36 protein-coding genes are annotated in these 42419 nt (G+C 45.9%); 12 read left to right on the forward strand and 24 right to left on the reverse strand.

Going from position 1 to position 42419, the window contains the following annotated elements:
* The first annotated feature begins 184 nt into the window (after positions 1-184).
* Positions 185-445 (forward strand): spore coat protein, encoded by a 261-nt coding sequence (locus ACLROL_RS09230; RefSeq protein ID WP_087199891.1) that lies wholly within the window; start codon positions 185-187, stop codon positions 443-445.
* A 544-nt stretch (positions 446-989) separates the two neighbouring features.
* Here ACLROL_RS09230 and ACLROL_RS09235 read toward each other — a convergent pair.
* Positions 990-1727 (reverse strand): carbon-nitrogen hydrolase family protein, encoded by a 738-nt coding sequence (locus tag ACLROL_RS09235; protein ID WP_221919352.1) that lies wholly within the window; start codon positions 1725-1727, stop codon positions 990-992.
* 852 nt (positions 1728-2579) lie between these two features.
* Between ACLROL_RS09235 and ACLROL_RS09240 the strand changes: the two genes are divergently transcribed.
* Entirely contained in the window at positions 2580-2792 is a 213-nt protein-coding gene (locus ACLROL_RS09240) for a tyrosine-type recombinase/integrase (RefSeq protein WP_413067726.1), read from the forward strand.
* 69 nt (positions 2793-2861) lie between these two features.
* On the opposite strand, the gene rlmD is transcribed toward ACLROL_RS09240, so the two are convergent.
* From rlmD to ACLROL_RS09255, 3 genes are all read right to left on the reverse strand, one after another.
* Positions 2862-4271 carry a 23S rRNA (uracil(1939)-C(5))-methyltransferase RlmD gene (gene rlmD / locus ACLROL_RS09245; RefSeq protein WP_413067727.1) on the reverse strand — a complete coding sequence of 470 codons (1410 nt, stop codon included), beginning with the start codon at positions 4269-4271 and terminating at the stop codon, positions 2862-2864.
* 92 nt (positions 4272-4363) lie between these two features.
* Complete coding sequence (locus ACLROL_RS09250) at positions 4364-5308, reverse strand: 3'-5' exoribonuclease YhaM family protein (RefSeq protein WP_087212478.1); 945 nt, start codon at positions 5306-5308, stop codon at positions 4364-4366.
* A 22-nt stretch (positions 5309-5330) separates the two neighbouring features.
* Positions 5331-6596 (reverse strand): S1C family serine protease, encoded by a 1266-nt coding sequence (locus tag ACLROL_RS09255; protein ID WP_413067728.1) that lies wholly within the window; start codon positions 6594-6596, stop codon positions 5331-5333.
* A 170-nt stretch (positions 6597-6766) separates the two neighbouring features.
* Between ACLROL_RS09255 and ACLROL_RS09260 the strand changes: the two genes are divergently transcribed.
* The 3 genes from ACLROL_RS09260 to ACLROL_RS09270 are packed head-to-tail and all read left to right on the forward strand — an operon-like array spanning position 6767 to position 11264.
* On the forward strand, positions 6767-9142 hold the full coding sequence (locus ACLROL_RS09260) for an endonuclease MutS2 (RefSeq protein WP_413067729.1): 2376 nt from the start codon (positions 6767-6769) through the stop codon (positions 9140-9142).
* Between the two features lie 10 nt (positions 9143-9152).
* Positions 9153-9854 (forward strand): response regulator transcription factor, encoded by a 702-nt coding sequence (locus ACLROL_RS09265; RefSeq protein ID WP_087199908.1) that lies wholly within the window; start codon positions 9153-9155, stop codon positions 9852-9854.
* Between the two features lie 3 nt (positions 9855-9857).
* A complete protein-coding gene (locus ACLROL_RS09270) occupies positions 9858-11264 on the forward strand; it encodes a sensor histidine kinase (protein WP_288723190.1) in 1407 nt (468 codons plus the stop codon).
* Between the two features lie 83 nt (positions 11265-11347).
* Here ACLROL_RS09270 and ACLROL_RS09275 read toward each other — a convergent pair whose 3' ends face one another.
* Positions 11348-12520, reverse strand: a complete 1173-nt coding sequence (locus tag ACLROL_RS09275; protein WP_413067730.1) for a substrate-binding domain-containing protein — start codon at positions 12518-12520, stop codon at positions 11348-11350.
* Positions 12521-12661: 141 nt separating this feature from the next.
* Between ACLROL_RS09275 and ACLROL_RS09280 the strand changes: the two genes are divergently transcribed.
* Both ACLROL_RS09280 and ACLROL_RS09285 read left to right on the forward strand, forming a co-directional pair.
* The gene (locus ACLROL_RS09280; protein ID WP_144018231.1) at positions 12662-12880 is read left to right on the forward strand and encodes a DUF362 domain-containing protein; all 219 of its coding nucleotides are present in this window, start codon (positions 12662-12664) and stop codon (positions 12878-12880) included.
* A 171-nt stretch (positions 12881-13051) separates the two neighbouring features.
* A complete protein-coding gene (locus tag ACLROL_RS09285) occupies positions 13052-13570 on the forward strand; it encodes a MerR family transcriptional regulator (RefSeq protein ID WP_087209985.1) in 519 nt (172 codons plus the stop codon).
* Between the two features lie 83 nt (positions 13571-13653).
* On the opposite strand, the gene dnaB is transcribed toward ACLROL_RS09285, so the two are convergent.
* From dnaB to ACLROL_RS09305, 4 genes are all read right to left on the reverse strand, one after another.
* Entirely contained in the window at positions 13654-14994 is a 1341-nt protein-coding gene (gene dnaB, locus ACLROL_RS09290; protein WP_087199918.1) for a replicative DNA helicase, read from the reverse strand.
* 38 nt (positions 14995-15032) lie between these two features.
* Entirely contained in the window at positions 15033-15479 is a 447-nt protein-coding gene (rplI, locus tag ACLROL_RS09295) for a 50S ribosomal protein L9 (protein WP_087199920.1), read from the reverse strand.
* Positions 15476-17536 (reverse strand): DHH family phosphoesterase, encoded by a 2061-nt coding sequence (locus ACLROL_RS09300; RefSeq protein ID WP_413067731.1) that lies wholly within the window; start codon positions 17534-17536, stop codon positions 15476-15478. Before ACLROL_RS09300 ends, rplI begins: the two co-directional genes overlap by 4 nt.
* 86 nt (positions 17537-17622) lie before the next feature.
* Positions 17623-18264, reverse strand: coding sequence for a hypothetical protein (locus ACLROL_RS09305; RefSeq protein ID WP_221919356.1), 642 nt, complete (start codon positions 18262-18264; stop codon positions 17623-17625).
* A gap of 196 nt (positions 18265-18460) precedes the next feature.
* Between ACLROL_RS09305 and ACLROL_RS09310 the strand changes: the two genes are divergently transcribed.
* The 3 genes from ACLROL_RS09310 to feoB all read left to right on the forward strand — a co-directional run bounded on the left by ACLROL_RS09310 (position 18461) and on the right by feoB (position 21513).
* Positions 18461-19117, forward strand: a complete 657-nt coding sequence (locus ACLROL_RS09310) for a YesL family protein (protein ID WP_221919357.1) — start codon at positions 18461-18463, stop codon at positions 19115-19117.
* A 78-nt stretch (positions 19118-19195) separates the two neighbouring features.
* A complete protein-coding gene (locus tag ACLROL_RS09315; protein WP_204244128.1) occupies positions 19196-19438 on the forward strand; it encodes a FeoA family protein in 243 nt (80 codons plus the stop codon).
* Positions 19438-21513: a ferrous iron transport protein B gene (gene feoB, locus ACLROL_RS09320; protein ID WP_413067732.1), complete on the forward strand. Its 2076-nt coding sequence runs from the start codon at positions 19438-19440 to the stop codon at positions 21511-21513. Before ACLROL_RS09315 ends, feoB begins: the two co-directional genes overlap by 1 nt.
* Positions 21514-21579: 66 nt before the next feature.
* On the opposite strand, the gene ACLROL_RS09325 is transcribed toward feoB, so the two are convergent.
* From ACLROL_RS09325 to ACLROL_RS09340, 4 genes are all read right to left on the reverse strand, one after another.
* Positions 21580-22377 (reverse strand): helix-turn-helix domain-containing protein, encoded by a 798-nt coding sequence (locus ACLROL_RS09325; RefSeq protein ID WP_087199930.1) that lies wholly within the window; start codon positions 22375-22377, stop codon positions 21580-21582.
* A gap of 170 nt (positions 22378-22547) precedes the next feature.
* Positions 22548-23552 carry an ATP-binding cassette domain-containing protein gene (locus tag ACLROL_RS09330; RefSeq protein ID WP_221919359.1) on the reverse strand — a complete coding sequence of 335 codons (1005 nt, stop codon included), beginning with the start codon at positions 23550-23552 and terminating at the stop codon, positions 22548-22550.
* A 13-nt stretch (positions 23553-23565) separates the two neighbouring features.
* The gene (locus tag ACLROL_RS09335; protein ID WP_221919360.1) at positions 23566-24357 is read right to left on the reverse strand and encodes an ABC transporter permease; all 792 of its coding nucleotides are present in this window, start codon (positions 24355-24357) and stop codon (positions 23566-23568) included.
* Between the two features lie 4 nt (positions 24358-24361).
* Entirely contained in the window at positions 24362-25153 is a 792-nt protein-coding gene (locus ACLROL_RS09340; protein WP_413067733.1) for an ABC transporter permease, read from the reverse strand.
* Positions 25154-25341: 188 nt separating this feature from the next.
* On the opposite strand from ACLROL_RS09340, the gene ACLROL_RS09345 reads away from it, so the two are divergent.
* On the forward strand, positions 25342-26241 hold the full coding sequence (locus tag ACLROL_RS09345; protein WP_221919362.1) for an AraC family transcriptional regulator: 900 nt from the start codon (positions 25342-25344) through the stop codon (positions 26239-26241).
* A 78-nt stretch (positions 26242-26319) separates the two neighbouring features.
* Here the strand turns inward: ACLROL_RS09345 and ACLROL_RS09350 are convergent, their stop codons facing one another.
* The 6 genes from ACLROL_RS09350 to ACLROL_RS09375 form a co-directional block, all read right to left on the reverse strand.
* Complete coding sequence (locus tag ACLROL_RS09350) at positions 26320-30393, reverse strand: TIM-barrel domain-containing protein (RefSeq protein ID WP_413067734.1); 4074 nt, start codon at positions 30391-30393, stop codon at positions 26320-26322.
* A 230-nt stretch (positions 30394-30623) separates the two neighbouring features.
* Positions 30624-31451: a carbohydrate ABC transporter permease gene (locus tag ACLROL_RS09355; protein ID WP_087210014.1), complete on the reverse strand. Its 828-nt coding sequence runs from the start codon at positions 31449-31451 to the stop codon at positions 30624-30626.
* Between the two features lie 18 nt (positions 31452-31469).
* Positions 31470-32393, reverse strand: a complete 924-nt coding sequence (locus ACLROL_RS09360) for a carbohydrate ABC transporter permease (protein WP_087210017.1) — start codon at positions 32391-32393, stop codon at positions 31470-31472.
* A gap of 13 nt (positions 32394-32406) precedes the next feature.
* Positions 32407-33693, reverse strand: coding sequence for an ABC transporter substrate-binding protein (locus ACLROL_RS09365; RefSeq protein ID WP_087210019.1), 1287 nt, complete (start codon positions 33691-33693; stop codon positions 32407-32409).
* Between the two features lie 82 nt (positions 33694-33775).
* Complete coding sequence (locus tag ACLROL_RS09370) at positions 33776-35083, reverse strand: Gfo/Idh/MocA family protein (RefSeq protein WP_413067735.1); 1308 nt, start codon at positions 35081-35083, stop codon at positions 33776-33778.
* Positions 35084-35400: 317 nt separating this feature from the next.
* A complete protein-coding gene (locus tag ACLROL_RS09375) occupies positions 35401-37287 on the reverse strand; it encodes a DUF5696 domain-containing protein (protein ID WP_413067736.1) in 1887 nt (628 codons plus the stop codon).
* A 153-nt stretch (positions 37288-37440) separates the two neighbouring features.
* Between ACLROL_RS09375 and ACLROL_RS09380 the strand changes: the two genes are divergently transcribed.
* A complete protein-coding gene (locus ACLROL_RS09380; protein ID WP_413067737.1) occupies positions 37441-38373 on the forward strand; it encodes an AraC family transcriptional regulator in 933 nt (310 codons plus the stop codon).
* Positions 38374-38422: 49 nt separating this feature from the next.
* Here the strand turns inward: ACLROL_RS09380 and ACLROL_RS09385 are convergent, their stop codons facing one another.
* From ACLROL_RS09385 to ACLROL_RS09405, 5 genes are all read right to left on the reverse strand, one after another.
* Entirely contained in the window at positions 38423-38620 is a 198-nt protein-coding gene (locus ACLROL_RS09385; protein WP_087199952.1) for a hypothetical protein, read from the reverse strand.
* Positions 38613-38876: a prevent-host-death protein gene (locus ACLROL_RS09390; protein WP_087199954.1), complete on the reverse strand. Its 264-nt coding sequence runs from the start codon at positions 38874-38876 to the stop codon at positions 38613-38615. The genes ACLROL_RS09385 and ACLROL_RS09390 overlap by 8 nt, the downstream gene beginning before the upstream one ends.
* Before the next feature lie 171 nt (positions 38877-39047).
* A complete protein-coding gene (galE, locus tag ACLROL_RS09395) occupies positions 39048-40067 on the reverse strand; it encodes a UDP-glucose 4-epimerase GalE (RefSeq protein ID WP_221919368.1) in 1020 nt (339 codons plus the stop codon).
* A 63-nt stretch (positions 40068-40130) separates the two neighbouring features.
* Positions 40131-41246 carry a phosphotransferase enzyme family protein gene (locus tag ACLROL_RS09400; RefSeq protein WP_087210029.1) on the reverse strand — a complete coding sequence of 372 codons (1116 nt, stop codon included), beginning with the start codon at positions 41244-41246 and terminating at the stop codon, positions 40131-40133.
* A gap of 4 nt (positions 41247-41250) precedes the next feature.
* Positions 41251-42174, reverse strand: coding sequence for a nucleotidyltransferase family protein (locus ACLROL_RS09405; protein ID WP_087210032.1), 924 nt, complete (start codon positions 42172-42174; stop codon positions 41251-41253).
* Positions 42175-42419 lie beyond the last annotated feature (245 nt).

Here is a 42419-nt window from a genome sequence, read left to right on the forward strand (position 1 = left end):
AATATTGAATTTTCAAGGTTCAACACACCGTATTGGTGTGGGAAGTTTTAGTAACTAAGAAGTTCGCTATGCTGGCCAAACAGACAGATGATATGGAAATTCAGCAGAAATTCGGGCAGATATCCCAACAGCACCAGGGACATTTTAATGCATTGTATGAGTATTTAAAATAGGAGGCGTAACTATGCAGGGATTTACAGACAAGGAAATTTTGGGAGACGGTCTTTCCACGCAGAAAGCTACCACAGAAAAATTTAACACATTTGCCGGCGAATGTGTGCACGACAGCCTGCGGGACACAATGATGAATATTTTAGAGCAGGAACACGGTATTACCACGGAAGTGTTTAATATGATGCACCAGAGAGGAATGTACGAAACTCCTCCGGCGGAAGAGAAAAAAATCATGGAAGCAAAACAGAAATTTTCCCAGAGTGCAAAATAAGAATATTACTGCAAAAGGAGCTCGTCCAAGGGCTCCTTATTACATAAATTTGGTCTATCCAGTTATAGTTAATGCACAGCCATACTGATAGGAAATATCCAGCATTTTGACTAAAAGATTTCCCCTGAAATCCTGATGAAATTTGTTTTGTCCATCGATGACAAATCCCTTTTTCTTCCAGGTTTTCTATCCTCAAATATTGTGTAAGCAAGAACCAGAAAAACCGATGCGTAACCTATATGAAGACTTAGTAAAACCTCGTGCTAACAGGGGGGCTCCCCACCCCTTACCATCAGGCAGATTTCTGGTTTCCTTAATCCTGTCATAAAATCCTTTTCATACTCTGGCGAAAGGATAATCTCTGGCATAGCAATTTCCGGAAAATATTTTTTACATTTTTTCCAAACAATCTACATCTGTATTTTTAAAATGTAATAATGCGATTTCCTGCATATTTTTCGACCCATATGCATAATCCTTATTGATACGATATAGTTTCGGCTTCCTTCCTCCTATAATGGTGTCCTCTATACCACTTTCCATGCTATATTTCCACGATCAGAATTCCTCTTTCTCCGGCAGGCATATCCTTTATGATCTGTCCATTTTGGAAATATGCCGCACCCCCGCTTGCAGCGTCGGCAACACCAGGATCAGCACAGAAGGGATTCACATACAGAACAATATTACCACACTTTGCCGCCTGTCCTGCGTACTCATATCTGATTTTTTCATTCCAGTCTGCCGCCTTATAATCGCACCACACAGGCCAAAGAACAATATCCACATTCAGTGCTTTCATTTCCTCCGGTCTGCCCTCCGCCCAAAGGTCGCCGCACAGACCGATGGCAAATTTTTTCCCGTCAAAGGCAAAAGTTTCAAATTTCCTCCCCTCCCGGTAACGGCCATCAGTATGCCAGAATTCTTTCCAGCCGGCACTGACCCGTTGAAAATTGTGAATGATCTCTCCGGATGCGTCAATCACAATCTGACTGCTATACAATGAATCCGCCGCCTTCTCTATATAGCCAAAGGATACCGCAATCCGGTTCTTTGCCGCCGCTTCCCGAATCCGTCTGATCTCAGCTCCCTCCTTGGAGACTGCCATGACACGGTCCGCCTCATAATCCCATGTCAGGCACTCAAATCCCTGTAAAAAGGATTCTCCAAACACTACCAGATCAGCCTTTCCACTGCAGTGTTCTAAGAAACGCAGAATGGATACGATATTGTGTTCCACCTCCCCGGTCACTGCCGGGGCAGATGCCAATGCGATTTTCATGATTTAAAACTCCTTCTCATTGTCCGATTCTCCGGTTTTTCAGTTATATTCCATTTTCTGGACTTTCTAATTCATTATGGGCAGCTTTCCTTTCATCAGCAGTCAAATTCAGCTCGTCTATACTCAGACCGATCTCGATAGATGATGTTACTTTACATTAAATTTTGACAATAAACATACCGTCTCTACGTGCACCGTATATAGAACACCTTTTCTATCGTATATCACAGTTTACCATACAATCACGGAAAGTGCAGTAAATACAGGCGTTTTTCAGAATGTTGTTCTATCTGAATCACTAATTTTCGCAGAGAATCACAAGATATATTTTACTCACGGTAGGCAAAATGTAGACAATGCCTACCGTCAAGTTTTCCTTGAACATGAAAACGCAATGTGCTATATTGTAAGTAGAAAAAGGAACAACCGCCCACAAAGTGGTTGACCTCATGAAGTAAATAGCAACATAGAAATTACCACCTTTTCACTCAGCCAAAGTTTCGGGGTGGTTTTTCTATGCTTAAAACATTATCTGATAAACGTAAAAACGAATGTCAGCAATGCCAGAATGAACATTCCAAAAGCCATAAGATCTTTGAAATCAAAATGATTTTTATTGTCCATCAGCACCACCCCCATTCTATGTAGAATAGAGGTCATCCACCCTGCAACACGGTTGTTCCTTTCCATATACTACCATAAGGACAGACAGCGTACAATATTTATTTCAATATCATTCGATACCCTTTTCATTTCTTTCAAGTAGAATCAAAAGACACAGGAATTGCGCAATCTATTCTTTCCGAATGGAAGTTACAGGCCACACCGGACTCATTCAAGTATTGTGCCCGTGTGATCCACAACGAACTAAATAACCCGCTCTTCCACAGCCATTGTCTCAGACATACTCACGGCACGATTCTGGCAGAAAACGGCGCACAGCCAAAGACCGTTATGGAACGTCTGGGACATAAAGACCTTAAAACCACAATGGAGCGCTATATCTTCAATACTGATAAAATGCAGGTGGATGCTGTGGAACTTTTCATAAAAGCCACCTCATAAAAAGAAAAATCCTGCCTACCATCTTAAAAAAGGGTAGGCAGGAGGTAGGCAAAAAGCCTATTTTCAACCTTACATTTCCTCAGAAGCCTTGATTTTCCGGCATAATTTCACAACAGTTTCTACGTGCACCGTCATCGGGAACATATCTGCCGGGCGGACTTTTTTAAGCTCATATCCTTCTTCACAGAGGTATTTCAGGTCTCTTGCCAGTGTAGCAGAGTCGCAGCTCACATAGACGATGCGGTCCGGTTCCATACGTACCATCGTCTCCAGTAGTGCCTGATCGCACCCTTTTCTCGGCGGATCTACGACGATGACATCGGCGTGGGCCTGCTGCCCCGGATGTTCTTTTGCGAAGTTTTCATAGTAGGCCGGCAGCACTTCTTCCGCCTTCCCAACATAAAATTCGGCATTCTCTATACCGTTGATCTTTGCGTTTGTGCGGGCGTCTTCAATAGCCTGAGGGATGATTTCCACTCCGTATACCTGTTTTGCTTTTTTTGCCAGGAAAAGGGAGATCGTCCCGATGCCGCAGTACATATCCCAGACCGTCTCTTTTCCGCTCAGATCTGCATACTCGCATGCCAGACTATAGAGCACTTCGGTCTGCACCGGATTGACCTGGTAAAAAGAAAGCGGCGAGATCTGGTACTTGATTTCCCCGATGTAATCGGTAATGTAATCCTGTCCCCACAGCGGACGTATCTCTTTTCCCATGATCACGTTGGTATTTTCCCGGTTGATATTCATGGTAATGCTTGTCATTCCGGAAATGCCGCGCAGTTTTTCGACGAGCTTGTCCGCGTGCGGAATCTCTGTTCCGTTGACGATGAGGCAGACCATGATCTCCCCAGTCTTAAATCCGCAGCGGATCAGGACATGGCGGAAGAGTCCCGTACCCATTTTTTCGTCGTAGGCCTGCAGGCCATATTCTTTCATAAAGTCAAGCACGATATCCAGTATCTCTGTATTGACTTCTTTTCCGAGCGCGCAGGACGTGTTTGGGATGATCTGGTGTGTGCGGCCCGCATAAAATCCTGCGGTCGGACTCCCCTCCTTGTCTGTCCCGATGGGATACTGCGCTTTGTTCCGGTAGTGAAAAGGCTCTTCCATTCCACAGATCGGTTCCATCACTGCATCTAACATTTCCCTGGAAAATCTGCCGATCCGTTCCAGATTATTGCGCACTTTCTTTTCCTTAAATCTCAGCTGTTCCTGATAGTCCATCTCCTGGATCTGGCACCCGCCGCACTGTCTGGCCACCGGACACTTGGCTTCTTTTCGTTTCTCAGAAGGCGTGAGGATCTTCATCAGCCTCGCATATCCATAGTTCTTTTTCAGTTTCATGACTTTGGCCTCGATGACATCCCCGACTATTGCATCCTTCACAAAGAGAGTAAAGCCGTCTGCCTTTCCGATACCTTCTCCGTCTACCCCAATATCTTCTATTTTCAATGTCACGATATCATTCTTTTTCATGTGTATCCATCCTCTCCTTTCAAATGTTTCCCAGTTAATAAAAGGGCAAGCACGATATGTACTTACCCATTTTTCCAATTTTTTCATGAATATCAGGAAAGGCTTGTTTTTCTCAGATTGGATTCAAAAAGGCGGTTGTAGCCAAGCCATTCTGTCGTATTCTTGTCTTTAAAGATCTCTTTTAACGTCTGCATCTTGGCATCTGTCATGTCGGCCAGATTTAAGGCCAAAGCCTCCGCAAGGGCTGGCTTTTTCGGGGAGCCGTACTCCAGTTCTCCGTGATGTGCCAGGATACAGTGTTTCAATTCACTTGCCAGTTTTGGCGGGAAGCCCGGAATGGTGCGCACCGCTTCGTCAAACATCTCCACTCCGATCACGATATGGCCAAGAAGCTGTCCGTCGTCGGTATAGTCATTTTCTGGAAATGCCGACAGCTCCTTTGTCTTGCCGATATCATGGTACATAGCTGCCGCATAAAGAAGATCTGCATTCAGGATATCATATGCGCTCAGATAATATTCGCACAGCTTCAGGATGCTGAGCGTGTGTTCCAAGAGTCCTCCGCAGAATCCATGATGGACGCTTTTTGCCGCCGAATGGTTCTTGAATCTCCGAATGAATTCCTCATCCTTCACAAAGTAAAACTCTACTGCCTGTCGGAGCCAGTTGTTCTGGATCTTGTTTACAAACCCCAGCAATTCTGTATACATTGCGTCTGCATCTTTCTCGCTGGTCGGCATGTAGTCTGCCAGAATGTATTCGCCTTCCTGGGCTTTTCTGAGCTGTTTGATATTCAGCTGCAGGTTATTGTTGTATGTGATGACTTCGCCTACGATTTCCACAAAATCCATCTCGTCATAGTCAGAGATACCGTTGGAATTCGGATCCCAGATCTTTCCGTCCAAGGTTCCCGTTTTATCCTGCAAAAGCAGGTTGTCATATGGTTTTCCGTTTCGTGTTTCGGCTGTTCTTTTTGATTTACACAGATAGATTGCACGAATGGTTTCCCCTTCATGCAGTTCTCGAATATATCTCATTGTTCTCCTCATTTCCAATTCATTATTCTGCACTGCCGAGCGCTACTTCAAATTGGATATCTACGTATCCGTCATTGCTTCTGCGCATGCCTTTGATCGTGATATGGGATCCTGGTCGGTAATCCATAAGTTCTTGCCGGTATGCACTCATCGTGTAGACTTTTGTATCTTCCACCTCTGTCAGGATATCGCCGCTTTGTATCCCAGCCTTCATAGCCGGAGAATCCGGAACCGTCGATGAAACATAGATTCCTTTTGGCATCTCCTGGCTGTCTGCCACGGCATCTGAAACTTCCGTCCCTTCTATTCCGGTGTAGGAAATCCCAATTCCATTTGACATCAATTCAATCTCTTCTTTTAGTTCAGATATGGCAAGTGCACTCAGCACACCACCGTCGTCTTCTTCCCTGCATATCACACCCAGGACTTCTCCTTTCAGATTCAGAAGTACTCCGCTTCCGGAAGCTGTCCCCGGCATGTCTGTATTCAAAATTGGGTATTCTCCGTCAATGCAAAGTTTTGTATTGGCTGTTTCGCTGATGATCCCTAAACCGACTCTTCCGTCTGCACCGAACGGCATACCCGCCGCAATGACAGGATCTCCTCTGGACGCTGCATTGGAATTACCCAGTGTCGCCTTTACGATTTGTTCCTTCGTATTGTCCGGAAGACTTGATTTTGGCGCCGCATATACAGCGATACCGAGAGCGGTGTCTCTTTTTTTCACGGATACATCTACCTGATTTCCATCGTAGAAGGCGGCTTTGACCGGCTGATCTGCCTGAAAAGCGCTGTTCTGTGCAAGGATCAGATACTCTACCCCATTGTCCGCCACGATCACGCCGGAGATCTCGATCTGACCGCCCTGTATCGTCTGGCCGTCTTCCGTCTTTTCTTCTCCCGCTGATCCGCTCAGTCTTACGAGACTTTTCTCTGCCATCTTTGCAACGTCATCTATCTGCCGGTACATCTCCTCATAATCATCCAGTGTCAGTGCCTGTGTTTCCTGTGGGGTTTCCTCCGGATTTTCCTCTTCTTCGTCCTTATCGTCCTGCGGTATCGTCACACTTGTCGGATTGTTGTTGAAATGGCTGTCCACCCACGGTTTGGCCGCAGAAAATCCAGCGCACGCGCCAAGGCCGAAAATTACCCCCAGGCCTGCTATCTTCAACATTTTCAGAAGCACCGCTTTTTTATTCAGCGGTGGTTTTTTGATGGTTTCTTTCAAAAATGAATAGGATTCTTTTTCTTCTTCGCTCCTGTTATCATCATGAAATTCCGCAGACATCGCATCTTCTCCTTCTTCTCAGATCGCCTTTGCTTTTTCTAAAGCGCGCTCGTCTTGTTATAGTATACCGTATCGTTTGTCAATGTTCAATATTTAACCTTTTTTTCTCCTTTATTTTAAAGGTCAAATGGAGTAAAATAGAATCGGTAAATTATGTAAAGGGGATTTTCATGAATACAAAAACATTACGTAAACTGGAATACGATAAAATCATAAAACTTTTGGCCGACCACGCCTCTTCCCCTGGCGGAAGAGAGCTTTGTCTGGACCTTGTCCCTTCCTCCTCCCTTCCTCAGATCGAGAAGATGCAGGAGGAGACGGCGGCAGCGTTTACACGGATCGTCAAGAAGGGAATGCTTTCCTTCAGCGGCTGCTATCCTGTGGAAGCTTCGCTGAAACGTCTTGAAATAGGGGCTTCACTTGGATCTTCTGAGCTTCTTTCCATCTGTAAGCTTCTGGAAGCTGCCAACCGGGCGAAGACGTTCGGACGGCACGAAACGCCGGATGAAGAACCGGACTGTCTGGATGAATACTTCGCTCATCTCGAACCTATTACCCCGCTTGCATCCGACATCCGCCGCTGTATCCTTGAGGAAGATGTCATTGCTGATGAGGCAAGCAGCAATCTTCTGAAGATCCGAAGAAGTATCAGCCAGGCTGGAGACAAGATCCACTCTACTTTGAACAGCATGGTCAACGGCTCTTTGCGCACCTATCTTCAGGATTCCATTATCACAATGCGGGGAGACCGGTACTGTCTGCCTGTGAAGGCCGAATACCGAAGCCAGGTAAAGGGGATGATCCACGACCAGTCTTCCACCGGATCCACTTTGTTTATCGAACCGATGGCTGTCGTAAAACTGAACAATGATCTTATGGAGCTTTACGCGAAGGAGCAGGAAGAGATTCAGGTCATCCTGGCTCGCCTCAGCTCCGAAGCAGCAGAATACATCTCGGAGATCCGAAACGACTACACGATCCTTACCGAGCTTGATTTCATATTTGCCAGGGGAAGCCTGGCCCTTGAGTGGAATGCATCAAGACCAGTCTTTAACGAAGAAGGGCGAATCCACATCCGAGAGGGGCGCCATCCTCTCCTTGACAAGCAGAAAGTTGTACCGACAACGATCCGTCTGGGAGCAGACTTTGACCTGCTCATCGTGACAGGACCTAATACCGGCGGAAAGACCGTCTCTCTTAAGACGACCGGACTTTTCACGCTCATGGGACAGGCGGGACTTCATATCCCTGCCCTTGACCGTTCCGAGCTTGGAATCTTCCATGAAGTATACGCGGATATCGGAGATGAGCAGAGTATCGAACAGAGTCTGAGTACCTTCTCCTCCCATATGACCAACATCGTGTCCTTCCTGGAACGCGTAGATGAACGTTCTCTCGTGCTCTTTGATGAGCTTGGAGCCGGGACCGATCCGACGGAGGGTGCTGCCCTTGCCATCGCCATCCTGTCAAGCCTGCACAAAAGAGGTATCCGTACGATGGCTACAACTCACTATAGCGAACTGAAAGTCTTTGCCCTGACGACAGCGGGTGTGGAGAATGCATGCTGTGAGTTCGATGTGGAGACGCTTCGTCCTACTTATCATCTGCTCATCGGAATCCCGGGGAAGAGTAATGCCTTTGCCATCTCAAAAAAACTGGGTCTTTCTGACGCCATCATTGAAGAAGCGAAATCACACCTGAGCGAGCAGGACGAATCCTTCGAGGAGCTTCTCACGGATCTGGAACAGAGCAGACGGACCATCGAGCAGGAACAAAATGAGATTCGGGCATACAAAGAAGAAATCGCATCTCTGAAAGAAGAAGTCGAGAAAAAGCAGGCTCGTCTCAATGAACAGCGAGATCGAATCCTGCGTCAGGCCAACGAAAAGGCCAGCCAGATTCTCCGTGAAGCCAAAGACTACGCAGATGAAACAATGAAAAACTTCCGTAAATTCGGGAAAGAAAATGTTTCCGCAGCAGAAATGGAAAAGGAAAGGGAGCGTCTCCGCAAAAAAATGGAAAAGACAAACTCCCATCTTACTTTGGAAAAAGAAAAGCCGCGCAGACAATACAAACCGTCCGACTTTAAGCTTGGCACTTCCGTGAAAGTCCTAAGTATGAATCTCACGGGAACTGTCCGTTCCCTTCCGGATTCCAAGGGTGTTGTGGACGTACAGATGGGAATCCTTCGTTCCAAGGTCCCGATCACGGATCTGGACATTATCGAGGAGGCTGCTTCCTACACATCCAAACAGACTCGGAAGACGTCATCCGGCAAGATGAAGATGGGCAAGTCTTTAACTGTCAGTCCCGAGATCAATCTCATCGGGAAGACAACGGATGAAGCAGTCGCACTGCTTGATAAATATCTGGACGATGCCTACCTCGCTCATATCAATCCAGTCCGCGTCGTTCACGGAAAAGGTACCGGCGCACTGCGCGCTGCAGTCCATAATTATCTGAAGCGGCAGAAACATGTCAAATCTTACCGGCTGGGCGCGTTTGGCGAGGGAGACGCCGGTGTTACTATAGTAGAATTTAAATAGGGAGGAAGTTATGGTAGCAAAACAGAAAATATTGATCGTAGATGACGATGAAAATATCGCAGAGCTCATCTCTTTGTATCTTACAAAGGAATGCTTTGACACTCACATGGTGTTCGACGGGGAGGAGGCGCTCCGCGCCTTTGACTCCTATCAGCCGAACCTGATCCTTTTGGATCTCATGCTTCCCGGCATGGATGGCTACCAAGTCTGCCGGGAGATCCGCTCACGCTCCAATACCCCGATCATTATGCTTTCCGCCAAGGGAGAGGTTTTTGACAAGGTTCTGGGGCTGGAACTGGGTGCCGACGACTATGTCATCAAACCGTTCGATTCCAAAGAACTCGTTGCCCGCGTAAAAGCAGTACTCCGCAGATATCAGCCTGCCAAGCCAGAGTACGCAGACGCATCGCGCGGAAAATGTGTGGAATACCCAGGCATCTCCATCAACCTTACAAACTACTCAGTGATGGTGGACGGGAAGCATGTGGATATGCCTCCGAAAGAGCTGGAGCTCCTTTATTTTCTTGCCTCTTCTCCAAATCAGGTATTTACCCGCGAACAGCTTCTTGATCAAATCTGGGGATATGAGTATGTTGGAGACACCCGTACAGTAGACGTCCACATCAAGCGCCTGCGTGAAAAAATAAAAGACCATCCTTCCTGGAATCTTGGCACTGTCTGGGGGATCGGATACAAATTTGAGGTTAAGTAGCCCATGCGCAGCAATCTATATGTAAAATTTATTATCCTTTATATCATCTTTGGATTTTTGAGTCTTTTTACGACTGCTACGTTGGGGTCTCACTTGATCTTCAAAAGTATTGAAAGAAACGATACGTCCGCACTCTACCGCGAAGCTTCCATCTTGGCATCGGACTATCTCCCGGATTATTTCACTGAATACATGAGTGCGTCTGATACCCGGATACTTTTAAAGAACGTGAACACATATCTTGACGCGGATCTCTGGTTAACTGATACTGAAGGCAAGGTTCTTCTTACTGTGACGACAGGCAGCCTTGGTACCGTGCCTTCCCAAATTCGTAATTTTGATCCCGCCGAGAGCGGTAATGATCAGTATCTGTCCGGTACGTATCATGGATATTTCGACGAGGATGTAGTCACGATCATCACTCCTGTGACAAAGGGATTTTCCACTAATGGTTATCTCCTGCTCCACAAACCGTTATCGGTATACGATGCGCGGCATCACTCCGTGATGAACGCTGTGTACATCACATTGCTCGCCATCTATGTGCTGTCTTTCGTACTCTTTCTCGGCATTCATTTTTTTATCTACATGCCGCTTCGAAAGATTACGGAGGCTGCCAAACAGTATGCTTCAGGGAATCTTGAATATGAGATTCCTGTCTACTTCCAGGATGAGATCGGATACCTTTCGGCTTCTTTGAACTATATGGCGTCCCACTTAAAAGACATGGAAGATTATCAGAAAAAATTTGTGGCAAATGTCTCCCATGATTTCCGTTCTCCGCTTACATCCATCAAAGGATATGTGGAGGCCATGGCAGACGGCACGATCCCGCCAGAACTTCAGGGAAAATATCTGAATATTATCCTCTTCGAGACGGAGCGCCTTACCGATCTGACACGGGATCTCCTGACGCTGAATGAATTTGACACAAAGGATCTTCTGCTCAATAAAGAGAGCTTTGACATCCACGAAGTCATAAAGAACGTAGCAGCCTCATTTGAAGGTACCTGCACGAAACGGAAGATCTCCATCGAGCTGCTTTTGGCATCCCAGATACTGAATGTTCACGCTGACAGGAGAAAAATCCAGCAGGTACTCTACAACCTTCTCGATAATGCTATCAAGTTCAGCAACCCAAATTCCTCGGTCACAGTTGAGACAACAGAACGTGGGGAAAAAGTCTTCGTGTCCGTAAGGGACTATGGCATCGGTATCCCGAAAGAAGATCTCAACAGGATATGGGAACGCTTCTATAAGAGTGACCTTTCCCGTGGTAAGGACAAAAAGGGCACCGGTCTGGGTCTTGCCATCGTAAAAGAGATCATCCAGGCACACAACGAAAATATCAATGTCATCAGTACAGAGGGAGTCGGCACGGAGTTTATCTTCTCTCTTCCCCGCACTTAAACGCATTGGCACAAACAGAAACGGGCAGCTTCCTCGTCCATGAGGATCTGCCCGCTTCCAGGTTGCTGATAACACCATATTTCTTATTCATACAGCATATTTTTGATTGCTGTCTCTTCCATATTTTCTTTCGTAACCCAGGCATAACCGGTATCCACAAAAGCTTCGTTTCCCATGTCCAGGGCAGATCTTGCAGAAGCGACTACCGTGGCATATCCGATACCGTAAGGGTTTTGGATGATGAGTCCATCCAGACTTCCGTCATCCAATGCCTCTGTCAGATTTTCTCCGCCATCAAATCCGATAATCTTCATATCCTCTTTCCCGGCCGCCTCACACATGTCCAGCACTTTCTCTGTTACTTCTCCGCTCGTTGCGATACAGCCTTTTGCATTCGGGTGCTGCTCCAGGATCTGCGCCATGACCTGCTCTTCTGTTACACTGTCTGCCGTGACTTCTTCCTCGCTCCCGTTTGCTTTATTCTTCTCTGTCAGCTTTTCCGCCGTCATCTTTTTCAGCTCTTCCAAATCATCCATATAGTAAGTGCCGCTGATCTGTATCTGCGGGTAATGGGCCTGGATCTGTCCTTTGATGCCGCTCTCCCTGTCTTGCGCAGAGGTTGATTTATTGTCCTGAACAAAAAGCAGCACTTCTCCCTGTTCATCGATAAGACTTGCCATCTTGTCCGCCGCCGTCATCCCAGCCTCTTTGTTGTTCGTCATTACTTTTGCCATAATTCCCTGATAGTCGCTTCCGGAATCAAATTCCACGATTGGGATATCATTTTCTGTAGCCAGATCAAACTGCACTTCACAGGCTGTCCGGTCGATAGGTGCGATCGCAAGAGCAGCCGGATATCTGTCGAGTTCCTCGTCCAGAATATTGATCTGCTCATCCACATCCCCTTCATGGCTTGGACCATTGTATGTTACCTTGATCTTGTCTTTTCCCTCGTATCCAAGCTGCTCATTCAAGGCTTTTACCGCATCTTCAGCTCCTTTCGCGATCTCGTCCCAGTAAGCGCTGTCCTCGGCCTTCCCAATGATGGATATATAGCTTCCTTTTTCCAGCTTGATCCCTTCCACAGAACTGTAGGCCTGAGGCTGAACCATGTTGAGCCTTGTCTGATATTTGCTCTCGGCTTTCTCCTCGTTAAGTACCACGTTATTTTTATCGGATGTATCATCTCGCCCACACGCTGTAAGAAACAACGATGCGCAAAGCATGCAAGTGAGTAATATGCTCCTGTTTTTCATCGTCTTTTCTCCTGTCCATCAAAATCTTCTAACCAACACTATACACCAAAACTCCAAAAAAAGGATAAATTTTTTCTTAATTTTCCGCGAAATCTTTGTGTTGTATTTAATTAAAAGCACGAATTTGCTTGTATATTCACAGTGTTTGCGTTAAAATATAGACACAAACAAGAAAAGGAGGAACATACTATGGCACACGTAATCAGTGATGAATGTGTAAGCTGCGGAGCTTGCGAAGCAGAATGCCCGGTAGGCGCTATTTCTCAGGGAGCAGATCATTATGAAATCGACGCAGATGCTTGCGTTGACTGCGGCGCTTGTGCAGCACAGTGCCCGACAGGTGCTATTTCCGCTGAATAATAACCGGTTTATACATAATGCATGAATGAGATGAATGAAAAATGCCGCCTTCTGTATGGAGGGCGGTATTTTTGTCCGAAGACGTCGAGAAGTTTTTCGGATTTTCTCCCCATAATATGCTATGATAGAAGTGCACCAGAAATGTATAAAGATTAACAGGGGGTTATGTGTATGGGCGAGGTTCAGTACATGCTTTCCGAAGCCGCCAAAAGAACCGGCGTCAAAAAAGATCTTCTCCTCTACTGGGAAGAATACTTAAGACTGCCTTGCGGCCGTACGGAAAACGGACATCGTTACTATACAAATGAAGACATACGGCTTTTTAGCTGTATCAAAGAACTATTGGAACAAGGTATCCGTATCTCAGATTTGAAAGAAGTGATACCGGATATTTTACATACGAAAGAAACGCTGAAGCAAGATAACGCGGATTCGCCGGAAGCATTTTTTGCCTCCGTGTTCCGAAGTGTACTTTTAGAAAACAACCCTGTACTGGAAAGACAGATCAGTGAGACAGTCACAAAACAGATTTCCCAGGATATGGCTTTCCTGCTCCAGGCAAAAGAACGACAAGAAGAAGAGCGCTACCGGAATCTGGATCATCTGATCCGGCAGCAGCAGACGTACCGGAAAGAGGCTGTAAAAACTGCCCCTGTACGGTTTTGGCACCGTCTGATCGGCGAAGCTTGACAAACTCTTTCCTTTTATAAGAAAGCCCCGGCCTTTTCGGCCAGGGGCTTTCTTTGTACGGCGTCATACTCTCTGCGCCGTTTTTATTCTCTTTTCATATAATTTGCAAACTTTGTATAATTTGGAAGCCAGGTAAGCTCCACTGTCCCGATCGGGCCGTTTCTCTGCTTGGCAATGATGATCTCCGCAATATTCGGGCGATCTGTATCTTTATGGTAATAGTCATCCCGATAGATAAACATAACCACGTCCGCATCCTGCTCTATGGCCCCGGATTCACGGAGGTCTGAAAGCATCGGTCTGTGATCCGGCCTCTGCTCTACCGCACGGCTGAGCTGTGACAGAGCGATGACCGGCACATTCAGTTCTCTGGCAAGCGCCTTCAAAGACCGGGAAATATCTGAGATTTCCTGCTGCCTCGATTCACTCCGTCCTCCCACGCTTCCGCTCATAAGCTGCAGGTAGTCGATAATGATAAGTTCCAGATTATGCTCCAGCTTATACTTTCTGCACTTGGAACGCATCTCAGAAATCGAGATACCCGGAGTATCGTCGATGATCAGGTTGGAACGCCCGATGATGCCGGCGCCTTCAATAAGCTTCTCCCAGTCTGAATCTTTCAGATTTCCTGTCCTGAGCGCCTGGGAATCCACCTGGGATTCCAGCGCAAACAGTCGGTTCACAAGCTGCTCTTTTGACATCTCTAAACTGAAGATCGCCACAGTCTTTTCCACTTTAAACGCCACGTGCTGGGCGATATTCAGTACAAATGCCGTTTTTCCCATGGACGGACGAGCCGCCACAAGTATGAGGTCGGACGGCTGAAGCCCCGACATTTTGTAGTCCAGATCAATAAATCCGGTAGGGATCCCTGTTACGGTCCCTTTACTTTTCGATGCTTTTTCAATTTTCTCAAGGGCATTTAGGACAACCTGTTTGATCGGTACATAATCTCCTGTGCTGCGTCTCTGGAGCAAATCAAAGATATCTTTCTCTGTCCGCTCCAGGATTCCTTCCAAAGGCTCCTTTGACGCGTAACACGTATTTGCAATCCCCTCCGTCATCCGGATGAGCTTTCTGAGCATCGATTTCTCCGCCACGATCTCCGCGTAATACTTGACATTCGCGGATGTCGAAACGGATGTCACGAGATCTCTGGCAAATTCCAGACTCTGGATCTCTTCCGGGACATCCTTTTCCTTAAGTTTTTCCTGAAGCGTAATCAGGTCAACCGGTGTCCCTTCGTTATATAGTTCCACGATAGCGCCGAAGACTGTCCCGTATGTGGACTGGTAAAAATCGTCCCCACTGATGATCTCCGCCGCAGTCATGATTGCTTCTTTATCCATGAGCATTGCAGCCACAACAGACTGCTCCGCTTCCACGCTGTGAGGCATGACCCTTTTGATCAGCGCTTCTTCCATGCCAATTCCTCCTGTCGTCTGTTTCCCTGGGCGAAGGATTATTCTTCCTGCACGGATACTTTCAAGTCAGCGGTTACTTTCGTGTGAAGCTTAACCGGCACAATGTGCATACCCAGCGTCTTGATGGCTTCTTTCATCTGGATCTTCTTCTTATCAATATCGTATCCAAGCTGTTCCTTCACTGCCGCCGCAATCTCTTTTGATGAGACGGAGCCAAACGTTCTTCCGCCTTCCCCTGTCTTGATCTTAAGGACCACTTTCTTTTCCTCAATCTCGGCTTTTAATTTCTTTGCAGCTTCAAACTGTTCCTGCGCGATCTTTTCATCGTTTGCCTTCTTCAGCTTGAGATCGTTCAGATTCTTTTTGTTCGCTTCCACTCCCTTTTTCTGCTTTATGATCACGTTTCTTGCATATCCGTCGCTCACTTCCACAATATCGCCCTTTTTTCCGACGGATTTTACGTCTTCCAATAAAATTACTTTCATACCTCGATGTCTCCTCCTTCAATCATGTCGTCGATAACCTGTTTCAGCGTATCGATATCGCCTTCCAGATCTTCATTTTCAAACTGCGCGCCGGCGCTGTTGATATGGCCGCCGCCTCCAATCCGCTCCATAATAATCTGCACGTTGACTTCGTCGATGGAACGGGCGCTTACGTACACTTTTCCGTGGTATTCCGTCAGTACAAACGCCGCTTTTACTTCCTTGATATTCAGAAGCTCGTTGGCTGCCTGCGCTCCCACGATGGTCGGGCTTTCAATCTCCATGCCCGCCCCTCTTGCTATGATAAAGCAATCTCTGTATATCTCAGCATTCCCAATGATATCGGCCTTGGCTCTGTAGGATTCCAGGTCGTCCCGGAATATCTTATGCACATAAGTGATATCTGCACCGTTTCTTCTTAAGAACGCCGCAGCCTCAAATGTCCGCACACCGGTACGGTTCATAAAATTGTTTGTATCAATCATGATACCTGCATAGATACTGTTTGCCTCGATGGTGTCGAGTTTGATATCATCTGCGATATACTGAAGCACTTCCGCCACCATCTCACACGTAGATGATGCGTAAGGTTCGATATAAGACAGGATCGCATTTTCGATCACGTTGCTTCCCTGTCTGTGATGATCCAGAACTGCAATAGTTTTTACTTGTGTAAGCAGCTCTTCACATTCCGTAAGATTTGGTTTGTTGGTATCCACCACAATGACCATCGTATTCTCATCCACAAGTCTGAGCGCTTCCTGAGAGCTGACAAACATGTCTTCCGGGAATTTTTCACTGTTCACAAATTCATTGTAAATCGGCCGGAGCGACATCGTCACTTCGTTAATGACGATATGTGCTTTCTTCTCCAGTGTCCTTGCGATCTTATAAATACCAACTGCCGCGCCAAAAGAGTCCGAATCGCCAAGTTTGTGCCCCATCACGAGAATCTGATCTTTGGCGATCATAAATTCTCGCATCGCTTCTGCCTTGACTCTGGCCTTGACTCGGGTATTCTTAGCCGTCTGCTCTCTCTTGCCGCCGTAATACTTGATTCCTTCCATGCTCTTTACTACCACCTGATCTCCGCCTCTTGCAAGCGCCAGATCGATAGCTACGCGGGCATAATTATAACTCAGTCCATATTTTTCCCCGCTGAAACCAAGGCCAATACTGAGCGTAGCCGGAATCTTGTTTCCGATACTGATCTCTTTCACATCGTCCATGAGGGAAAAATGATCTTCCTCCATATACTGAAAAAACTTTTTCTTGATGACGATAAAATATCTGTCTTTCTCCAGTTTCTTGGCGATCCCATCCATCGTCGCCACATACTGGTTGATCTTCCGGTCGATGAGCGCGATCAGAAGAGACTGCCTTACCTCCTCAACACTGTCGATCACTTCGTCGTAGTTATCGATATAGATAAGCCCGGCAACCATCTTCTGTTCTTCCACTTCCGCCCGTGCCTGGTTAAGGCTGGTTACATCCCTCATATAAAGGGTAATAAAGTATTCCTTTCCTTCCGGGATCTGAAGAACTTCTTCCTTCCTGCTAAATCCCTCTATCGGGACTTTATAAAACTCTGCCACATAATCCCTGTTCTGACAAGTGACTTCCAGGGATGTGCTTTTGTCCTCCTCTTTTGGGAACACACTCCGGTTCAGCGCCGGAATATATTTGCTCAAATACGTATCCGGTCTGAGTCCATTTCCTATGATTTCCGCAAACTGGCTGTTCCCCCAGAGAATCTTTCCGTCGTCCAGCAAAATCGCATACGGCACAGAAAGCTCCCTTAGCAGGATATCCTGCACCCCACCGTACTGGGCGGCAAACTCTACAAGATTTGCTAGCAGCAAAGACCGATTGTAAAAATACAGGATGAATGCAATAACAGCATATACGATCACAAATGCGCTCATCAGAAATCCTGCACTCTGATTGACCATATAAATCCAGATATTCATAATGATCAAAAGGATGGTCATGATTGCCGGCCACTGCATATACAGTTTTAACTGGCCTTTAAAATGAATATTGTCTTTCTTGTTCATCTCTCCGTCCTCAAATCAATAAAGTTGCATGCTATATTATACCACTTTCCGTACATTTTTTAAAGGAATTTGTTTTGCTGCACCTCTTACTGCTTTTCTGTGAGCATTTTGAGGAATTCTACCGCGTTCTCCTTGTTGTGTCCATTCTGCAGCACACACGCATATACCGGTTCATAGGAAACACCTATATTCTCATCCAGATATGCATTGTCCTGGAAAATGGCCGCTTCTCCTTCCACAGTGCCTTCCACCGCCTGTTCCGGCATCATTTCCTCCAGATTTACGAGTCCATCCATTCCCTGATACTCTTCGTAGATTTCTTTCGGACAGATCAGCACATCCACAGACTCTGCACCGATCAATGTTGTCAGCGCGATACGGCTGTTATAATCTTCCTTGGAAGAGGATATATTGGAATTAAACTTTACACTCTGATTTTTCTTTTTTGCTCCCAGCAGTTCTTTGACGTCTTTCTCAAGTCCGGTACGATCCACGTTTCCTCCATCCACGATCGTTACGTTCAGGAGAACTTCCTCCGTTATCCCATGATACATCTGCACTCCTGTACAGATAGCCGCTATGACGAGGGCCAGGACGACGAGCCAGATCTTATAGTACATCCACAGATACTCGATTTTTTCCTTCCATGTCATTTTTTTTAACTTTTCCATCTCAAAACGGCGCTTTTCTTTTCCTTCCATCTGCCTCTCGTATTTTCGGTCCAGCATCTTTCGCTCCTCCTTGTATATGTGAATATTATCCAAAAGGTATTTTGACTCCGGTATCATTATTATGATATTTTCACGGCGAGAAGGCAAGTGAAAGTTTTGTGACGAGTGTCCATCCTATTGATTTTACAGCTGTTTTCCGATATACTTGTTCGCAGGGGCAGTACGATCTGCCTTTTGATATCAGGAGGTTTTTATGAGTCGCTTATTTAATATTGACAATCCATTCATGCAGTTTCTTTCCAGGATGTTTGACCTGATTGTCCTGAACGTGGTGTTTATCTTAAGCTGTATCCCGATTATTACCATCGGCGCCTCTTTGAGTGCACTTTATTCCGTCACACTAAAAATGGTCCGTGGGACAGATTCTTATGTCATAAAAGGATATTTCAAGGCGTTTGCGGCAAATTTCAAACAGGGTACTCTGATGTGGCTTCTTTTTTCCGCCCTTTTCTTCTTTTTGAGGTTCGACTATACCATTGCAGCTTCCCAGAATTCCGGCATGTTCCAGACTGTCCGGATCCTGCTTTTAATGGTCATCCTGGTTCTTGCTGCAGCCTTTTTTTACGTATTTCCGATCGCTTCCCACTTTGTCTGTACGACAAAGCAGCTGATCCGGAATTCCTTTTTGATGAGCATTGGGCACCTGCCGTACACAGCGGTCTTGTTTGTCTACTGCGGAGTTGTTATTTTCCTGGCATCCCGTTCCACATCCCTTTTTGGTGGAGTCATGGGTGTCAGTATGATTTGCGGTTTTTCTGTGACCGCCTACTTTTTCTCTATTATATTCAGTAAAATTTTTAAAAAATACGAACCGGAAGAATCTGATGAGGAGAACAATATATTGGAATAAAAAGTGTGCGCCAAGACGCACACTTTTTTCGTTCCCGCATATGCTGTTATAAACAGACTGCGCATCGGAGGAATGTTGATGCGAGATATGTATATATGTTTATCTGACCTGAAGCCGGGCGAAAGCGGTGTCGTGACTGGCTTTGCAAAGAAGGCTTTTCTTAGGAGGCGCCTTCAGGATCTGGGAATCATCGCCGGTACACCCATCCATTGTATCGGAAAAAGTCCTCTTGGGGATCCGCAGGCTTACCTTGTCCGGAGAACAGTCATTGCTCTCCGTAAAAAAGATGCGGCCCAAATCTTTGTCCGGGAGGTGGCGTAATGGAGCGGACGATCGCGCTGGCCGGCAACCCGAATGTAGGGAAAAGTACTGTCTTCAATGCATTAACCGGAATGAAGCAGCACACCGGCAACTGGCCTGGAAAAACGGTCGCTACTGCAAGCGGAACTTGCATGTGGGACGGATGTCTCTATCGTCTTGTGGATCTGCCAGGCTGCTACTCGCTCTTGGCCCACTCTGAGGAAGAAGAGGTGGCCCGTGATTTTATCTGCTTTTCCCACCCTGATGCCGTGGTAGCGGTATGCGATGCCACTTGTTTGGAGCGAAATCTGAATCTTGTCCTTCAGATTCTGGAAATAACAGACCGGGTCGTACTCTGTGTGAATCTTCAGGATGAGGCAGAAAAAAAGAGAATACGCATCCATCTTTCGTTACTTTCAGAGCGTCTTGGCATCCCCGTAGTCGGCACTTCCGCCAGGGACGGGAAAGGGCTTGCCGATATTTTTCATGCTCTTTCGGATCTGGAGCGCCAACCTTACTTTAGACAGATTACCCGCTATCCGGACATCCTTGAGTCTGCCATCCAGGAAATGGAAAAGACAGCGGCGGATTTTCTTCCGGATCCTTCCATCGCCCGCTGGTGTGCGGTCCGCCTTCTGGAATCTGACGGAGATTTCCCGGATGCCCCGAAAGATGAAAAAGGGACTCCTCTTCCGGAAATCCCACAGATCCGCCGGAAGCTTTCCGCTCTTTCAGTGTCCCTTTCTCCTCAAGGATGGAACGCGGAGAAGATCCGGGACTGTATCGCCGAAACATTTATCAAGCGGGCAGAGACACTCTGCAGAGAATGTGTTCGTTTCGAAGATCCTCAATATGCAAAAAAAGACCGGAAGCTTGACTTTCTGTTTACAAGTAAAGCCACCGGTTTTCCTATTATGCTTTTGTTTCTTTTCTTACTATTCTGGATTACCGTGAATGGGGCAAACCTCCCTTCTTCACTTTTGTCTGACGTCCTGTTCTCCGTCGAGGACTGGCTTTATGACACGGCGCGTTCTCTCGGCATACCGGAAACTGTGTACGCTCCTCTGATTTTCGGTATATACCGTGTCCTTGCCTGGGTAATCTCCGTGATGCTTCCTCCTATGGCTATCTTCTTTCCGCTCTTTACTCTTCTGGAAGACTTCGGATATCTTCCTAGAGTAGCCTTTAATCTGGATCGCTGCTTTCAGAAATGCCATGCCTGCGGGAAACAGGCTCTTACGATGTGTATGGGACTGGGATGCAACGCAGTGGGCGTAACCGGATGTCGGATCATTGATTCTCCCCGGGAACGGATGATCGCTGTCCTAACGAACAGTCTTGTACCATGCAACGGTCGTTTTCCAATGATCCTGGCCGTCATCACGATGTTTCTCGCCGGAAACACTGAGGGATTTGCCGCTTCTTTTTTGCCCGCTTTTTTCCTGTCCCTTGTGATTGTCCTCGGGATTGTCATGACGCTTTTGGCCTCCCGTTTCTTGTCTGGAACACTCCTCAAAGGGATGCCTTCTTCCTTTACCTTAGAGCTGCCTCCTTTTCGAAGGCCTCAGTTTGGAAAAGTCATCGTTCGATCTGTGCTTGACAGGACCGTCTTTGTCCTTGGACGTGCGGTCATCACTGCCGCCCCTGCCGGACTCCTCATCTGGATCATGGCCAATGTGACTGTGGGCGATGTTCCCATTCTTACCTATTGTGCAGATTTCCTGGATCCCTTTGCGCGGATGCTTGGTCTGGACGGCGTAATTTTAATGTCCTTCATTCTTGGTATGCCTGCAAACGAGATCGTCCTCCCCATCATGCTGATGACTTATCTGTCACAGGGAACGTTGACAGAACTTGCCGATCTTCAAGTCATGAAATCCCTCCTTGTGGAGAACGGCTGGACGTGGATTACAGCGGTCTGTGTGATTCTCTTTTCCTTGATGCACTGGCCCTGTACTACGACCTGTCTTACGATTCGAAAAGAGACGAAGAGCACAAAATGGATGTTCCTGTCTATCCTTCTTCCGGCGGCGATGGGAATGGTTTCCTGCTTTGTCTTTGCCACAGCTGCCCGTTTCTTCTCCGGCATGTCCTGACCCTTCTGTTACGGCACGCGGAAAAATGCTTTCTGTCACACAGGAATCCCTCCAGATCCTGAACGTTTACCACATGGTAAACAGTTTCAGGATCCATTTCCATGTCTTTGGAAATTCCTGCTGGATCAGTCTGCGAACTGTTTCCACATCCATGTCAGAAAAATTCGCATCCTGCAGTATCATTTCTTTTACCCCATTCACACTGTTTCCTATAGCGATATGCCCCACAGCATAGTTCCCCAGGGCAATCTTATTTCCAACCGCCACATTACCTATTGCATAGAGCCCTACAGCCAGATTTCCAAATGTCAGGATCCCCACGCAGAGATTCCCTCCTGCTGCCAGCCCTGCCGCCGCACATCCAAGAGCCAGAAGGCCGACGCTTGCCATGCCGACAGAAAAAATTCCCAGAGATGCAAGGCCAAACGCCAGAATGCCTTTGGCCAAAAAGCCGATGGCCAACACCCCTTTTGCTCTGGCGCCGATTGCGATGATCCCTTCCGCCTTTCCCCTGAATCCGATCCGTACCCCTCCTACATCACTTCTCCCTTCAAAATGGATATGATACAGAGGCAGCCCAAACAGTGTCCGACTGCTCTTGCGTTCATACACCCAGTTCCTTACTTCCTTTACATAGATGACATTTTCTTCTTTCTCCGGTATTTCTTCTTGACGCTTCAGCAGATAATCCGTCGTCACACCAAACAGATCGCTCATCAGGACAATCTTATCCACATCCGGCACAGATACTCCAAGCTCCCATTTTGACACTGCCTGTCTGCTGACATTCAGCTTTTCGGCCAGGGCTTCCTGGGACATGCCCTTCTTTTTTCTTAATGACTGAATCTTTTCTGATAATTCCATTCGTTCGCACTTTCCTGCCTTTCTGTTTTATTTCCAGCGAAAAACGCCAGTGCTGCAAGGATGTCGACTCCCAAACACTGACGTTATCATATCGTAATATCTATAAATTTTCCAGCAACCGGGGACGGAACTTTGTCAACCGGCAGTTGCAATGGCCAAAATACACCGTTTTAGACCTCGCCTTGATTATCTTTCTTTACAATTTCGCGGATAATAGATTCAATGTCCTGCCCGTTGATAGAGACGTCCTGAATATCGCTGGATGCGGATACATAGTTCATGATCTCCATGCTGTCCGTCTTTTCCACGTCGTATTCCAGCACAAGATTTGTTTCCCCTACATCGAGCACTCGGACGTCCGGGATGGCAAACTCCTTCCCTTTGCTCCACGGATTGTCTGCAAGATCAAATGTGATCTGCTTTTTCTTCGTGAAATTCTTTCTGACTGCCCCGATCTTGTCATCGATAACGATCTTTCCGTGATTGATCAGGATGATTCTCTGGCACAGAGATTCGATATCCTGAAAATCGTGGGACGTCACGATAAAGGTCGTGTGTCTGTCCTCGTTCATCTTCTGGATAAAACGTCGGATCTTCAGTTTCGATTCACTGTCCAGCCCAATCGTCGGCTCATCCAGATAGACGATCTCCGGATTGTGGAGAAATGCCGCTGCAATGTTGCACTTCATTTTTTGTCCAAGGGAAAGCTGTCTCTCCGGCACCTGGATAATACGCTCCATATCAAGGAGATCTATGAATTCTTCCAGATTGTCCCGAAATGTTTTTTCCGGGATCTCATATAGTTTCTGAAGGACACGGTATGACTCCATGACCGGCACATCCCACCATAACACGGATCGGTTTCCAAAGACGACTCCCGTCCTTTTATTGATCTTCATCCTGTTTTTTCGAGGCTCAAGGCCATCGATCTTGATCGTTCCTGCAGTCGGTGTAAGGACGCCGGAAAGCATCTTGATGGTAGTGGATTTTCCGCTTCCGTTTGGGCCTACATACCCTACGGCCTCCCCTTTCTCAATCCCCAGATTGATATCGTCTACCGCCCGGAAGATCTCATAATCCGGCCGGAACATACTTCCGAGCGCCTTCAGGAGGGTACCCGGGTCTCTTTTTCGTTTATACTCTTTTACCAGATGGTTTACTTCGATCTGCATCATGTCTGTTCACTCCTTATGTTCCTGTGCTGTTGTAGCCTTTTAACCCAAGTCTCCATACAATGCTCGCTGCTCCCGCCACGAATGCCGCAACGGCTGGAAGCAGGATCTCCACCGGCATGTCCGTCTTCCCGAGGAGACACAGCACCGGGTAATAGGCGATAAATCCCAGCGGAAGAATGTACGTGAAAAATCCCTGGATGAAAGCCGGAAATACATGCAGCGGATACTTCACAAACTCTCTGCATGTCTGGACAAATTCTGCCAGGTCGCTCCCCTGGACGATCCAGAAATTCAGGCTGTTAAAAAGCGTGTAGATACCTGAATTGATCAATGTCCCGCATATCACATACTCCACAAGAACAAAGGCGGTGTGGAGATTGAGCGGGACATGTGCACCCCGTGCCGACCAAAGAAAAATCCCGATGTAGACGAGCATGCTTAAAACCGCCTGAAAATGCATGCGGTTCCCCACCATCTGCACGAACGGGGATGCCGGACGGACAAGATAGACATCCATCTCCCCTCTCCGGATCATAGAATCGATACTCCACACATTGTCAAAAAATGCCATACTGATGGCTTCAATGACTGCGCACATGGAAAAGAGCAGGCAAATCTCATAGAAACTCCAGGCTCCAAGACTTCCCATGACGCTTGCAATTGCCAGAATCCCTACAAATCCGGCAGCCTCCCTAAGAAGCATGGAAATGATCCATATGACCGTATCCGCAGGATACTGGGTTGTTGTCAGCAGCCCGATTCTCATATAGGCCTTCCAAAGTCTGCCATAATATCTCAATCTCATCTCATCAGCCTCCCTGCACAACAACTTTTTTGATCGCAAACCGGTAGAATGCCAGAACGCCCAGTCCGAGCAAGACCGCCCATATGATCTGCAGCCCGATAAACTGCACGGCCTGGTTCCAATCATATTTTCCAAGATAAATAGAAGCCGGCACGGAAACCATTCCTGCAAACGGCATGTAGTTCAGCACCTGGGCAACCTCGTCCGGAAAAAGGAATAGCGGCACCACCCCTCCGGACAAAATAGAAAGGAGGGCGCTCTTCGTAAAGGTAAGTCCCCATACATTCAATGTAAAAAAGCCGATCAGTCCCACCGTCACTTCTATCCAGAACAGTATCACAATGGAGACAAGCACACTCATCCCGAAAAGCAGCAACTGTCCTGCTCCCGCCGGCCCTGTACCTCCAAGGATCAAAGTTGCGAGAATACTGATCGGTATACCTTTGAAAAGGAGAAAGAATAAAAATTCTCCAATCCTTTTCCCAAAAAGATTATATAAAAGCGGTACAGGCCGCAGGAGTTCTACCACAATATTTCCTTTGTACACCCATTCGGAAAATTCCCGGTCGATCCCACCTGAAAACTGGGAAGAAAGAACACGGGAAATGATGACGTATGTAGTCATCTGAGCCGCCGTAAAACCGTTTAGTTCTTCTCTTGTCCGGAAGACATATTTCCACAGAAAGTAGTAGATCAAGATCGAAACCGCAGTTCCGAATATATTGAACCAGAAGGCTTTGATATAAGCAAATTTTGTCATAAAAGCCATCCGCATCAGATAGTAAAATTTCTTCATGTTCCAACCCTCTTTTGCTTTGTTTGCTTTCTATAAAATTATATCATTCCAGCTTCCGGAAACGCCATAGCGGTTTTAGTCAATAACCATTGCAATTTCTCATATTTTCACGCATTTCTTGAAAAAACCTTCCACTTTTCATAGCAAAATAGTATAATTATCATATTGTGATACAGAGGTGAACAGACATGTTTCAAAACAGCGATATTACATTAAAAGACATCGAAAAAGAAGCACAGGATCTTGCCTTCCACTCCAGCGGTATCGACCAGTGCGTCAGCGGGAACCTGTACGGGCCCAGAGTGCGGCGTTATCATCTGATCCATTTCGTGCTCTCCGGCTGCGGCATCCTTCGGATCGATTCCAAGCGGCTGAAGGTAAAAGCGGGACAGGCCTTCTATATCCCGGCCGGAGCATCCGCTTCCTATCAGGCAGACACACAGCATCCATGGAAGTATTGCTGGATCGGATATCATGGAACGATGGCCTCCTACTATACATCCCATATCTTCGGCGATTCTTTTGTGACTGACATCCAGGATGTAACCGTGTATGAGAAAAAGATCATGCGCCTGCTTTCCTGCACGGATCATCGGATCCAACCGGATTTTCAATTTCTTCCGGAAACCTTTCCGATCTCATGGTTTTCAGAGGCAAAGACGCTGCACCAGCACCTCAGGATTGCCGGACTTTTAAAAGAATTTTTCGCGGACCTGATCTTGGAGAAAAATTCAGATTTCGACAATGTCTCGACTGCCAGCTACGCAAACCAGATCAAAGCATACATAGAAAAGCACTACAGCGAACACATTAAAATCCAGGATATCTCCGACTTCCTCGGACTAAATCCTCACTATGTTACCGCTGTTTTTAAAAAGAAATTTGGCCTGACACCAAAGCGCTATCTCACAGAAATCCGTGTGGAAAAAGCAAAAGCCTTCCTGGCAGATACCGAATACCCGCTTCAGGTCATCGCCAACGCAGTGGGACTTGAGAATCCATTTTCCTTTTCCCGGCTTTTTAAGTCCATGACCGGTGTCTCTCCATCCGAATACCGGAAAAACTTTCCAAACAGAAGTGCTTTCTGATAACCGCCGCTTTCTATAAAATATCCCCGCAGGATTCCATATTTTTCCAGGATTCCTGCGGGGATTTTCTATTGCCCTTTATTTGATGATATCTGGTCCTAACAGAAGGACATTTTCTAATTCCATTTCCTCTTTTGGATTCAGATCAGTCAGAGCTTTCATTGTGATGACTGAAAGCTGGCCGCTGCCATTATAGAGCGGTTTGTCTCCACGGTTTGCAAACGCCAGGTTTACATATGCTGTTCCGTCTGAGTAGACTTTATTCACAGTAAGATTTTCCATCTGTTCTGCTGCTTTCTCCTGATCCACAGAAACAAATTCCAGTTTCGCCGGATCATAGTGAAGCACTTTTCCGTAGGCATTCAGGTTTGAAACCTCTTCTGCCTGCACTGCGATGGCAAATGTTTCTCCCGCTTTGACCGCTTCTTTATCTGGTACAAGACGGATTTGTCCTTCGGCAGTTCCGGACTGTTTTGTGCCGCCGTCCAGTTTAAACATGGTGTATGCGTAATCATATACATCATAGATACCATTGTTATTTATATCGCCGCCGCGTTTCTGGATCTGATCCACAAAGTTGGATCCATCTTTTACGGAAGTTCCCAGATAGTTCTTCATGTTTGTATAGTCGCCTTCTGAGACCTCTGCATTTTTGTTCGTACTTCCCACTGCAAACGGTTTTGTGCCGTCTTTTTTGTAGACTGGAAGTTCATGGGATGCAAAGAAGTTGCGGATAGACTGTACGATCTCGAGTTTCACATACCGTGCCAGCACTCCGTTAAGCGGTACTGTCTTTGCGTTTTCCTCCACTTCAAGATCTGTGTTGTATGTCCATTCTTCTTGTTCTGCCCCGTTCCATTCGAGCTTCCAGTTTCTTCCGTCGAGACTGGAGTAGACATTCATGCGCTGTACCGTACCACTTCCATAGCTGTCTCTCGGATAGTATTCAAATTTATCCAGTTCGTATGCAGCTCCAAAATCATAGATAAACGGAATCTTGCCGCCTACAACATCATCTGCAGAGAAGAACAAGCCGCGGAAACTGTGATCTGTCGCATATTTAAGCGGACCGGCCTCATCGCTTCCTGTCCATGTAATTGTTCCGGACGCCCCGATTTCATTTCTCCACGGATCGGAAAGAGAGCTTGTCGTGACTTCCTCACTCCATCTGGAATATCCTTCCGTATTTCTTGCGCGCACACAGTATGTGTGGGCAGAGTTGTATTCCAGTTCATCGTGCAGATAGGATGCATGATCTCCCATTGCATAGAGCTGTCCGTCCACGAGCATTTCGTAAGATGTCGCGCCCTCTGCCTTTGTCCATTCCAGCCAGATGCTGGAAGCTGTCTTTTTGTCTTCCGGAATAGAAAGTACCGGAACCGGAAGATTTGCATTTTCTTTGTCTGCCTTCCTCACGATCTCATTGACATATCCGCCGACCACAACTGTCTGTTCCTCTTTTTGTGTATCAACAGGTGCCATCTTCACATAAAGTTTCGGTGCTGTCCGAACATCCGCCATGATATGCTCGAATTCTTTTTCTTCGGCGGAGGCATATGTTTCAAGCTTCGGAGATGGATCGTAGAAGAATACCGCCTCATGAGCTTCCGGTTTGGCTGCATCAAATGCTTCCTTGCTGGCCGCCTCTGTCATATGCAGATTTTCAGATCCGCTTCTGGCTTCCACATATTCTGGTTTTTGGGATAAGTTCACGATAAACGTCGTATTTCTCACTGCTTCGTATCCTTCGTACTCTCCGACGGAAGGTTCTGCTGTCAAAGTTGCCGTTGTCCCTTCCACGTTTGCCGTGTATGTGGTGGAGACGTGGCTTCCGTAGGAAACATGGTCGATCGTTCCGTACGCCTCGTCTTCTTTTGTTTCGTTTGTGATATATTTTCCGTCATCTTCATATACGGTATATCTGCTGAATCCTGCCGGCCAGAATTCGACAATTCTGTTTTCCTTGCAGATTTCATCCGGTGTATTGTTTTCCTCATACATCGGGAGGATTGCACCATTTTTCACAAATACCGGAAGTTTCCAAAGCGGTGCTGCAAAATTATTGATTACCTGTCCGCCTTCATACTTCTCTCCTGTCAGATAATCGATCCAGATCTGATCTTTGTCCGGAAGATAAATGTGATTTCTCACGTCATTTCCCATCTCATCTGCCGCGATATTTTGGTATACCGGAGCCACCAGAATGCTGCTTCCCAGCATGAACTGGTACTGCATGGATCTGCTGTATGCGTAATCATCATTCGGATATTCCAGGAACATGGCTCTTACCATCGGAAGTCCGGTATCATCATTTCCGGTATCCAGATTTGCAGCAGATGCCGCGCACGTATAAATATATGGCATCAGCTCAGACTTTTTCTTCATATACATCCGGTTGATCCCTGTGTACGGATCGCCAAATGTAAACGGTGCTTTCATATAACTTCCCCATCCGTCCATGTTGAGCATCTGAGGAGTAAAGGATTTCCACTGATAATCACGGGCTGCGATCAATGCCTTCCCTCCGAAAATACCGTCCATGTCACTTCCGATATTTGGATTTCCGCTTAAGGAACTTCCGATATAAGTCGGGATATGGAAACGGATGTACTCCCAGTTTCCGCCAGTCTGATCACCGCTCCACACACTGTTGAAGCGCTGGGATCCAGCCCATCCGTCCAGGGAGATGATATTCGGGCGGAACTGCTGTGACGTCGTAATGACATCATACGCTGTCTTCACACCGTTTAACTGGAAAGAGTATCCCGGTCCTACCCAGGCTACGTCTGTTTTCAATGTAGTAGCTCCACCTTTGGTAACTTCTTTTCGGAAGTCACGGAGCAGATGCCAGTATGTCTGCGGATCTGAATCCGGGGAAAGATTGCTCTCCGTCCAAAGTCCGGACGCCACCCCTTTGCTGTTCGCATATTCAGTAAATTTTGCGAGGTTTTCCACGTTGGCGTCGACAGCTGCAATTCTCTCCTCGGAGCTGCTTCCGTCCTCGTTTACTCCACCTTGCACATAATATCCATTCTGGCCGTACCCTCCGCCGTATCCGTCATTCGGAAGGAAGTATCCAAGCGGCATATCGTAGCGGATATATTCATCCAGTACTGCTCTTGCGGAATATTCATACGGTGTATCTACATTTGCAGGATAATGTTCTGTGGCCACTGTCGGCTGCTCTCCGTTTAAAGATTCGGAGTGCTGTCCTTCGCTCAGGCGATATCCCGTAGCCATGCCGCTTTCATACCTTGTCTTCCCTTCGCTCAGATGGCTGTCTGTCCCTTTGACATTCCATGCTTTGGCACCGGATTCATCTGACCAGGAATCTCTGTTGTAACAGTTTAAATGTCCTTCGTAAAATCCGTACTCCGGAAGAAGCATCGGGTTTCCGGTCACATGATAATAGTGCCTCAGAAGCTCCTGAGTAACCGTTCTTCCGTCGTTCTGTCCAGATACAAAATAATATGCGCTCAGTCTGTTTTCTTTATGCGCCGCCCGCACAGCCGCGTGTTCTGTCTCTCCGAAATCATAGGATCCATCTGAGAACGTGTTGCGCAGAACGCCATATCCTCCGGTTGTATAGTAGAATGGGTTTGGAGATGCTACTCCTCCGTCCATCCAGGCACTTTCGTTCACGATCTGGATCGTCTTTCCTGTATGTACAAAACGTCCGTTCTGCGTTCCTCCTCCGTAGAAATTTTCCTCTTCCTTACGGATTATGGTCTGGATTGTCTCTTCTCCGGTAAAAGTCAGCGCTTCCGATTCTTCCATAACCGTCTTTTCTCCGATCCGGATTTTCATTTTGGCTTCGGACTTGTCAAAAATGACTGCAGTATTGCCGCAAACGATCTGATAAGCACTTTCGTCCTCTATAATTTTTGCTTCCGGCTTTGCGTATGCGTCTGATTCATCCGGATACTGCTGGATCTTTGCCGTGTGTTCTTCCTCTCTTGGCTTTGCATAGCTTTCGAACTGTCCGTCCGGGCTTACATCATAACGGAAAATCCCTTCTTCCAGAAAAATCACTCTTCCCTTGATTCCATCCTGAAACAAAATATGGACAATATGTCCTTCTGAAACGTCTTTGCTCATGGACTCCACTTTACACAGACGTCCCTGAAAAGACTGCTCCATCTCATTCATCATTGAGTTCCTCCTTTTTTCGTATCCATACAGATGCTGTATTTTTCTTTTCTCAACTCACACATTATCTTATCAAAATTGATGTAAAAACGCTATAAGCATCTATGTTTTCTGTTCAATATGACAAAATATTTGTACTTATGTATAAGTTTTATAAATTTCTGTTCAGAATAAAAAGGATACCCCTTCTGCTTATAGCATCAGGGATATCCTGTCTTAAAACGTTGTTTGTTTTAGCCCTTGATACCAGACTGTGCAACACCTTCGATAAACTGTTTCTGGAAGATGATAAATACGATGATCATCGGAATAACCGCCAGCACCGCACCTGCCATCTGTACCGGATAGTTTGTCGCATACTGTCCTTTCAGAAGAGACAGAGATGGTGCAAGTGTCATCTTCTGTGGGTCTGTATTTACAATTAACGGCCACATAAAGTCGTTCCATGCAAATCTTGCTGTAAAGATTACCAATGCTACGATACCTGGCTTTACAAGCGGAAGCATGATCTTTCCAAAAATCTGGAATCTGTTGCATCCATCCAGAAGAGCCGCCTCTTCCAGTTCTTTCGGCAAGGACATAAAGAACTGCCTCAGAAGGAATGTACCGAACGCACTGAACAAGTTCGGAAGGAACAGACCAGGAATGGTATTTGTCAATCCCAGATTCTGGATGATCAGGTACTGAGGGATCAAGAAGATCTGACCTGGAACCATCAAGATCGCTAACAGAATCAGGAAGAGCGCATTTTTAAATGGAAATTCGATTCTTGCAAATCCATATGCAGCCATTGTACAAAATGCCACCTGGAATAAAACAGTCAACACTGTGATAACCACTGTGTTAAGATAAATTTTTGCAAACGGTAATACGTCAAATACATATTTGTAGGATTCCGTATTTAAACTTTCTGGAAGAATTGTCGGCGGTATCTTCATAGATTCCGGCAATGTTTTAAACGACGTAAAAATCATCCAGAGGAATGGGAATACTGTGATCGCAATACCAGCAATCAAAATAATATGTATTATTAAATGGCCTCTAGCCCTTGATGTTTTCACGATATCTCATCCTCTCTTTTAATCGTAATTTACCCATTTCTTCTGTCCCCAAAGCTGGAACACTGTAATGATCATGATGATCACAAACATGAAGATAGAAATGGCTGCCGCATATCCCTTATATCCATAAACGAATGCGTTCTGGTAGAATAATACGTTCACAGTCTTCACTGCGTTGAATGCCGGGTTCTTATCCATATCGATCATCATGTAGAGTGTATCGAATACCTGGAAAGCACCGATCAATCCTGTGATTGTTACGAAAAAGATCGTAGGAGATACGAGCGGGATCGTAATTTTGAAGAATCTCTGCACTGGGCCGGCTCCATCGATCTCTGCCGCTTCATAATAGGATTTGGATACTCCCTGCATACCTGCAAGAAGAATGATCATATTATATCCGGCACCGCTCCATATACCAACCATCATGACACAGTACAAGGCTGTATCCGGGTTTGTCAGCCAGCTTTGTCCTTCGACTCCGAAAACTCCAAGAATTTCATTTAAAATACCATAATCTCCGTTGAAGATCAGCTTCCACACGAGGGCTACCGCTGCCGCCATTGTAACTGACGGCAGGAAGTAGATCGTTCTGTAAATCCCTTTTCCTTTGATTTTGGAATTCAGGAATGAGGCTAATACCAGCGAAATAATGAGTCCTATCGGCACTGTGATAATCGCATACAGGAATGTATTTTTCAATGCCAACAGAAGATCCGGTTCATGAAACAACTGTTTGTAGTTCTCAATCCCATTGAATGTTGCCATATTAAATTTGTTTACATCGTTAAAACTGAACCAGAAGTTCTGAAGAAACGGGAACACATAAAATATGAACAACCCGATTGTAACCGGCGCAATGAAAAGATAGCCTGCAACCCAGTCTTTTTTCTGGCGTCTTGTAGCTTTTTTCTTCACTGCTTTTGTATTTGCTTTGCTCATAGTATCACCTTAATTATTTAGAATTCATTTTTGCAAGGATTTCATCCTGCTCTTTTGCAATGTTCTTACATGCATCTGCCAGTTCTGTTTCGCCCTTCCAAGCTGGTTCAAGGTATTTCTTTTCTACCTGTCCAAGTTCGGATGTCACTTTGCAGTGCGGCAGTAATTCTGCGTTTGCTACATTGTCAAGGAATACCTGGCAGTCTACTTCATCGTGTGCATCAACAAAGTACTGCTGGCAGTCGTTTCTTGCAGAGATACATACACCAGATTCTCCCTGGATCTTCTGAGCTTCTTCGCTTCCTAACCACAGTGCGAAATCTTTTGCTTCTTCTGGGTGTTTTGTGTTAGCGGATACAGAGAATGCCAGACCGTTGATGATGTCTGTGTCTTTTCCGTTGAATGTAGGTCTCTTTGCAATACCATATTTTCCTTCCAATGTATTATTGTAGGAAGTGATCATGTAGTTACCGGAGAAGTACATTGCAAGCTGTCCGCCCTGGAACATAGCGTCTGGATCTGTGTCTGCCATCTGCTGCAGTGTCGGTGAAAGTCCGTCTAATACAAGGTCAAGCCACGGCTGTACAGCATCGATTGTTGCCTGTTCGCCCCATCCGGATTTTTCATTTCCTTCGCTCAGGAGATATCCGCCGTTAGCAAAGACAGAAGAGATATATGTTGTCTGTCCGGAGTTTCTGTTGATTGCTGTCGGGTATACACCTTCGCCTAAGCCTGCTGCCTGCAGATCTTCACATGTCTTGCGGAAATCTTCGAATGTCCATCCGTCCTGCGGATATGCCACGCCTGCTTTGTCAAAGATTTCTTTGTTGTAGAATACTGCGTTTGTATCGAAGTCTTTCGGGATTCCGTACAGTTTTCCGTCTACTGTGTATCCGTCTACCAGCGGAGCCGGGAAGTTTTCGTTGATCTTCAGATCAGATTCTGCTTCTGCTTCTGTCAGATCCATGAGGATACCGGCATCTGCGTATTCTTCTACGTGAAGAACGTTCATTGTGATGATGTCCGGAGCGCTTCCGCCTGTTGCGCTTGCTTCCAGTTTTGTCCAGTATTCGGACCATGTTGTCAGCTGAGTCTTAACAGTTACATTTGGATGCTCTTTGTTGTAAGCTTCAGCCATTTTTTCCATAACCGGCTGCTGGTCAGAGTCCCATACGCTCATGACAAGCTCTACTTTTCCATCCTTGCTTTCTCCGTCTTTTCCGCCGCATCCTGCCAGAAGGCCTGCGCCTAAGACTGCTGTTAACCCTACTGCTGTGAGTCTTTTCAGATTCTTTCTCATAATACATCTCTCCTTTTCTTTTTCGGTTTCTCAGTTCTCGCATATATATGAAACGGGTCTTCCCGTTTACATATCCTCTTTATCAACTGCGCATGCTGTCGATTTCTACTACCGCACCGTCGTGCAGTCTTGATTCCTCCGCTGCCAAAGCACAGTAGTGACTTTCCACAGATTTTTCCAGTGAGGTAATGGATGCGCTCTCTTCTCTGTTTCCAAGAAGAATATCAATGAATTCCTCTACCATCACATTGTCTCCGCCGCCATGTCCGGAAAAATCATCGGACAGACTTGCTACATCGATCTCCTCGTGGGTAATGTTTTTGTCAAACATATTGACTTCAATCACATTTTTCTTGATGTCGTCCCCATTCATATTGACGATCAGTTCGCCTTTTGTTCCATAAAATCTTGCATACCTTGCGATGTCTGCTGAAAGTCCGCACATCGTAAAACTCATGGTCGATCCATCTGTCATGTTCAGATTGACTACCTGATGATCTACCACATTGTTATTGCAGTGGTAGACGCATCTGCCATAACGTCCCGTGCGGATCGCATCCATGATGCTTTCTTCTGTCGGCACCGGTGCAAGTACATCCAGCGGCCAGATCCTGCGTCCATTGTTGTATCCGACAATTTTGTTGTCCATGTAAATGGCTTCTGCATCAAACGGGCAAGTATCTTTTGCCTTGCATCCGTCCAGGCATCTCTTAGCGCATCCTTCCGGTGCATTCTCTTCTTTAAAGAGATATGTGCTTCCGTAGGAAGATACTGACTTGCATTTCTTATTGGCAAGCCACAGATAAAGATCCATGTCATGACAGCACTTCTGAAGAATCATCGGGCTTGTCTCATCGGAATTAGCCCAGTTCCCGCGAACAAAGCTGTGAGCCATATGAAACCAGCCGACATTTTCCACAGCCATGATGGAAACGACGTCTCCGATCTTTCCGGAATCTAATATCTCTTTTACCTTGCGGTAGATCGGTGTGTACCGAAGTACGTGACATACAACAACTTTTCTGTCGCATTCTTTTGCGACTTTTACAATTTCCCTGCACTCATCGAGATCCGGGGAAATCGGTTTTTCCAACAGAAGATGATATCCTTTCTTAAGTGCTGGAATCGCATGTCCCACATGCTGACGGTCCTGTGTGGTAATAAACATCACATCTGCCAGTCTGTCTTCTTTAAGCATTTCTTCTGCGCTGGAATAGCAGCGTTCTTCCGGTATGCCATACTCCTCTGCCACCATCTTGACTTTTACCGGGTCGATATCCGCGATCGCCACGATCTGCATTTTATCTGGATACAGTTTTGCAGCTTTTGCGTAAACGTCCTTTCCTCTGCTTCCAAGTCCAGCCAGTGCAACTGTAATCTTATTGCTCATGCTGCCACCTGCTTTCTTTTTTATTGGATTTGTAAATTTCTACTATCAATGTAACTAATTATATATTTTTTTATGCATAAATGCTTTTCCTTTTGTCCTCTTCTCTTGTCATATTGTCCTTCTTTTGTTCTCTTTGCATAATCGAATTTCTTTTCTTTTGTTTTCAATGTACATTTTGACAACTATATTCCCCTTGTTTTGTCGCATTAGTACAATAAAGTGGGGCTCCATACATTTTAATGCATAGAACCCCTTTTTTTCTTCCTGTTTTTATCTATTCCAACTATTTATCTGTACAACTCACACTGACAACCATTTTACTGGATTTCATATGTTTGTTTTTCAAAGTCAACGGTTACTTGTGTTCCGTCTGAGAAAGTCGTCCGCTGAACCATTGGATTTCCGGCTACCATCTCATGGCGTACCATTTCACATTTGGCCACTTTTTCATGGAGATCCGATACCACTTTGGAACGTCTGATATCTTCTTCCAGCTTCAGTTCGATTCCATCATCAAAAGCGCCGTCAAAATTCGGGTATGCCGCATCCCGGATCAAATACGGTGCACCGCCGTTCAAGAGGGCGTAGAGCATATAGTCTTCTTCCTCACTTACCTTATCCATCATCCAAGGTTCGATGACACAGTCATGATATACAAGGTTGTAAAGCGGTACCGGGATACCCTGCTTTGGTTCTCCTGGCTTGCGCAGCATGAAATCATACGGCGCATAGTGACAGAAGACAAGGCTTGGCACTGCCCAGTCGCTGACTTCCTCTGAGCTTGGGAGGATCCCCTGTGACAGAAGATATTCAAAACATGCACAGCGATATTCATAACACTCTCTTCTCGTCATGCGGTGGTGCGGATTGTCACACTCATCCCCTTCATTACATGTAAATACATCCAGATATGCCCCGTCAAGATCGATGCCGTTCTTTTTGAGCTCCTGAAAATTGCGTTTTACATAGTACGGAGCCTGAGTAGCGCACAGATAAGACTGCGGTCCGCCAGCCCATCTCTGATGCTGCGGGATCGTTCCGTCTGTAAGGCGGCACGCATACTCCTCATCAAAACTTGGAGCCGCCAGATAATAATCGCGGTACTGGTCGTGAATACCGAACATGTAGCCGCACTCGTGCATCGCATCTGCCAGGGATTTCATTCCTTCCCATCCGCCTGCCTCTTTGCATGCCGGAAGATAGTCCGGATGCTGGTTGTCATATCCCGGCTGCGCCCATCCATCCAGATGGAGATACAGCTTCTTTACCCCCAGATCATGCAGGTGCCGGATTTCTTTTTCCCGCTGTGCGAATGTCGTGAGATGGTTATTCTTCTCCGGATTTTCCGGATCGTAGAAATCGGAATTTGGCTGCACCTGCGTCTTAATTCCTTTATGTACGAATGCGCATCCGATAAGGTCATTGACGGATCCATTGCGGGCTGCCTTTTCTTCCAGCGTGCGGAGTCTTCCCTGCTCATTCACGTATTTTCTGTACACTTTGCAGAGATCGTTGTAATCACAGTCTGAAAGGAATGTGTATCTCATCACTCTGCGGTAATCCATTTTTCCAAGACTCGTCTCAAAACGGACGCTGACATGTGTGTACGGTCCTTCCGCCGGATGGCATGCCTGGTATCCTGCATTCCACGGTGTCACACAGACAGCGATATATCCTGCCCTGTATCTTACCTGGCCAAACCACGGCATATATCCTCCTGCTGTCCCGAAGAACCCATCGAAAATGACCGGCTTTAACTCCTCTTTCCACGTATTCGGGATCAACATTCCCTGTTCCTGATTCAGAAGCGTATACCAACTGTCTTTTGCCTCCTCAAACTCCATCTCGCCCGGCCAGAGTACTTTCTGTACACACAGTCCTTCCTCACACACCGGGATCCATTCGAAGTAGACATGTCCTGTCGCTTCTTCCACCCATACGTTTGTCTCAAAGGCATACGGAATCTGGGATCCGTCTTTTACAAACCCTTCGTATCGGCTGCGGATTCCTGCCCCTGTTCCACATTCGTACTTTTCATGGGAAACCTTTTTGGCATCCCGAAAAAATACTTCTCCATCTTCACAGACGATTTTCGGTTCGTAATCTTTGGACCATTTCCACATTTCCTGATCTTTCTCCACTGCAAAAGACAAAGTGTTTTCGTCAAAATGAAGTGTTGTACCGTTTTTTGTTAAATCGTTCATTCCAGTTTCCTCTCTTTTTGTCTATTTTGTCCAATCTGCTTCTATTGTAACCTTTATTATATATGCTTTTGTATAAACACGCTTGTTCTTTCGTCTATATTTCTTGTCATATCATCCGACTTCTGCTAAAATATTTCCAAAGGAGGCCCTTACATGACATATATAAAAACTTATCTAAAAAAAGATATAGTAATCAATTCCATCATCACAATTCACTATTTTGAATATATGAAAGACTTTGTCTTCCAGGGAGAATCCCATGATTTCTGGGAATTTCTCTACGTAGATAAGGGAAGCGTCATAGTCCAGTCCGGCGAGGAGCACCTGCTTTTGAACACCGGAGATATTATCTTCCATGCTCCTAATGAATTTCATTCGATCCGTTCAGTGGGAAATGCTTCTCCGAATCTGGTTGTCATGTCTTTTATCTCCCACTCTCCGTCCATGAATTTCTTCCAGAAAAAGCGTTGTACTTTAAATATGGAAGAGCGGACACTTGTCTCCCACCTTCTGAGCATCGCGCGAGAAACCCTTGCGACACCGCTCAACCTGCCTTCCATCGAGCAGGTCAAACTGAAAGATAAAATTGGTTTTGGTTCCGAACAGCTTATCCTTCTTTATCTTGAGTTATTTCTGATCACAGTAGCCAGAAATCATAAAGGAAAGGACGATATTGCACCGAAATCTCCTCCGAAGATTTCCCCGGAACGGGCTCTCAGCAAAAGCGAACGTACCACAAAGATCATCCAGTATCTGGAATATCATATTTGCGAACATCTTACTCTGTCCGATATATGCGAGGCACACTCCTTAAGTCGTTCAGCGCTCCAGTCCTTGTTTCACAAGGAAAAAGGCTGCGGTGTAATGGAGTATTTTAATAATATGAAGATACAGCGAGCGAAAGATATCATTCGGGACGGAACAATGAATTTCACGGAGATCGCATATTTTCTCTCCTACAGTTCCCTTCAGTATTTTTCCCGCCAGTTCAAACGGATTACCGGCATGTCCCCGCTTGAATATTCTTCCTCTGTCAAGGGAATCAGCCAGTCTTTGCGTCCAAAAGATACGGGAGGGGGTATTTAAAAACCCCTCCCCGTATTTTATTTACCTCTTCTGTTTTTCAATTCCTGCTTTACAAATTTCGTCCCTGGTATTGTATCGTTACGACGTAAACCACTTTGTTGATTTCATCCATTCGGAATATGACAATATAATTATCAACCTGGCCTTTTGCATTTTCTGGTGCCAGTTTTTCGTTTGCAATATATTGATAAATACCGTCTAATTCACGTATAGCTCTTGGGTTGATTTTTACTTTGTACTTATCCAAAATACTTTTTCTCCAGTTCTTTAAAAACTACCTCTGCGTCAACTGCTTCCGCTCCATTTAACAATTCCTGCTCTGACTCACAAATAGCCTGATCAATACGGTTGATCTTTGCAAATTTATCATATAATTCGCTGCTCATTACAACCAAGTCGCTATATCCGTTTTTTGTAATAAAAATTGGCTCCTGCTTCTCGTGCGCCATGCTGGAAATCTCGTTTGTATTGCGTAAATCTTTTATAGGAAGTATAATCGGCATTATATTTCACCCCTTTCATGCCATAATTATAGCATAATTATGTATATATCGTAAACGTCCCATACACATATTCTAAAAAATAGTTTTCCTCAACTCTTGAAAAGGGCCTTGTAAATAGCTAAAAGGAGGCTCTCGGAATTTCCGACAGCCTCCTTAAAAATATGTCTGTACTTATTCTTCGTATCCGTTCGGATTCTGGCTCTGCCATCTCCAGGAGTCTTCGCACATTTCTTCCAGTCCGCGCTCTGCCACCCAGTGAAGTTCATTTTTTGCCTTTGTAGCATCGCAGTAGCATGTCGCGATATCCCCCGCACGGCGAGGTTTGATCTCGTACGGAATCTCTTTCCCACACGCTTTGCTGAATGCTTTTACCATATCAAGAACAGAATATCCATTTCCTGTTCCGAGATTGTATACGGATACACCTGCTTTTTCTTTCAGCTTTTCTACTGCGCGTACATGTCCGACAGCCAAGTCTACTACATGAATGTAATCGCGCACTCCTGTACCGTCATGTGTGTCGTAATCGTTTCCAAATACGCCAAGACATTTTAACTTGCCGATGGCAACCTGTGTGATATATGGGATCAGGTTGTTCGGAATGCCTTTTGGATCTTCGCCGATCTTTCCGCTCTTATGCGCCCCAATCGGATTAAAGTAACGCAGAAGTACTACGTTCCATTCCGGATCCGCCGTGTGAAGGTCTGTCAGGATCTGTTCCAGCATCCACTTTGTCCATCCGTAAGGATTTGTACATGTTCCCTTCGGACATTCTTCTGTGATCGGAATAAATGCCGGGTCCCCGTAAACTGTTGCGGAGGAACTGAAGATAATGTTCTTCACGCCATGATTTCTCATCACATCGCAAAGCACAAGCGTTCCTGCAATATTGTTGTCATAGTATTCGATCGGTTTCACAACGGATTCGCCTACCGCTTTGAGTCCTGCGAAATGGATCACAGACTCTACGTCTTTCTCCTGTTCGAATACCGCGTTCATTGCTTCTTTGTCGCGGATATCCACTTCATAAAATTTTACGCTTTTTCCTGTAATCTCTTCCACTCTTCTGAGGGACTCTTTGGATGAATTATATAAGTTGTCTACAACTACAACGTCGTATCCTGCATTCAAAAGTTCCACACAAGTATGGCTTCCGATAAATCCGGCTCCCCCTGTTACTAAAATAGACATGTCATTTCCTCCTCCTGGCACAATCGCTCTTGTTTCCCGTCTATTATATCACAACCTCAGATGTTATGACTGATATTTTTTTACGATTTCCTGCATCGTATCCCATTTTGCTTCCATATCTTCCACCAGCTTAAACTGTGTGCGGCATCTGTCAAGGTTATGACCTTCTCTGTGGATCTTGAAGTAGTGATCGCCTTCCAGATAGTCTGTGAGGAAGCGCATACCGCATTCGAATGTCATGACCTTTGCACCCATCGGAAGCAGTTCTACTTCTTTCTTCGTAAGTTTGCCGCCGCATCCTTCCATGAAACCTTTCACATACAGATCAAAAAGTTCCATGCTGCAGGATACTTTGCTCAGATCCTGTTCGTCTTCTGCCGCTGTGCTTGCACCAAAACGGATGGAATCGCCGAAGTCGTTCATTGCAAGTCCCGGCATAACAGTATCCAGGTCGATGACGCAGATTCCTTTTCCTGTCTTGTTGTCGATCATGATATTGTTCAGTTTTGTATCATTGTGTGTAACACGCAGCGGGATCTCTCCTTTTTCCAAAAGTTCCCCAAATACATTTGCCACATCTTCATGGGCAAGGACAAAGTCAATCTCTTTCTTTACGCTTGCCGCGCGGCTGCACACATCTTTTTTCACTGCTTCTTTAAACACCTGGAATCTAGCCTTCGTATCGTGGAAACCTTTGATCGTCTCGTGGAGTGTGTCGGCCGGATAGTCAGCAAGCAGTCTCTGGAAATGTCCGAATGACACTGCGCTCTGGTAGAAATCGTCCGGTTTCTCTACTTTGTCATAGCTTGTGGCGTCTGTGATGAATTTGTAAGAACGCCAGTAGTCGCCTTTATAGTCCACAAAGTACGGTTTTCCGTCCACCGCACGGATAACATTTAATGTCTCTCTGTCCGGATCCCCGCCATTTTCTATGATCTTTTTACGGAGATAGGATGTCACGGAAATGATATTTTCCATAAGTTCCACCGGATTTGTAAAAATCTCGTTGTTCATTCTCTGAAGAATGACACGGAGTTTTCCCATCTCTGCAATTTCAAAAGTCAGAAGGTATGTATCGTTAATGTGTCCGCTCCCGTATGGTCTCTGGTCCACCAACATTCCTTCGTACTGAAAATTTGCGATTGCTTCATCGATCTGAGCCTGATTTACACGTTTCATTTGATTATTCCTCCCACAGTTTCTGCGGATATACTCCCGCGTCTTTTAATTCCTGGATTGCATTTTCCACAACCGGCTTGTCTTCTTTGTATGTCACACCGTACCACTTATCTTCGGACTCCAGCACAGTTACTGTCGCACGTTCCTGTCCGAGAAGGTCACTTACAACTGACGGCAGGAAGTACTCACATTTCATCGGGTTTTCCTTGAGACCTTTTTCCAGGAATGCAGGGAATCCTGCTTTGATCTCGTCGAGGATACTCCTTGTGAATCCCCACATGTTCATGGATACGAGTGTGTCTGGATCAACGGATACCCATGTCTGTCCGTCATCTTCAGAATATGCGATACCGCCGTCTCTCTTTTCGATCCTTGTACGTTCGTTGACCTCCACAAGTTCTTTATCGGAATTGATCTCACAGATTCCCCTTGCCACATGTCCATTGTCTGTCACTGTATTTTTCAGACGATATCCTACCATTGTGTAACGGTATTTTTCATCGTCTTCATGTGTCGTAAGGAAATTGTAGATAGTTTCAAATGCATGACGTCCGTAGTAGTCGTCTGCGTTGATTACTGCGAACGGTCCGTCCACTTCATCGATCGCGCTCAAGACTGCATGCGCTGTTCCCCACGGTTTCACACGTCCTTCCGGCACTTCAAATCCTTCCGGAATATTGTTGAGATCCTGGAATGCGTAAGCTACATCCATGATCTTCTCCATCCGGTTTCCTACTGCTTCTTTAAAGTCTGCTTCGTTTTCTTTCTTAATAATAAATACAACTTTTTCAAATCCCGCACGTTTTGCATCAAAGATAGAAAAATCCATGATGATATGACCCTCTTTGTCGACCGGATCAATCTGTTTTAATCCGCCATATCTGCTTCCCATTCCTGCTGCCATAATTACCAAAACCGGTTTTTTCATTGTCTTTTCCTCCTTCTTTTTCCGCTTTTCACGCGGTCATTTTCCATTTATCTCACTGCTCTTATTGTATGATAAAAACGCGGAAAAATCTTTATCTGATATTCTATTTCATTTGTACAATCTGCATTTTCGCTTTGCATTTTTGTCCTCCATGATGTATGATAAAATCAAACGAAAGAAACGGTAAGATAAAGTCCAGCGGTGATATGTCAAGAGGAAAATGAATAAAAATCAATAGATTTTTG

The sequence above is a fragment of the Sellimonas sp. genome (assembly GCF_047234585.1).
In the GTDB taxonomy this organism is placed as follows: domain Bacteria; phylum Bacillota; class Clostridia; order Lachnospirales; family Lachnospiraceae; genus Sellimonas; species Sellimonas caecigallum.

Coding starts and splice junctions, on each gene's coding strand:
- ACLROL_RS09275 (WP_413067730.1), bottom strand. CDS start 12,520: ATGAAAAACAGGAGCATATTACTCACTTGCATGCTTTGCGCATCGTTG.
- ACLROL_RS09305 (WP_221919356.1), bottom strand. CDS start 18,264: ATGCTGGACCGAAAATACGAGAGGCAGATGGAAGGAAAAGAAAAGCGC.
- ACLROL_RS09335 (WP_221919360.1), bottom strand. CDS start 24,357: ATGAGATTGAGATATTATGGCAGACTTTGGAAGGCCTATATGAGAATC.
- ACLROL_RS09330 (WP_221919359.1), bottom strand. CDS start 23,552: ATGATGCAGATCGAAGTAAACCATCTGGTAAAAGAGTATAAACGAAAA.
- feoB (WP_413067732.1), top strand. CDS start 19,438: ATGGAGCGGACGATCGCGCTGGCCGGCAACCCGAATGTAGGGAAAAGT.
- rlmD (WP_413067727.1), bottom strand. CDS start 4,271: ATGAAAAAGAATGATATCGTGACATTGAAAATAGAAGATATTGGGGTA.
- ACLROL_RS09365 (WP_087210019.1), bottom strand. CDS start 33,693: ATGAGAAAGAATCTGAAAAGACTCACAGCAGTAGGGTTAACAGCAGTC.
- ACLROL_RS09345 (WP_221919362.1), top strand. CDS start 25,342: ATGTTTCAAAACAGCGATATTACATTAAAAGACATCGAAAAAGAAGCA.
- ACLROL_RS09250 (WP_087212478.1), bottom strand. CDS start 5,308: ATGAGATATATTCGAGAACTGCATGAAGGGGAAACCATTCGTGCAATC.
- rplI (WP_087199920.1), bottom strand. CDS start 15,479: ATGAAAGTAATTTTATTGGAAGACGTAAAATCCGTCGGAAAAAAGGGC.
- ACLROL_RS09310 (WP_221919357.1), top strand. CDS start 18,461: ATGAGTCGCTTATTTAATATTGACAATCCATTCATGCAGTTTCTTTCC.
- ACLROL_RS09285 (WP_087209985.1), top strand. CDS start 13,052: ATGGGCGAGGTTCAGTACATGCTTTCCGAAGCCGCCAAAAGAACCGGC.
- ACLROL_RS09325 (WP_087199930.1), bottom strand. CDS start 22,377: ATGGAATTATCAGAAAAGATTCAGTCATTAAGAAAAAAGAAGGGCATG.
- ACLROL_RS09265 (WP_087199908.1), top strand. CDS start 9,153: ATGGTAGCAAAACAGAAAATATTGATCGTAGATGACGATGAAAATATC.
- ACLROL_RS09230 (WP_087199891.1), top strand. CDS start 185: ATGCAGGGATTTACAGACAAGGAAATTTTGGGAGACGGTCTTTCCACG.
- ACLROL_RS09360 (WP_087210017.1), bottom strand. CDS start 32,393: ATGAGCAAAGCAAATACAAAAGCAGTGAAGAAAAAAGCTACAAGACGC.
- ACLROL_RS09270 (WP_288723190.1), top strand. CDS start 9,858: ATGCGCAGCAATCTATATGTAAAATTTATTATCCTTTATATCATCTTT.
- ACLROL_RS09370 (WP_413067735.1), bottom strand. CDS start 35,083: ATGAGCAATAAGATTACAGTTGCACTGGCTGGACTTGGAAGCAGAGGA.
- ACLROL_RS09390 (WP_087199954.1), bottom strand. CDS start 38,876: ATGCCGATTATACTTCCTATAAAAGATTTACGCAATACAAACGAGATT.
- ACLROL_RS09255 (WP_413067728.1), bottom strand. CDS start 6,596: ATGTCTGCGGAATTTCATGATGATAACAGGAGCGAAGAAGAAAAAGAA.
- ACLROL_RS09315 (WP_204244128.1), top strand. CDS start 19,196: ATGCGAGATATGTATATATGTTTATCTGACCTGAAGCCGGGCGAAAGC.
- ACLROL_RS09235 (WP_221919352.1), bottom strand. CDS start 1,727: ATGAAAATCGCATTGGCATCTGCCCCGGCAGTGACCGGGGAGGTGGAA.
- ACLROL_RS09340 (WP_413067733.1), bottom strand. CDS start 25,153: ATGAAGAAATTTTACTATCTGATGCGGATGGCTTTTATGACAAAATTT.
- ACLROL_RS09260 (WP_413067729.1), top strand. CDS start 6,767: ATGAATACAAAAACATTACGTAAACTGGAATACGATAAAATCATAAAA.
- ACLROL_RS09380 (WP_413067737.1), top strand. CDS start 37,441: ATGACATATATAAAAACTTATCTAAAAAAAGATATAGTAATCAATTCC.
- galE (WP_221919368.1), bottom strand. CDS start 40,067: ATGTCTATTTTAGTAACAGGGGGAGCCGGATTTATCGGAAGCCATACT.
- ACLROL_RS09405 (WP_087210032.1), bottom strand. CDS start 42,174: ATGAAAAAACCGGTTTTGGTAATTATGGCAGCAGGAATGGGAAGCAGA.
- ACLROL_RS09350 (WP_413067734.1), bottom strand. CDS start 30,393: ATGATGAATGAGATGGAGCAGTCTTTTCAGGGACGTCTGTGTAAAGTG.
- dnaB (WP_087199918.1), bottom strand. CDS start 14,994: ATGGAAGAAGCGCTGATCAAAAGGGTCATGCCTCACAGCGTGGAAGCG.
- ACLROL_RS09400 (WP_087210029.1), bottom strand. CDS start 41,246: ATGAAACGTGTAAATCAGGCTCAGATCGATGAAGCAATCGCAAATTTT.
- ACLROL_RS09300 (WP_413067731.1), bottom strand. CDS start 17,536: ATGAACAAGAAAGACAATATTCATTTTAAAGGCCAGTTAAAACTGTAT.
- ACLROL_RS09375 (WP_413067736.1), bottom strand. CDS start 37,287: ATGAACGATTTAACAAAAAACGGTACAACACTTCATTTTGACGAAAAC.